This is a genomic window from Burkholderia sp. HI2500, assembly GCF_002223055.1.
Classification (GTDB): Bacteria; Pseudomonadota; Gammaproteobacteria; order Burkholderiales; family Burkholderiaceae; genus Burkholderia.
The window spans coordinates 1,420,255-1,477,925 of record NZ_NKFL01000004.1 but is presented as its reverse complement, the minus strand read 5'-3'; the positions used below and the strand labels follow the sequence as shown (position 1 = coordinate 1,477,925).

The following is a 57,671-nucleotide window of genomic DNA, read 5'->3' as shown; positions in this document are numbered from 1 at the left end:
GCCCAGCCGAGGCGCGCGGCCGCGAGCGACAGCGAGGACGGCGCGGGCAGTACGCGCCATTCGTCGGGGGAAAGCTGGCGCGCGAGCGTGGCGCCGACACCGAACAGCATCGGGTCGCCGCTGGCGAGCACGCAGACGGGCGACGCGCGCCGCGCCAGCACGCCCGCGAGGTCGAACGGCGACGGCCACGCTTCGCGCGCGGCCGGCAGCCGCGCGGGCAGCATGTCGAGATGCCGCTTCGCGCCGACGACGAGCGTCGCGTCGAGCAGTGCGCGACGCGCACTGCGCCCGAGCCCCGCGTAACCGTCGTCGCCGATGCCCACTACCGTCAGCCACGCCGTCATGCACCCTTCCCCATCGTTCGATTTCCTACCGTGTGTTGCGGTGCGCGGCGGCTGGGCCGTCGCGCGTTGATTCGTTCATGTGTCGTGTGCGTCGCCCGCCCGCCGGTGTGATACGGCCACGACGTCAGCCGAGCGGCACGCCGACGACAAACGTCAGCAAGGCCAGAACCATCCCGCCGATCGACGCGATCAGCAGCCAGCCGAGCAGCAGCCACATGAGCGAGCGTGCATCGGTTTTCCGGTACAGGAACGTGCCGCCCGCCGCGATCGGCACGCCGAGGCCGGCGAGTCCGACATTCTTCGGCCACTCGGCCGACGGCGCAAGCGGGATCAGTATGCACGCGAGCAGCATCCAGGCCGGGATGGCCAGCAGGCCCAGCGCGATGCCCATGCCGAACAGCTCCGTCCTGCCGAGTGTCATCGCGGATGCCGGCGGTCGCCGATCGGGTGTCGAGCCGCCAATCGTACCATTTGCGAGATAGCGCCAAACCGGCTGCGACCGCGCTGTGACGCGGTTGCGCGGCATATCGACAATGCCGGATCGTCTCGAAAATCGGGTATCCTACGGCCGTTCGTTCGCCGGTGCCCTTCGGGGCCGAAGAGGGAACACAGGGCGCGCCACGCGCCGCTGTGGCTGCCCCCGCAACTGTAGACAGCGAGCCGATCTCCCCCTCATGCCACTGGTTCCACCGGGAAGGCCGGGAGCCGGCGCCGACCTGTCAGCCAGGAGACCTGCCGGCCAGAAAGTGCGTGCGTGCCAGTCGGCGTCGGGCGGGGTGTACCGATGCGTTGGCCGCGGCCCGACACTGTCCCGGTACCCCGTTGAGTTCCGCCCCCGTTTCGATTCCTGCGTCGCCCGTCGTGCGCCCGTCGGCCTGCCCGGGGCTCGTGCGCGTGGTCGCGGCCGCCGACGGCGGGCTGTGCCGGATCAAGCTGCCGGGCGGCCGGCTCGATGCGCGCCAGGCGCGTGCGATCGCCGCCGCCGCGCGCGCCTTCGGCTCCGGCACGATCGACGCGACCAATCGCGCGAATCTCCAGCTGCGCGGCATTCGTGACGGCGCGGCCGACGCGCTGACGCGTGCGTTGCTCGAAGCGGGTCTCGGCCCGCCCGTCGACGCCACCTCGAATGCAGACGCCGATGCGGCCGCGCTCGCCGCGAGCGACGACGTGCGCAACGTGCTGCTCAGCCCGCTCGCCGGCCACGACCCTGCCGCGCTCGTCGACAGCCGCGCGCTTGCCGCGCCGCTCTTCGACATGCTGGCGCGCGAGCCCCGCCGCGGCGAGCTGTCGCCGAAATTCTCGATCCAGCTCGACGGCGGCGAATCGGTTGCGGCGCTCGATCATCCTCACGACATCTGGCTGGCCGCCCGGCGTCGCGGCGACGGCGCGGTGCGCGTCGCGGCCGGGCTGGCCGGTTGTCCGCCGGTCGCGCACGATGACCCACCCGCTTCGGTCGATGTCGCGCCCGATCAAGCTGCTGCGCTGGTCCGCGCGCTGCTGCTCGCGTTTCTCGATCTCGCACCGGCCGACGTCACGCGGATGCGCGCGCTGCTCGCAACATGCGGCGAACGCGCGCTGCTCGAACGCGCGCAGCACTACCTGCCCTTCCCGCTTGAAGCCGATCCGGCACTCGCCGGCTGGCGCCGCACGTGCACCGACCCGACGCTGCGTTTCGGCGTGCGCCCGTCGCTCGATGCGACGCGCTGCAACGTCGGCGCGCAATTCGTGCTCGGCCGACTCGATGCCACCCAACTGGAACGGCTCGCGGCGCTGGCCGAAACCGACGGCGACGGCACGCTGTCGATGACGCCATGGCAAGGCGTGTTCTTGCATGACGTCTCGCGCGAACGCGCACCGGCCACGCTCGATGCGCTCGCGTCGCTTGGCCTCGTCTGCGCGTCGTCGGACCCGCTGGCGACGCTCGTCGCGTGCGCCGGCAGCGCGGGCTGCGCGAAGGCGCGCGCCGACACGAAGCACGACGCACGCGCGCTCGCCGCCCGCATCGGCCATGCAGTCGACGTGCACCTGACCGGCTGCGAACGCCACTGCGCGCTGCCGCATCCCGCGACGCACACGCTCGTCGCGGTGGCGCCCGCGCACTACGACCTTTACCGGCGCGACGCCGCCGCGGGCCTTGGCGCCCCGCTCGCGCGCCATCTGACGATTGACCAGGCCGCGGCCCGACTGACGGGCGCGCGGCACAGCCAGGACACCACCGATGCTTGACTACATTCGCGACGGGCAGGAAATCTACCGCCAGTCGTTCGCGACGATCCGCGCCGAGGCCGACCTGTCGCAGGTTCCGCCCGACCTCGAGAAACTCGCGGTGCGCGTGATCCATGCGTGCGGGATGGTCGACGTCGTCTACGACCTGCGCTTCTCGGCCGGCGCCGGCACGGCGGGCCGCACGGCGCTCGCCGCCGGCGCGCCGATCCTGTGCGATGCGCGGATGGTCGCCGAAGGCATTACGCGTGCGCGGCTGCCTGCCGACAACCGCGTGATCTGCACGCTCGGCGAGCCCGAGGTGCCCGATCTCGCGCGGCATCTCGGCAACACGCGTTCGGCCGCCGCGCTCGAGCTGTGGCGTCCGCATCTCGCGGGCAGCGTCGTCGTGATCGGCAATGCGCCGACCGCGCTGTTCCATCTGCTCGACATGATCGACGCCGGCGCGCCGCGCCCCGCGCTGATCCTCGGTTTCCCGGTCGGCTTCATCGGCGCGGCCGAATCGAAGGCGCTGCTCGACGCCGACAGCCGCGGCGTGCCGTACGTCGCCCTGCTCGGCCGGCGCGGCGGCAGCGCGATGGCGGCGGCGGCGGTCAACGCACTCGCGACGGAGGTCGAATGACGACCGCGCGCGGACGCCTGTTCGGTGTCGGTGTCGGCCCCGGCGATCCCGAACTGATGACGATCAAGGCGCTGCGCGTGCTGCAGGCCGCGCCGGTGGTCGCGTATTTCGTCGCGAAGGGCAAGAAAGGTAATGCGTACGGCATCGTCGAAGCGCACCTCCAGGACGCGCAGACGCAGCTGCCGCTGGTCTATCCGGTGACGACCGAGGCCTTGCCGCCGCCGCTGTGCTACGAGACGGTGATTGCCGACTTCTACGACACGGCCGCCGAGATCGTTGCCGCGCACCTCGACGCGGGGCGCGACGTCGCGGTGATCTGCGAAGGCGACCCGTTCTTCTACGGCTCGTACATGTACCTGCACGACCGCCTCGCGCCGCGCTACGACACCGAGGTGATTCCGGGCGTGTGCGCGATGCTCGGGGGCACCGCGGTGCTCGGCCAACCGCTCGTCTATCGCAACCAGAGCCTGTCGGTGCTGTCGGGCGTGCTGCCCGAGCATGAACTGCGCGAGCGGCTCGCGCGGGCCGACGCGGCCGTCGTGATGAAGCTCGGGCGCAATTTCGACAAGGTGCGGCGCGTGCTCGACGAGCTGGGGCTCGCGAAGCGCGCGCTGTATGTCGAGCGCGCGACGATGGCGAGCCAGCGCATCGTGCCGCTCGACGAAGTCGACCCGATGGCGTCGCCGTATTTCTCGCTGCTCGTCGTGCCGGGGGAAAAATGGCAAGGATGACCACGCCGCCCGCGATCGTGATTCTCGGCGCGGGCGCGCTCGATACCGCGCGGCGCATCCAGGCGCGTTATCCGGGTGCGCTCGTGCATGGCCTCGCATCGCGTGTCGCGGCCGACGTGCCGTTCGACGATCTCGGCGCGCATCTGCGTGAACTCTATGCGCGCGGTGTGCCGATCGTCGCGCTGTGCGCGGCCGGCATCGTGATCCGCTGCATCGCCCCCGCGCTCGCCGACAAGGGCATCGAGCCGCCCGTGCTCGCGGTGGCGGAAGACGGCTCGGCGGTCGTGCCGCTGCTCGGCGGGCTGACGGGTGTCAACGTGATCGCGCGGGAAATCGCCGCATGCGTCGGCGTCGCGCCGGCGATCACGACGAGCGGCGAACTGCGCTTCGGCGCGTGCGTGCTCAATCCGCCGGAAGGCTATGCGCTTGCCGATCTCGGCCAGGGCAAGCGCTTCGTCTCCGATCTGCTCGCGGGCGCGTCGACGCGCATCGACGGCGCGGCGCCGTGGCTCGACGATGTTGCGCTGCCGCGCGACGAAGCCGCCGCGCATGCGATCCGCGTGACCCCCGACGCATGGCGCGGGTCGCGCGACGAACTCGTGATTCATCCGCGCAGCGTCGTGGTCGGCGTCGATGCGCGGGCTATCCACGCGGATGAAGCGCTTGCCGCACGCATTGATGCAGCACTCGATTCGCAAGGTCTCGCGCGGCTGGCGCTCGCCGCGATCGTTGCGCCCGCATCGGCAATCGGTGATGGCGTACTGGAAGAAGCGGCGCAAACGCTCGACGTGCCGCTGCGCTTCGTAGATGCCGACGCTGACGCGACAGATGATGCGGCCACCCTGCTCGGCCGCGCGTTGCGCGTCGCGCACACGCTGCGCGCCCCGACGAACGGCATCGCATGCGCGGTCGCGTCGCATCCGGTCGATCCCGCCACGCTCGGCCGTGCACGCGGCCGACTGACGGTGCTCGGCCTCGGCCCGGGCGGCGCCGAGTGGCTCACGCCGGCCGCGCGCGCCGCGCTCGAGGACGCGACCGACATCCTCGGCTACACGACCTACGTGAACATGGCCGGCCCGTTCCGCGCCGACCAGCGCGTGCATGGCACCGACAATCGCGAGGAGATGCAGCGCGCGCGCCATGCGTTCGAGCTTGCAGCCGAAGGCCGGCGCGTCGCGGTCGTGTCGTCGGGCGATCCGGGCGTGTTCGCGATGGCCGCGGCCGTGCTCGAAGCGCTCGACGAAGCGCGCGATCCGCACTGGGCCGCGGTCGACCTGCGCGTGGAGCCCGGCATCTCGGCGTCGCTCGCGACGGCCGCGCAGGCCGGTGCGCCGCTCGGTCACGACTTCTGCGCGATTTCGCTGTCGGACAACCTGAAGCCGTGGGACGTGATCGAGACGCGCCTGCGGCACGCGGCGCAGGCCGATCTGGTGATGGCGTTCTACAACCCGATCTCGCGTGCACGGCCGTGGCAGCTCGATCGTGCGCTCGATGCCGTGCGCGCGCACCGCAGCGCCGAGACGGTGGTCGTGCTCGGCCGCGACATCGGCCGGCCGGGCGCGACGCTCACGACGACGACGCTCGGCGCGTTGCGCAGCGACCAGGTCGACATGCGCACGATGGTGATCGTCGGCTCGTCGACGACGCGGCGCTTCGCAATCGGCAACGCACGCGAGTGGGTCTATACGCCGCGCTGGTATCGCTGAACCCGGTCAGCGCGTCGGCGTGACGCCGCGTGCGTCGGCCTGCGCGGTGCCGGCTGTGCCGTCGGCGCGCCAGAACCGGTACACGAGCACGCCGACGATCGCTTGCGTCGCGACCACGAACGCGACGCAGCCGGCCCATCCCCACCGATGCCAGCCGGGCACCGGCAGGATCGAGCCGAGGCTGCCGCCGAAGTAATAGCAGGACAGGTAGATGCCGATCGCCGTCGAGCGCGCGCTCGACGCCGCCTGCGAGATGAACGTATTGGCCGACGCCTGTTCGACGAACACGGCGGTCGAGCTGAGTGCGAGGCCGGCCAGGATCACCGGCACGTGGTCGGACAGCGTGAGCAGCGCCCCGCCGATCGCGAGCGCGGCCGCGGCAAGCCCCGGCGCGCGCGGGCCGCGATGCCGCGCGAGGCGTCCTGCCAGCGGGGTCACGACCACCGCCACCAGAAACACCGCATAGATCGCGCCGATCCCGACCGTGCCGAAGTTGAACGGCGCGCGGGCCAGGCGCAGGCCGACGAACGTGAACGTCGCGACCTGCGACGCGAGCACGCATGCGCCGATCGCGAACGATGCAAGCAGCGGGCCGCGCGTGACGATGCGCCAGGACGGCCCCGCGCCGCTATCCGCAACGTGCTCGACGCGCCGCGCGATCGCGCCGGACGCCGGCAGGCTCGCGTAGATCGCGACGCCCGTGACGAGACACAGCGCCGCGACGACGTCGAGCGCATGCCGCCAGCCCCAGATCGACGTCATCAGGTTGGTCGCGAAGCGGCCGGCGAAACCGCCGAGCGTCGTGCCGGCGACGAACAGCGCGCTGATCTCGGCGGAGGTGCCGCGATCGAAGCGCTCGGCGATATAGGCGATCGACAGCGCGAAAATGAAGGGCATGACGAGACCGGCTGCAAAGCGCGCGCCGAGGAACGACGTGAAACCGCCCGCCTGCGCGGACCACACGACCGGCAGCGCGACGGCCACCGCCGCGAGCGAGATCGCGACGCGCCGCTCGATGCGCGCGGCCAGCATGCCGACGAACGGCGCGATAATGGCGACGGCCGTCGTGGTGGCGCTCACGCCCTGCCCCGCGCGCTCCGCGCTGACACCGAAGGTGGCCGCGAGTTCGTGCAGGATGCCCTGCGTCGAATACAGATTGAGAAACGCGGCGAAGCCGCAGAGAAAGAACGCGATGCGCGTGGTCCTGTCGTTCATCGGAGCGGCCTGGTCGTCGATACCGACAGTCTGACGAGCGCGCCGCGTGCACGCCAATACCGTTTTCATCGCGATTGATACCGGAACGACAACAATGCTCGACCTGCGCCGCCTCCGCTATTTCGTGGTCGTCGCCGACGAACTGCACTTCGGCCGCGCGGCGTTGCGCCTGCGGGTCGCGCAGCCGCCGCTGACGCGCCATATCGCTGCACTCGAAAGCGAGCTCGGCGTCCGGCTGTTCGAGCGTTCGACGCGCGCGGTGCGGCTGACGCCGGAAGGCGCCGCGTTCCTCGACCATGCGCGCCACGTCGTCAGCGCGGCCGCCGAGGCCGAGGCGACCGCGCGCAAGATCGCGCAGGGCGTTGCCGGGCGAATCGTGATCGGCTATGCGAGCTCGATCCCGATGTCCGACACGTTCCCGGACGTCATCCGCGTCGCGAGCCGGACGATGCCCGACGTCGAGCTGGCGTTCCGCGAGGCGGCGACCGCGAGCCAGCGCCAGCAGATCGCGGACGGCACGATGGACATCGGTTTCGGCTGGGCATGGCACGGTGCGCCCGGCGTGCCGGTGGCATCGCTCGTCGTGTCGCGCGAACCGCTCGTCGCGGCCGTGCCGGCCGGCGATCCGCTCGCGAGCCGTGCGAGCGTCGACGTCGCGGCGCTTGCGCACGCAACCTTCGTCACCTTTCCGCCCGGTTACGGCTCGGCATTGACCGCGGCACTGGACGACCTGTGCGCGCAAGCCGGATTCACGCCGCGGATCGGCGCGACCGCCGCACAGATCACGACGCTCGTGTCGCTGGTGGCCGCCGAACGCGGCATCGCGATCGTGCCGGGTTTCACGGCCACGCTGCAGCGTCCGGGCGTCGTCTACGTGCCGCTCGCCGGCACGCGCGCGGTCGAGCAGATCGTGTCGTGGAACGAGCCGTTCGCGTCGGCGTGCGTCGAGCGCTTCGTCGCACTGGCGCGCTCGCTCGTGCAGCCGCCATCGGCTTGAAGCGCGACGAGCGACACGCGTCGGGCCTCTCCCGGTCGATCGGAAAAATCACCCGTGTCACGCATTCAGGAACTGTGTCGAATCGGCAAGATCGTTACGTATCGGGAATCAAATAACAAAAAGAACTCCTGACTATTCACTATTCGACGCGAATCCTCCAAGATGAGCACGCCGTCGGCCGGGCATGCCCGGTCGCCCGACCGGCGGCGATACGCGGGCCAGCGTATCCCTCTTCCACTTGGAGAACACAATGAACAACAATGTGTTGCCGCGTTTCATCCCGCGCGCACTTGCAGCGGGTTGCCTGCTTGCCGTGGCGAGCGTGTCCCAGGGCGCCGGCGTCTATGCGCCCTACGTCGACGTGACGCTCTATCCGACGCCGCTCGTCGACCAGATCGGCGTCCGGCAAGGCATCCAGCAGTTCACGCTCGCGTTCGTGGTCGCGGGCAACGGCTGTGTGCCGTCATGGGGCGGCGTGCAGCCGATCGGCAACGGCGCGAGCGGCGGCCTGCTGACCGCGCTGTCGACGTCGATCGCGAGCTATCGCGCGAAAGGCGGCGAAGTCGCCGTGTCGTTCGGCGGTGCGAACGGCACGCCGCTGATGCAGGCGTGCTCGACGGTTCCCGCGCTGGCGAGCGCGTACCAGACCGTGATCGACACCTACGGCCTCACGCACGTCGACTTCGACATCGAAGGTGCGTCGCAAACGGACACGGCCGCGGTCGCACGCAACTTCCAGGCGGTCACGCAGCTGCAGGCGAGCTATGCGGCGAAAGGCAAGCCGCTGCACGTCACGCTGACGCTGCCGACGATGCCGACCGGGCTCACGCAGGACGGCCTGAACGTCGTCAACGCGGCGATCTCGAACAAGACCGCGTTCGATGCGGTGAACGTGATGGCGATGGACTACGGCCCCGCGAACCTCGACATGGGCGCGGCCGCGATCAGTGCCGCGCAGGCGCTCTACTCGCAGCTCGATACGGCTTTCAAGTCGGCCGGCCAGCCGAAGACGAATGCGCAGCTCTGGCAGATGGTCGGCGTCACGCCGATGATCGGCGTGAACGACGTGCAAGGCGAAACCTTCACGCTCGCGAATGCGCAAAGCGTGCTGAACGCGGCGGTCAGCAACGGCTACGGCTTCTTCGGCAACTGGTCGGTCGGCCGCGACCAGGCGTGCCCGTCGGGCGGCACGTATGCGTCGCCGACCTGCTCGGGCGTCGCGCAGCAGCCGTACGCGTTCGCGACGATCTTCAAGCGGCTCGACGGCAAGTGGGGCACGGGCGTCACGCAGGATCCGAACTACGGCAGCGGCTCGGACGGCGGCACGCCGCAACCGGGTGCGCCCTGGGCGGCCGGCCAGGTCTATACGGCCGGCGCGACGGTCACCTACCAGGGCACGACGTACCAGGCGCAATGGTGGACGCAGGGCGACGTGCCCGGACAGGCCGCCGTGTGGAAGGCCGTCGGCGGCGGCACGGCCACGTGGTCGGCCACCACCGCGTATTCGGGCGGCACCTGCGTGATGTACCAGGGCGCGAAATACTGTGCGAAATGGTGGACGCAAGGCGACAACCCGAGTGCGGGCGGCGTGTGGGTGAAGTCGTGATGCGGCGTAGCGGCCGGCGCTAGGCGCGAGGCCTGCGCATCCGGGGCCGTTCACGGCGATCGCCCGCTACCGGATCGCCGGCGGACGGCCCGCTGGGCGGCGCGCCCTGCCCGCTTTCAGTCGCGCGCGTGCTCGGCCAGCAGCCTGGCCTTCGCGTCGACGAGCAGCGCCGCATGCGTGTCGCGATGCTGGCGAATCCGCTCGGTCGGCCCGACCACCGACAGCCCGTACCAGTCGCCGTCGAGCGTCAACGCAACCGCGATCGCCGACAGCTCGGGCGCGCTCTCGCCGAAGTTCTCGGCCCAGCCGAGTTCGCGAAACCGGGCGGTTTGCGCGACGAGCGCGGGTAGATCCGCCACCGTCGCATCGGTGAAGCGCTCGAACGGCAACTGCGCGCCGAGCGCCTGCTGTGCGTCGCCGGCCAGTTCCGCGAAGATCGCCTTGCCGATCGAATTCGCATGCAGCGGGCGCAGTTCGCCCGGCGCGCGCGTATAGCGGATCGCCTGCTCCGACTCGACGACGTCGAGATACGTGACCGCCACACCCTGGATCTTGCCGAGCACGGCCGTCTCGCGGCTCGCGTCGCGCAGCGCGACGAGATGCGGATGGACGGTGTCGACGACCGGGTCGGTCGCGTCGATCGCGGCGGCGATCGTCTGCAGGCGGCGCGTCGGGTAGTAGCCGCCGCGCTTGCGCACTTCGTACAGGTAGCCGCGGCTCACGAGCGTGCGCGCCATCGCGAGGCAGCTCGACGCCGGCACATTGAGCAGGCGCGCGAGTTCGGTGAGCGGCAGCGGCCGCCGTTCGGCGGCGAACAGCTCGAACAGGTCGAGCGTGCGGGCAACGAGTTTGACGTCCATGACGAGTGCTTGAATCGGAACGGGAAACCGCGCACCGGGCCGGCTGCCGGGTCGGACCGGTCAGTACGACTTCGGCAGCCCGAGCACCTTCTCCGCGATGTAGCACAGGATCAGTTGCGGACTCACGGGCGCGAGCCTTGGAATCATACACTCGCGCAGGTAGCGCTCGACATGGTATTCCTTCGCATAGCCCATCCCGCCGTGCGTCGCGACCGCCGTCTGGCAGGCCTGGAACGCGGCTTCCGCGCCGAGGTATTTCGCGGCGTTGGCCTCCGCGCCGCACGACTGCCCCGCGTCGTAGCGCGTCGCCGCCTTCATCACCATCAGCCACGCGGCCTCGAGCTGCATCCACGCCTGCGCGAGCGGATGCTGGATCGACTGGTTCTGCCCGATCGGCCGGCCGAACACGACACGCTCGCACGCGTACTGCGTCGCGCGGCGCAGCGCGGCCTGCCCGAGCCCGATCGCCTCCGCGGCGATCAGGATCCGTTCGGGATTCAGCCCGTGCAGCAGGTAGCGGAAGCCGTCGCCTTCGTTGCCGATCAGGTCGCCTTCCGGCACGCGCAGGTTGTCGATGAACAGCATGTTCGAATCGACCGCCTTGCGGCCCATCTTCTCGATCTCGCGCACCTCGACGCGCGAGCGGTCGAGGTCGGTATAGAACAGGCTCAGCCCGTCGGTCGGCTTCGCGACCTGGTCGAGCGGCGTCGTGCGCGCGATGATCAGCATCTTGTTCGCGACCTGCGCGGTCGAGATCCAGATCTTGCGCCCGCTCAGCACGTAATGGTCGCCGTCGCGGCGCGCCTGCGTGGTCAGGTGCGTGGTGTCGAGGCCCGCATCGGGTTCCGTCACCGCGAAGCACGCCTTGTCGCGCCCGGCGATCAGCGGCGGCAGGAAGCGCGCCTTCTGCGCGTCGGTGCCGAACACCTGCACCGGATTCAGCCCGAAGATGTTCATGTGGACGGCCGACGCGCCGGACAGGCCGGCGCCCGAGGCGCTGATCGTGCGCATCATCAGCGCGGCCTCGGTCATCCCGAGCCCGGCGCCGCCATGGGCCGGGTCCATCGCGATGCCGAGCCAGCCGGCCTCGGCGAGCGCCGCGTGGAAATCGGCCGGAAACCCGCCCGCGCGATCGCGTTCGAGCCAGTAATCGTCGCCGAAGCGCGCGCATATTTTCTCGATCGCGCTTTCGATCGCGCGCTGGTCATCGGTCAGGTCGAACTGCATGGCATGCACTCCTGGAAAAGGCCAAGCGGCTACGCCGCTTTCAAGAAGGAAAACGCCCGGCGGCGTCGAGGCTTCCGCTCCGACGCGCGTCCCCTTGCGGGATCGCCTTCCCGGCGGGTTGGCGCGAAGCGGAAGATCCCGCTCGCTCACAACGGAAACACGCCCACGATCACCGCGGCGAACACCATTAGCACCGTGGCGGCGAACAGGAACGGAATCGTGAATTTCTGGTGCTCGGCCAGCTCGACGCCGGTCAGGCCGACGATCAGGAACGTCGCGGGGGTGAGCGGGCTCACCGGAAAGCCCGTCGTCATCTGGCCGAGCAGCGCGGCCTGCGCCATCTGGATCGGCGGCACGCCGAGCAGCTTCGCGCTTTCCGCGAGCACCGGCAGCACGCCGAAGTAGAACGAATCGGGGTCGAACAGCAGGCTGAGCGGCATCGACAGCAGCCCGAGCACGAACGGCATGTGGCGCGCATGCTCGACCGGCACGTGCGCGACGACCACGTCCGCCATCGCCTTCAGCATCCCGGTGCCGGACATGATGCCGGTGAACGCGCCGGCCGCGAGCAGCACGCTCGCCATCATCAGCGCGGCCTTGGCGTGCGCGTCGATCCGCTCGCGCTGGGCCTGTACGTCCGGGTAGTTGATCACGAGCGCGGCGACCGTGCCGAGCATGAACATCACCATCGGGTCGACGATGCCCGCCACGAGCGTGACGAGCACGACGAGCGTCAGCACGAGATTGATCCGGAAGCGCTCCGGCCGACGCAATGCGCGCTCGTCGTCGGTCAGCGCCCGCGGCGCGATCGCGAGCGACGCCGCGCCGGCACGATCGAGCCCGAGCCGCTTCGCCTCGCGCACGCCGAGCACGTAGGCGGTGCCGAACACGAACACGAGCCCGACGATCTGCACCGGAATCATCGGCATGAAGATCGCCGAGCCGGGAATGTGCAGCGCCGCCGATGCGCGCAGCATCGGCCCGACCCACGGCAGGAAATTGACGCCGGCCGCCATCGACGCGACGCACGCGAGGATGCGGCGATCCATCCCGAGCCGCGTATAGAGCGGCATCATCGCGGGCAGCGTGACGAGAAACGTGACGGCGCCCGAGCCGTCGAGATGGATCAGCAGCGCGAGCAGCGCCGAGCCCATCACGATACGCGGCGGATGGCAGCCGATCACGCGCAGCACGCCCGCGATGATCGGATCGAGCATCCCGGCGTCGGTGAGGATTCCGAAAAAAAGAATCGCAAAAACGAACATCCCGGCGATCGGGCCGATGTTCTGTACGCCGTGCACGATGAACTTGCCGGTCGCGAGCCCGAACCCGGCCGCGAGCGACGCGGCCACCGGCACGACGATCAGCGCGACGAGCGGCGATAGCCGCTTCGTGATGATCAGGCCGAACAGCGCGACGATGGCGATCGCGCCGATCCATGCAAGCATGATGCGTCTCCTCTTCAGCCGGTGCGCGCGTCGTCGCCCGGCGTGGTGTTCGAGTGGCCGTGCGGCGCCGTCGGGCGCGCGACACGGCCGGCGGCCGCGATGCGGGTCAGTCCCGGCGTGTGTCGTGGTCGCGGTCTTCAGCGTTGGGCTCGGCGTCGGCAAACACCTGCGCCGCGTGTTCGTTCAGCGCGGGCGGCGGTCGCCGGTACGTGGCCGGCGTGCGGCCGAGCTTGATCGGCGACGCGATGCCGCGATGCCGGCCCAGCTCGACCTTCATCTGCCGATGCGCGACATGCGGATGGTCGAGCGCCGCATCGAGCCCGAGCACCGGCGCGCACGGCACGCCGCGCCGCATCAGTTGCTCGGCGAGCGCCGCGCCGTCGTGTCCGGCCAACGCCGTTTCGAGCAGCGTGCGCAGCGCGGCGCGGTTCGCGCTGCGCGCGCGGTTGTCCGCGAAACGCGGATCGTCGAGCCAGTCGCGCGTGCCGAGCACGTCGCACAAGCCCGCGAACTGCCCGTTGTTTCCGACCGCCAGAAAGATGTCGACGCTCGCCGTCGGAAAGCTGTCGTACGGCGTGATGTTCGGATGCGCGTTGCCGGTGCGCACGGGTGCTTTCCCAGAATGGAAGAAGTTCGGCGTATGCGGATGCAGGATCGACAGCGCGCAGTCGAACAGCGTCGATTCGACGAACTGGCCGCGGCCGCTCGTGTCGCGCTCGCGCAGCGCCATCAGCACGCCGAGCGCCGCGTTCAGCCCGGTGACGAGATCGACGATCGGCACGCCGACCCGCAGCGGCGCGCCGCCGGCTTCGCCATTGACGCTCATCAACCCCGCGAGGGCCTGCACGGCCGCGTCGTAGCCGGGCAGCCCGCCCAGCGGGCCGTCCGCGCCGAAGCCCGACACGCGGCAATGGACGAGGCGCGGAAACCGCGCATGCAGCGCGTCGAAGCCGAGCCCCCAGCGCTCCATCGTGCCGATCTTGAAGTTCTCGACGATCGCGTCCGCATGTTCGAGCAGGCCGAGCAGCCGCTCGCGGTCGGCCGGTTGCGTCAGGTCGAGCGCGATACCGAGCTTGTTGCGGTTCACGCCGAGGAAGTACGACGCGGTATCGCCGTCGAACGGCGGGCCCCAGGTGCGCGTCTCGTCGCCGGACGGCGGTTCGACCTTGATCACCTCCGCGCCGTGGTCGGCCAGGATCTGCGTCGCATACGGGCCACCCAGCACCCGCGACAGATCGATGATGCGCAATCCCGCCAGCGCGCCCTGCTGCTCGTGTTCCGCCATGCGTCCCGCTCCTGGTTCCGTTGATCGGCCTGCCGGTCCCGGTAGGCCGGCGCTTGGGCGCGGCCGTCCGGATTCGACGAATAATTCTTGTATGTGAATTTATATTCACACTCAGGAAATTCGTTGTCAACCCCGGCGGCACCCTGAGGCGAAGCGAAAGACGCCGCCGTGCGCAAGTCGGGGCGACACCGAACCCGGGCCGGTTGCGGTGGCATCCCGCCTTTCGTTAAGCTGGCGGGCAATCTTCATCTCAAAAAAATCGGACGGATCATTCATGAAACGGATGCTGCTGGCGGCCTTCATGCTGGCGTCGACGCTGGGCGTCGGACATGCGCAAACCCAGACGTTCCACTTCGGCGAAGGACAGACCGGGATGCCGGGGGGAGCGCCGCAGTCGTCCTCACCGACCGCCCGGCCCGCGCCCGCGCGCCGGCACGTCACGCCGCCGCCGTCCCACCATCGGCGGGCTGTTCACAAGCGCCGCCAGCCGCGTCACGTGAAGCCCGCGCGCAGCGGCATCTATACGCACGCGTGACTCGGCGTTTGCCCCGCGAAGGCGTGCATGGAACTGTCATGAACGGCCGCTAAGATCGGTACGGCGGCCTCTACGCCGTTGCGGCCGGCTGGCGGGTCGCGCGCCGCCGACATGCATTTCCTCCACGATTCAGCACCTGTTTGACCGAACATGCGTACCGGGCTGGACACTCTCGCCGTCATCAAGGAACGCGCCACGATCGTGTGCCGTCAGCGCAGCAGCGTGCTGCTGGTCGCCCGCACCGCATCGCGCTGGTCGCTGCCGGGCGGCACGATCCGGCGTGGCGAGACGCCGCTCGATGCTGCACTGCGGGAGCTTGCCGAGGAAACGCGGCTGGAGGGGCTCGCGCTCGACTACGCGGTGCAGTTCGGCGGGCTGACGAAGCTCCATCATGTGTTCGTGGCCGACGTGCCGGCACACCTGACGCCGCGCGCGAGCAACGAGATCGCCCGCTGCAAGTGGTTCACCGTCGACCGGCTCGACACGCTGCGTGCGAGCGTGCCGACGCGCAAGATCATCGAGCTGCTGCGTCTCGACTGTTTCTCGGCGATCGCAAGCGGCCGGCTGCGCTGACGTCGATAGCGCTCCCGCCGGTCATGCGCGCAGCAACGGGCCGGCCTTGCGTTCGAGCAACGTGACAAGTTCCGGCTGCATGTAGGCGTACCGGTCGGGAATATCGAGGCACACGATCTTCTTGTCCCGCAGATGCGCACCGAATTGCGCTGCCAGCCGCGCCTTGTGCGCACGCTCCATCACGAATACGACATCGGCCCAGTCGAGCTGCTCGGCGGACACGCGCGTGTCCGCATCGGGCGTGAGGCCCGCGGAGTCGGTTTCGACGCCCGGCCACGCGGCGAACACCGCTTCGGCCGTCGGGCTGCGCAGCCGGTTGCGGCTGCAGAGGAAGAGTGCCCGCGTCATGTCGCTTCGCGGTTGCCTGGCGCCTGCCTGCTCACCCTTGCGGAATCGTGCCCGGCCGGACGTACGCGAGCATGTGCGGCACGTAGTCGGCCTTGCCGAGTTCGACGCCGTGGTGGCGCAGGATTGCGTACGCGGTGATCGCGTGGAAATAGAACTGCGGCAGCGCCCAGTCGCGCGCGTACTGCTCGCCCGTCATGTCGAATGCGATCCCGTTCGGCATGTCGAGCGCGATCGGCCGCGCGGCACCGCCATCGAGCGCATCCGGCGCGAGGTCGCCGAGAAACGTGAGCGTGCCGGCGATGATCGCCTGTGCATCGGCGAGCGTGCCGGGCTGCGCATCCGCATGCCATCCCGCCTCGCGCAATGCGAGCAGTGCGGCCGGCAGCGGTTCGCCGCGCAGCCGGTGGATGGGCTCCATCGCCTGGAAGCACGAGAAGCGCACCTGTGCCGCGAGCGGATACATGTCGGGCGCCAGCTTCAGCGACATCGCCGCGTCGGGCGCGTCGCCCGCGGCCTGGCGGTGTGCGGCAGCCTTGTCGAGCCACGCGGACTGCGCGCGCAGCATCTGGGAGAAGGTCGGAACGAGAAGTTGAGTCGGTGACACGCGTGCGCTCCTATGCTGTGTTGTGGTTTGCGCCACGATAGCAGCGTAGGGACAAACCTGCATCCTCGCAGCAGCGATGCGCGCGATTGAGCGCGGATTCGGTGATATAGCGCATGGCGCGCAGGTGTCGCCCCGCGCAGGGCGATCACGACACGCGGCCGCCGTGACACAACCTCAAGGCTTGCCCTGTCGCGCCAGGAACCGGTCGAACTGCGCGGCAAACGCCTTGCCGTCGCGTGCGCTGAACGGCGCCGGCCCGCCCGTGTCGATGCCCGCGCTGCGCAACTGATCCATCATCGCGCGCGTCGACAGGCGTTCCTCGATGTTCTCGCGGCTGAACCAGTTGCCGCGCGGGTCGAGCGCATGCGCGCCCTTGTCGAGCACGGCGGCGGCCAGCGGAATGTCGGCGGTGATCACGAGGTCGCCCGCTTCCACCAGCTCGACGATGCGCGCGTCGGCCACGTCGAAGCCGGCCGGCACCTGCACCGCCTTGATGAACGGCGATGGCGGCGTGCGCAGAAACTGGTTCGCGACCAGCGTCACGCAGATTTCGGCACGACGCGCGGCGCGAAACAGCATGTCCTTGATGACGGCGGGACACGCGTCGGCATCGACCAGTACTTGCATGGCGGGTTGTTCCAATGGGTTGAAGCAGAAACGGCGATCATAGCGTACCGCCGGCCGGCCATCAGCCGGCGCGGCCCGTGCACAGCGCGTCGGCCGTCACCCACTGCGCGCCCCACGCCGCGGCCAGCCGCGCGCCCTGCCCGATCCGCACGGCCGCATCGTCGAAGTCGACGAACACGACGTGATCGGCCGCCGCGGGTTTCGCGGGCGTCTCGCGCGTGCGGCCGTCGGACAGCACCCACAGCCAGCGCTGCTTGGCCGGCGCGCGCCGCGCCGCGCGTGCGAGCATTTGCGCGGCGGCCGCGATGCCGTCCGCGAGCGGCGTGCCGCCGCCGCCTTCGACCGGTTCGAGCCAGCGCGCATTCCACCAGCGCGGCACGGCCGGGCCGAAGCGGCGCACGGCGCCATGGCCGCCGAAACAGATCAGCGCGGTTTCGACACGGTCGCGCGCGGCCTGGTCGAAATACGCGACGATCAGCCCCTTCGCCAGTGCGAGCCGCTCGTGCGACAGCATCGACGCCGAGCAGTCGAGCACGAAGCAATGCAGTGCGTGCGGCGTGCCGGCGCGTTGGCGAAAGCGCAGATGGTCGCGCTGCAGCGGGCCGCCGCGCTTCGCGGCGAGCGTCGCCGGCCACGCCACGGCCGTGCCGGCGCGCACCGTGCCCGGCACGCGCGCGGCTGCGCCTGATTGCCATCGAGGACCGCGAACGGTGTCCGCGGCGGCGCCGGCTCGATGGCTCAGCGTTTTTTTAGCGGCAGCGGCACCACGCCTTTCACGTCGCGCAGCCCGGCCGGCTCGGGCCGCAGGTAGCCCCAGTCGCCCTGGGATGCCGTGGCATCGTTCTTCGCCACACCCGACGCATCATCGGGGCGCTCGCGCATAGCTTGCGTATCGGGCGCAGAGCGACCGTCGCGTTCGTCGCCGCGTTGCGGTGCGCCGGACGAGGGCGGCGCGCCCGCGTGGCGCCGATGTCGCAGCACCGCGTCGGCCACCCGCTCCACATGCGACACCGTCACCGCGTCGGCCTGCTCCAGCGCGGCGAGCGCACGCGCCGCGCGCAGCATCACGAGATCGGCGCGCAGCCCGTCGACAGCCGCGTCGATGCACAGCGCGCTGACGCGTGCATGGACCGCATCGTCGAAATCGAGCGCCGCGAGCCGTGCGCGTGCCGCGTGAATCCGGTCGCCGAGTTCGCGCTGCGCGGACGCATGACGTGCGCGGAACGCATCCGGATCGAGATCGAAGGCAAGCCGCGCCTTCACGATCCGCTCGCGCTGCGCGGCGTCGAAGCAGTTCTCCAGCTCGACCATCAGACCGAAGCGGTCGAGCAGTTGCGGACGCAGCTCGCCCTCCTCCGGATTCATCGTACCGATGAGCACGAAGCGCGCATCGTGCGCGTGCGACACGCCATCGCGCTCGACGATGTTCACGCCGCTCGCGGCGACGTCGAGCAGCGTGTCGACGAGCCCGTCGGCGAGCAGGTTCACTTCGTCGACGTACAGCACGCCGAGATGCGCCCGCGCGAGCAGGCCCGGCCGGAAGCGCACGCCGTTTTCAGCGAGTGCATGCGCGAGATCGAGCGTACCCGTCACCTGCTCGTCGCTCGCCGACAGCGGCAGCGTGACGAACTGCCCTTCGGGCAACAGCTCCGCCAGGCCGCGCGCCGCGGTCGATTTCGCGGTGCCGCGCGGCCCGCTCACGAGCACGCCGCCGAGCGACGGGTCGATCGCGGCGAGCAGCAGCGCCTGCTGCAATGCGTCCTGCGCGACGAGCGCCGCAAACGGAAAAACCGCGCGGGCGCGGTGCGTCGTCGGATCGGTCATCGCCGTCCCCCTTCCTGGAGTTGTTCGCTCGCGAGCCAGACCGCTTCGATCCGTTCGCGATAGTCGCCCGACTGCTGCCACAGGCCGCGCTGCATCGCCTCGACGAAGCGTTCGCAGATGCCGTGCAGCGCCTTCGGATTGTGCCGTTCGAGGAACGCGCGGGTGGCGTCGTCGAACAGGTACGCGTCGGCGACGAGCGCGTATTGATGGTCGGACAGCACGCGCGCGGTCGCGTCATAGCCGTACAGGTAGTCGACCGTCGCGGCCAGCTCGGCCGCGCCCTTGTAGCCATGACGCTTCACGCCGTCGAGCCATTTCGGGTTGACGACCCGCGAGCGGATCACGCGCGCAATTTCCTCGCGCAGCGTGCGCATCTTCGGCGCGACCGGGTTCGCGTGGTCGCCGTGGTAGATGCTCGGCTGCTGCCCGGACAGGTGCCGCACGGCCGCCGTCATCCCGCCCTGGAACTGGTAATAGTCGTTCGAATCGAGGATGTCGTGCTCGCGGCTGTCCTGGTTCTGCACGACGACGTCGATCGTCGCGAGCCGCTCGCCGAACACGTCGGCCGCCGCATCGCCCGCGCTGTTCTGTGCGTACGCATGGCCACCCCACTGGCGGTAGGCATCGGCGAGATCGGCGTCGGTCTGCCAGCGGCGCTGGTCGATCAGGTCCTGCAGGCCCGCGCCGTAGCTGCCCGGCCGCGCGCCGAATACGCGCCAGCCGGCACGGCGCCGCGCTTCGTCCGGCGGCACGCCCTGCGCGACCCATTTCTCGCGTTCGCGCTCGATGCGCGCGCGGACCGGGTTCAGTGCCTCGGGTTCGTCGAGCGCGGCCACCGCCTGCACGGCCGCGTCGAACAGGTGCATCAGGTTCGGAAACGCGTCGCGGAAGAAGCCCGACACGCGCAGCGTCACGTCGATGCGCGGCCGGTCGAAGATCTCGATCGGCAGGATCTCGAAGTCGGTCACGCGATGGCTGCCGTGCGCCCATTTCGGCCGCACGCCGAGCAGCGCGAACGCCTGCGCGATGTCGTCGCCGCCCGTGCGCATCGTCGCCGTGCCCCAGACGGACAGGCCGATCGCGCGCGGATAGTCGCCGTGATCCTGCAGATGGCGCTCGATCAGTTGCTGCGCGGATTTCAGGCCGAGCGACCACGCGGCCTGCGTCGGCACCGCGCGTGTATCGACCGAATAGAAATTGCGGCCGGTCGGCAGTACGTCCGGGCGGCCGCGCGACGGCGACCCGCTCGGCCCCGGTGGCACGAAGCGGCCATCGAGCCCGCGCAGCAGCTGGCGCATTTCCTCGCCGCCGCACGCGTCGAGCGCGGGCAGCAGCGTCGCGCGGACGCGTTCGATCACGGCGAGCGTGTGCGGCCAGTCGCCGGGCGGTGTCGCGTCGTTGCCCGTTCCGCCGCCGTCCGCTGCGCACAGCCCGTCGAGCCATTGCTGCGCGAGCCGTTCAAGCCGCTCGCGCGTATCGCCCGCGTGGCGCCACGGCGATGCATCGAGCGCCTGCAGGATCGCCGGACGCGGGCCAACCCACGGCGCGGCCCAATCGGCCGCGAGCGGATCGAAGTCGTCGCCGAGTGCGAGATCGCGCGCCAGCGCACCGATCAGCCCGGCGCGTGCGCCCTTGCCGTCGCCCACCGGAAAGCGCGCGAGCGCGAGCAGCGTGTCGCGCCGCTGACGATCGATCGGCGACTCGCCGAACACGTGCAGCCCGTCGCGGATCTGCGCTTCCTTCAGTTCGCATAGCCACGCGTCGACGCGCGTGAGCAGCGCATCCTCGTCGCCCGTATCGCGCGGCGGCGACACGCTCAGTTCGTCGTGCAGCCGGTGCTCGGCGATCGTCGCGAGGATCGTCTTGCGCAGCAGCTTCGCGCGCCGCGCATCGACCATCAGTGCTTCGTAGTATTCGTCGACCTGCCGTTCGAGATCCTGCAGCGGGCCGTAGTTTTCCGCGCGCGTGAGCGGCGGCATCAGGTGATCGATGATCACGGCCTGCGCGCGGCGCTTCGCCTGGCTGCCCTCGCCCGGATCGTTGACGATGAACGGATACAGGTGCGGCAGCGGCCCGAGCGTCAGGTCCGGCCAGCACGCGTCGGACAGCGCGACGCTCTTGCCCGGCAGCCATTCGAGGTTGCCGTGCTTGCCGAGGTGGATGACCGCGTCGATGCGGTACGCATCGCGCAGCCAGAAATAGAACGCGAGATACGCGTGCGGCGGCACGAGATCCGCGTCGTGGTAACTCGCGTAGTCGTTCTCGCCGCGCGAGCGCGACGGCTGGATGCCGACGAACACGTTGCCCGCGCGCCAGCCGGCGATCGTGAAACGGCCTTGCCGCAGCGTCGGGTCGGCTTCGGGCGGGCCCCAGCGTTCGTTCAGCGCGTCGCGCACGGCCGTCGGCAGCCGCGCGAAACGCGCGACGTAGTCCGCCAGCGGGAAGCTCTGGAATGCGGGGCGCAACGCATGCACGGCCGCGTCGTTGGTCACGCCTTCGGTGAGCCGCGCGATCAGCGCGTCGCCGTCGGGCGGCAGGTCGGCCACCGCGTAGCCCGCGTCGCGCAGCGCCGCGAGCACGCGCAGCGCGGACGCCGGCGTATCGAGCCCGACCCCGTTGCCGATCCGCCCTTCGCTTTGCGGATAGTTCGCGAGAATCAGCGCGACGCGCTTGTCGGCGTTATCGAGCGTGCGCAGCCGGCACCAGCCGCGCGCAAGCGCCGCGACGAACGCGATCCGCTCGGCGTCCGGCTGGTAGCGCACGACGTCGACCTCGGTGTGCGGGCAGCGGTACGCGAGCCCCTTGAAGCTCACCGCGCGCGTGACGATGCGGCCGTCGACCTCGGGCAGCGCGATGTGCATCGCGATGTCGCGCGCATGCAGGCCCTGGTTGTCGGCCACCCACGCGTCGCGATTGCCTCCGGACAGGATCACCTGCAGTACCGGCGCGTCGCCGGCGAGCACGTCGTGCTCGGGGCTGTCGATCGCACCCGCCGCGAATGCGGTCGTGTTCAGCACGAGCGCGACGCCGTGCGTGTCGCAGAGCTGCGTGATGACTTCGCGGCTCACCGCGTCCTTCAGCGACGTGACCGCGATCGGCAGCGGATTCAGCCCTTCGACGATGAGCGCGTCGGCCAGCGCGTCGAACACGGCCGTGTTCGCGGCCTGCCAGTGCGCGCGATAGAACAGGATCGCGACGACGGGCGCGCCGGGCGTCCAGCGCGGCCGCCAGTCGTCGACGCTCGCGCGGTCGCGCGCCGGGTGATACAGCGCGGCGGCCGGCAGCGGGCGCGGCAATTCGGGTTCGTCGCCGAAGCCGAGCGTGTGGAAGGCGATGCTGCGCAGCAGCGCCTCGGCGTTGTGCACGCCGCCTTCACGCAGGTAGCGCCACCACAGCCGGCACAGGTCGGGCGCGACGGTGCTTTTCGCGACGAGGTTCGGGTCTTCCTGCAGGTCGCCCGAGAACATCGCGAGCTGCTGCCCGCGCTTCGACGCGAGCGACACGGCCTGCTCGATCCCGTACGGCCAGTACGCCTCGCCGCCGAGATGATCGATCACGACCGACTTCGCGTGCTGCAGCACGTCGTCTACATAGAAGTCGACCGACGCCGGCTGCCGCAGGAACGTGACGTTCGCGAGCCGCACGCTCGGGAAGCCGGCCGGCAGATGCGGCACGACGCTCGCGAGCAGCGACAGCGTCGTGTCGGCCGAGCTCAGGATCACGATGTCGGCCGGTTGCTGGTCGATCCGGACGACGCCCTGCGTATCGTCGACGAAACCGCCCGGCGTGGTGCGCAGCAGATGCATCGTGCGTTACGCCTGTTGCGGCTCGGCCGCGCACGCGGCATCGAACGCGCGTTGCAGCGCGGCCGCGTCGAGATCCTCGCCGATCAGCACGAAGCGGCTCGCGCGCGTTTCGCCGTCCTGCCAGCGACGGTCGAAATAGCTGTCGAAGCGGCGGCCGACGCCCTGGATCACGAGCCGCATCGGCGCGCCGGGCAGCGCGGCGAAGCCTTTTGCGCGGTAGATCGTGTGCGCTTCGACGACGCGCTGCAGCGCGGCGATCGTCGCTTCGCGCGTGCCGGCGTCGCCCGACACGACCACCGAGTCGAAATCGTCGTGATGGTGATCGTGATCGCCGTCGTCGGCCGAGCCGTGATGGTCGTGACGCAGGTGGATCGTTTCTTCGGATGCCGATTCGAGGCCGAGCAGCATCGCGAGGTCGAGCTCGCCGCGCGTCGCGCGCACGATCTTCACCTGCGGTGGGATTTCTTCGCGGATCGCGGTTTCGATCTGCGCGAACTCGGCGTCGCCGACGAGATCGGCCTTGTTCACGATCACGAGGTCGGCGGACGACAGCTGATCGGCGAACAGCTCGTGCAGCGGCGATTCGTGGTCGAGGTTCGGATCGGCGCGGCGCTGCGCGTCGACGGCCTGCGGGTTTTCCGCGAACTGGCCGCTGGCGGCAGCCGGCCCGTCGACCACGGTCACGACCGCATCGACCGTGAAGCTGTTGCGGATCGTCGGCCAGTTGAACGCCTGCACGAGCGGCTTCGGCAGGGCGAGGCCGGACGTCTCGATCAGCACGTGGTCGATGTCCGCGCGGCGCTCGACGAGCGCTTCCATCACCGGATAGAACTCTTCCTGCACGGTGCAGCACAGGCAGCCGTTCGCGAGTTCGTACAGCTGGCCCGCCGCTTCGCCCTGCGCGCCGTCGGCATCCTCGCAGCCGATGCCGCAGCCCTTGAGGATTTCGCCGTCGATGCCGAGCTCGCCGAATTCGTTGACGATCACCGCGATGCGGCGGCCTTCGGCGTGCTGCAGGATGTGGCGCATCAGCGTCGTCTTGCCGCTGCCGAGAAAGCCCGTGACGATCGTGACGGGAAGCTTGCGTAGGGTCATGGTAGGTCCTGTGTCGAAAATGGAATCAGCCCGGGATCGTCGCGTCGAGGGCGGCGTGGCAGTTCATCGGGTGGATCGCGGGCATGCCGCCGCGCGATCCGCACGGACAGTCGCGGGACGGGCGGGACGACGAATCGGACATGGTGCTTCCTTGCGAACGGTCGACATCGTGAATGCCAACACGGCTGCCGCCGGCCCGCTCGCGCTGCCTGCCATTCGCCACGCCGGCCGGTGCGGGTTCGCGCGGGGACGGATCGGTGGAGGAAGCGGGCAATACGCGGGCGTCGGGCCGGCTGCGGCCGTGGACGATGCGCCGCCTCCCCGCGGCGCTGAACCCCAACGTTTCGGCCGGTATCCGGGCTGACGAACACGCCGCTTCGCCTTCCCGGATGCACGGCATCCAGTGGCGGTCGTCCGCATGCGCGCGGCATGCGGCGAAGCGGCGTTGCGTGGCGCTTCTCGCGCGACGCGTTCGCTTACCGTTGCGGGGGCAGCACAGGTTGGCTCGACTGCGGCGCAGGCAGGCTCCCTGTTTCCCGTTTAACTGCGCGCACCGGAGCGGCGCGCGCGAGCACCAAAACGCGTGCGAGTGTAGGCGGCGGTGCGGGGAGCGTCAAGGCGGAGCGGGCCGCCGGGCCCGGTTCCGGATGGCCGCCGCGTGTGGCCGGAAGCCGTGCGCGGCGGTTCGCGCGGGGGAGTCGCTGTGCTATCGTAGCGCCGCGTTCGGTGCCCGCATGCGCATTCCGCGCGTGCAGTTAAACGGGAAACAGGAGGCGGCCCCCCGCCCGGCCTGTGCTGTCCCCGCAACGGTACGCCGCCCGCGCGACGCGCTTCCCCGCGCACGCGCCCAGGCCGCCCACGATGCCACTGCCCGTCAGCCGGGCGGGAAGGCTGCGGCCTGGCAAGCGGCCAGCCCGGATACCGGCCGACGCAAGGGGCGAGCCCGACGCTTGCCGAACGCCCGATCCGCGGGGGACGGATGAGGTGCGCTTTCCGCCCGCGTCCGCGCGGGCTTCGTTCGATCCGTCATGGCTTACCTGTCCGCTGGCCGCCGCCGTGCCGCCCGCCTGCCCTTTTCCACTGTGACGACACGGCGCGCGCCGTGCCGCGCCCGATGAGCCGCGCCTGGCTCGTCGGCGCCGGCCCCGGCGACGCCGACCTGCTGACGCTCAAGGCCGTCCACGCGATCGGCGCGGCGGACGTGCTGCTCGTCGACGATCTCGTGAATCCCGACGTGCTGCGCCATGCGCGCGCCGATGCGCACATCGAGCACGTCGGCAAGCGCGGCGGTCATGCGTCGACGCCGCAGGAGACGATCGTCGCCGCGATGCTCGCGCATCTGCGCGCGGGGCGCAGCGTCGCGCGGCTCAAGGGCGGCGATCCGTTCGTGTTCGGCCGCGGCGGCGAGGAGCTGGCCGCGCTCGGCGCGGCGGGATTCCCGGTCGAGGTCGTGAACGGCGTCACCGCGGGCATCGCCGCGCCGGCCGCAATCGGCATCCCGGTCACGCAGCGCGGCGACGCGCAGGGCGTGATCTTCGTCACGGGCCACGGCGCGGGTGCCGACGAACCCGACTGGCGCGCGCTCGCGGCCACGCGCATGACGATCGTCATCTACATGGGCATCCGCCGGCTCGACGCGATTGCCACCGCGCTGCGCGATGGCGGCCTGCCCGGCGCGACGCCGTGCGCGGCGATCGAGCATGCGACGCGCGCCGAACAACGCCACGTGCTCGCGACACTCGACACGCTCGTCGAACGCATCGGCACGACCGGCATCGGTTCGCCGGCGATCATCGTGATCGGCCGCGTCGCGGCGTTCGCCGACGACCCCGCGGTACGGGCCGCGCTCGGCAGCGGCGCATGATGCGTGTCGCACTCGGCATCGGTTTTCGTGCGGGCGTGACGGCCGCGCAACTCGATGCCGCGATCCGCGCGGCGCTGATGCCGTACCCGGCCGCCGAACCCGCGCTCGTGGCCACGCTCGCCGACAAGGCGTGTGCCCGCGCGCTGCGCACGCTCTGCGCGCGACGCGGCTGGCCGCTCGTCGCGTTTGACGTGGCGCAACTCGCGAGCCGCCCGGAACTGGCCGCGAGCGGCCCGTCGGCTGCCGCGCTCGCCCGCTTCGGCGTCGCGGGCGTGGCCGAGCCGTGCGCGCAGCTCGCGGCGCCGCGCGGCCGGCTGCTGGGCCCCAAATCCATCCGGGACGGCGTGACGGTCGCACTCGCCGGCCCGCTCTGAACCTTTTGTTTCGCTTTCTTTCGACAGGACGAATCCGATGAAAACCGACGCTGAATCCCATCAACGGATGACCGAACGCCGCCGTGCCGGCCACGAGAAGAAGCAGGCCGCCGCCGTCAACGAAAAGGGCCTGCTGATCGTCAACACCGGCAACGGCAAGGGCAAGAGCACGGCCGCGTTCGGCATGGCCGTGCGCGTGCTCGGCCACGGCATGCGGCTCGGTGTCGTGCAGTTCATCAAGGGCGCGCTGCACACGTCCGAGCGCGACTTCCTCGGCGCGGTGGCCGAATGCGACTTCGTGACGATGGGCGACGGCTATACGTGGAACACGCAGAACCGCGACGCCGACATCGCGACCGCGCGCAAGGGCTGGGACGAGGCGCGCCGGATGATCGAGAGCGGCGATTACCGAATGGTGATCCTCGACGAGCTGAACACGGTGCTGAAGTACGAATACCTGCCGCTCGACGAAGTGCTCGCGACGCTGACTGCGCGGCCCGAGTCGGTGCACGTCGTCGTGACCGGGCGGCATGCGCCCGATGCGCTGATCGACGCGGCCGACCTCGTTACCGAAATGCGGCTCGTCAAGCATCCGTACAAGGAGCAAGGCGTGAAGGCGCAGCGCGGCGTGGAGTTCTGAGCATGCCCGCCTGCCCCGCGTTGTTCGTCAGTGCGCCCGCGTCGGGCCAGGGCAAGACGTCGGTGACGGCCGGCCTCGCGCGGCTGCACCGCCGGCTCGGCCGGCGCGTGCGCGTGTTCAAGACCGGGCCCGATTTTCTCGATCCGATGCTGCTGGCGCGCGCGAGCGGCGCGCCCGTGCATGCGCTCGACCTCGGGATGGTCGGCGAGGCCGGCTGCCGCGCGCTGCTGGCCGACGCCGCGCGCGACGCGGACCTGATCCTGATCGAAGGCGTGATGGGGCTGTTCGACGGCACGCCGAGCAGCGCCGACCTCGCGGCCGCGTTCGGCGTGCCGGTCGTCGCGGTGATTTCGGCGAAGTCGATGGCGCAGACCTTCGCGGCGATCGCGTTCGGGCTCGCGCGGTTCCGGCCGGGGCTGCCGTTTCACGGCGTGCTGGCGAATCGCGTCGGGTCGGCCCGGCATGCGGAACTGCTGCAACAGGCGCTGCCCGACGACTTGCGCTGGCTCGGGCACGTGCCGGCCGATGCGGGCATCGCGCTGCCGGAGCGGCATCTCGGCCTGCATCAGCCGGGCGACATCGACGATCTCGACGCGCGGCTCGATCGCGCGGCCGACGTGCTCGCGCAAACGGCGCTTGCCGAGTTGCCGCCGGCTGTGGCGTTCGCGGAACCGGACGCCACGGCGCCGCTGCCACGTGCGCTCGCCGGCAAGCGGATCGCGGTGGCGCGCGATGCGGCTTTTTCGTTCACTTATCCGGCGAATCTCGCGTTGCTCGACACGCTCGGTGCGCAGGTGCGATTCTTTTCGCCGCTCGCCGACGAACCCGTGCCGGACGACTGCGACGCACTGTTCCTGCCGGGCGGCTATCCGGAATTGCATGCGGCGGCACTCGCGGCGAATGCCGCGACCGCGCGGTCGATTCGTGCGCACGCAGCGGCCGGCCGGCCGATCGTCGCGGAATGCGGGGGGATGGTGTATCTGTGTGAATCGCTGACCGATGTGGACGGCGTGACGACGCCGATGCTTGGGCTGTTGCCGGGTCACGCGACGATGCAGCGCCGGTTCGCGGCGCTCGGCATGCAGCAGCTCGACACGCGCAGCGGGACGATGCGGGGGCATACGTTCCATTATTCGCGGCTCGCGACGCCGCTGGAACCGGTCGCGCATGCCGCGCGTCCCGATGGCGCGCCGGGCTACGGCGAAGCCGTCTATTGTCGCGATGCGATCGTCGCGACGTACATGCACATGTACTGGCCGTCGAATCCGGATGCGGTCGTGGCGTTGTTCAGCGGGGAAGCGTTCTAGATTCGGGATCGCACGAGTCATACCGGGATTGCATGCCCCGTCGCAACGATCACACGCCTGCCTTGTGCGATTACAAATGTTGTTCGATGTCCATGCGTTGATGCAGGACCCGAATCACATCGATCGTGTATTCCGTTTCACGATAGAACACGACGTGGGAGCCCACGGCGTACCGGAAATATCCATCGCGAACAATGCAAGTCCGGCCGACCTTTTCACCGCGCGCCAGCGCTTCCATGGTTCCGATCAGATCGCGATGGTAAAGGTCGGCTTGCTTGAGTGACCAACGCCCGACGGTATAGCGCCAAATGTCTTCGAGATCGAGTTCGGCCAGCGGTGTGAGCTGAAGCTGTCTGCCTTTAACCGCCATGCGTCGCCCGCATCCGGGCCAGGAAGGCCTCGTTGTCGAATGGTTGGGGTGTTCCCGATGCCTCACCAGCCTTCAACGCTTCCTGCAATGCGCGCACCTGCGTTTCATGTGATTCGAGAAGTCGCAAGCCAGCTCGTACGACATCGCTCGCGGAACTGTATCGTCCCGACTGGACTTGAGCGTCGACGAATTCGGCAAAGTGGTCGCCCAGGGAAACGGATGTGTTTCGCGACATGAGTCACCTCCTGTTTCAATGCGGCCATCATATACCAAAGTTTGGTACTTCAGGCGCTCGGCCGCTGCGGCAACGTTGCCGAAGTCCAGCCTCGCGCCGCCTGTGCCGTTCCCTGATCACACCAGGAACGTCTCCGCCAGCTTCACCCAGTACGACGCGCCAGTCGGTAGCGCCGCGTCGTTGAAGTCGTAGCCGGGGTTGTGCACCATGCAGCCGCCCTCCCCGTCGCCGTTACCGATGATCAGGTAGCAGCCCGGCCGCTTCTCGAGCAGGAACGCGAAATCCTCGCTGCCGGTGAGCGGCACCATCCCGTCGATCAGGTTCGCATCGCCCACCCACTCGCGGGCGACGTTGCGCGCGAACGCGGTCATTTCCGCATCGTTGACGAGCACCGGGTAGCGGCGCTGGTAGTCGATCGTCGCGGTCGCGCCGAACACGGCCGCCTGCGCATGCACGACTTCCTTGATGCGCGTCTCGAGCAGGTCGCGCACCTCCGGCTTCAGCGCGCGCACCGACAGGCGCATCTGCGCGCGATCGGGAATCACGTTCGGCGCTTCGCCCGCGTGGATCGCGCCGACCGTGACGATCGCCATGTCGAGCGGCGACACGTTGCGCGACACGATCGTCTGCAGCGCAATGACGATCTGCGCGCAGACGACCACCGAATCGACCGCCTTGTGCGGCACCGCGCCGTGGCCGCCCCGGCCCTGCACGTCGACGATCACCGTATCCGACGACGCCATGAACGACCCCGGCAGGAAGCCGAACTTGCCCGTCGGGAAACCGGGCATGTTGTGCATCGCGAAGATCGCGTCGCACGGGAATAGCTCGAACAGCCCTTCGTCGAGCATCTTCTTCGCGCCGCCGAGCCCTTCCTCGGCCGGCTGGAAAATCAGGTTCAGCGTGCCGGAGAAACGGCGCTCGCGCGCCAGATGCTTCGCGGCCGCGAGCAGCATCGCCGTGTGGCCGTCGTGGCCGCATGCGTGCATCTTGCCGGCGATCCTGCTCTCGTACGGCAGGCCCGTGGCCTCGTGGATCGGCAGTGCGTCCATGTCGGCGCGCAGGCCGAGACGCTGGGCGCCGCTGCCGACCTTCAACTGCGCGACGACGCCCGTGCCGCCCAGCCCGCGATGCACCGTGTAGCCCCACGACTGCAGTTGCTCCGCGACGAGGTCGCTCGTCGCGAATTCCTCGAAACCGAGCTCGGGGTGGGCGTGGATGCGGTGCCGGATCTCGATCATTTCGTCGGCGAGGCTTGCGGGAATCACGCTGTGCGTCACGGTGTCGTCTCCTGTCCTGTGGGAAATATGCAGGCAAGGATAGTGGGTTCGACGGCAACCGGGCAGATGGAAAGTCGTCGCGGTAGCAACCGGCAGTTGCCATATTCGGCATGATGCGCGGCACGCGCAAGCCGGCCGTCCGGACGACTGCCGCGCGGAAGCCGAACGCGCAAAACTGTGTGCCACCCATCGATTTCTTGCGCATGAGGGCCCCGGTGACTATCGTTCAGAATCAAAAAATAGTTCCGATACATCAATATCTTGGGAATTCTTGTTCACTTTTTGACGCTTGTACATTTTTTGTGTACGCTGATAAAAAGGTGAACAAGCGATTCCCTTTGATGCCCGTGAACACTTCCCTCTCCGTGTCGGAACAGCACGTGCTCGACGAAGCCTGCGCCGCGTTCGAAAGCGCGACCCGGCGCTTTCGTGCCCGGCCCGTGCGTGTGCCGGCCGCCTACGAGGCGCGCGCCGACGCCATGATCCGCTTCGACGTTGCCGGGCAGGCATTCGAGATGCCGGTCGTCATCAGCCTGCGCGTCGAATCGCTGGCGGGCGCACTCGCGGAATTGCGCCGCCGCGGCGACACCGCAGCGCCCGGCGAACGGCCGCTGATGCTGGTCGCACCGTATCTTTCGGCGGAACTGGCCGCCGGCCTGACCGACCAGGGCATCCCGTTTCTCGATACCGCCGGCAACGCATGCCTGATCGAACCGGAGGCGACCGTGATGATCGCGGGCCGGCCGAAGCCCGCACGCACACCGCGCCGACAGGCGTCGCGCGCGACGACGCCGAAGGGGCTGGCCGTGATGTTCGCACTCGCGACACAGCCGGGCCTGGTCGCGCAACCGTATCGGGCGATCGCCGCTGCATCGGACGTCGCACTCGGTACGGTCAATCTCGCGATGGACGACCTGATCGCGCGTGGCCTCGTCGGGCAACGCCGCAACGGCGAGCGCCTGATGCCCGACTGGCCGCGCTTCGTGCACGAATGGGTCGCGCTCTATCCGAGCCGCTTGCGCGCGAAACTGCCGAGCCGCCGGTTTGCCAGCCTCGCGCCCGACTGGTGGCGCGGCGTAGATTTCGCGGCATTCGATGCGCGATTCGGCGGCGAGCCGGCAGCCGACCTGCTGACGCACGGCCTGAAACCCGCCTCGATCACCGTCTATACGCACGGCACCGCGTCGAACCGGCTGCTGCTTCAGGGCCGCCTGCGTCCGGACGAGCGCGGCGATGTCGAGATCGTCGAAGCGTTCTGGCCGCGGTCCGCGGAGCTTGCCTGGCGCGAGCAGGAAGTACCGGTCGTACCGCCGCTGCTGATCTACGCGGATCTCGTCGCGTCCGGCGACAGCCGCAATCTTTCCATCGCCGATCGCATCCATGACCGATACCTCGCCCAACCGCCCGCTTGAGGTCGACGCACGCCGGCCGCTGGAGCCCGCGGCGGTCGCGTTGCTGCAGGCCGTCGGCTCGGCCTGCGCGCGCCTCGACACGGCGTTCGTGGTCGCCGGCGCCACCGCGCGCGACATCCTGATGTGGCACGTGCACGGCATCCGGCCGGTGCGCGCGACGCGAGATGTCGACGTCGCAGTGTGCGCGGTGAGCTGGCCGTTTCACGCGCAACTCGTCGAGGCACTTGTCGCGACCGGGCAGTTCACGCGCGCACCGAAACAGCAGCAGAAACTGCTGTTCGACAGCGGCGCGCACGGTTTTCGCACGGAGCTGGATCTCGTGCCGTTCGGGCCGCTCGAAACGCCTCCGGGCGAAATCGCATGGCCGCCCGACGGTGAATTCGTGCTGAACGTGCTCGGGTTTCAGGAAGCCGTGGACACCGCACAGCCTGTGTCGATCGATGCGCGCACCGTGGTACCGGTGGCCAGCCTGCCGGCACTGGCGCTGCTGAAGCTGCTCGCCTGGAAGGACCGGCGTGCGCGCCAGAACAGCGATGCGTACGACCTGCTGTTCCTGCTGCGGAATTTTCACGACGCGGGCAATCGCGAACGTATCTGGGATGCCGCGCCGGACCTGCTCGAGATCCACGCGTTCCAGCCGGGACTCGCCGCTGCCGCGCTGCTCGCGCGAGAGGCGAAACGCATCGCTTCGCCGCAAACGCGTGACGCGATCCGTGCGCTGTTGTCGGACGAAGCAACTTATGCCGTGCTCGGCCAGGATCTGCTGGCACGTGCCTTTGCGCTGTTACCCGGTGAATTCAGCGATGACGCCGACCGGTATCTCGACGCATTCCGCAACGCCTTTCTCGCAGATGAACCCGCGTCGCGCGCTTGACGCGCCGATGCGCAACAGCCGAGCGATCGAACAGATCCCGAACGGCGCTCACGCCGCCCAGTCTTCGAGCGACAACCCGGCGACACGACCGAACTCGCGGCTGTTGTGCGTGACGAGCACCGCGCCCCCGCGCCGTCACGGCAATTTGAAAGTGTCGAAGAATGTATCGCGCTCGATCACGGTGAGCGCCGCGCGCTTGTGCGGGAAGTCGAACTCCTTCAGCGTGTAGAACCCGAGCCGGTGCATGTACGCGATGTGCCGCACGTGATCGACGCGCGGCTCGCCCACGAGCCGCTGCGTGCGCGGTTCGTCGACGAACATGTAGTGCAGCACCCCGCTCCACCACGCATGCAGCTTGCCGGCGCTCTGGAAGCGCGAATCGCCGATCAGCAGATGCAGCCCGCGGTCGTAGTCGTGCGCGTCGTAGAACGGCGCGAGACGGTCCTCCTTCGCCCAGTAGAACTCGAAATAGCCGAACGGCGTGTCGTCGAAATAGCCGATCATCGGGTGCATGTGCGGATCGGCGAGCCGCTCGGCGAGATACGCCGCGTGCTCGTCGCGCGTGCCGCGCTGGTCCCAGAAGTGCGCGACGCGATCGAGGTTCATCCAGCCGCTGAACAGGTCCGCGTGCGCGTCGACATCGACGGTGCGCAGGCTGAACGTCATCCCGACCTGCGGCATGGTGCGTGCGTAGATCTCGCCGGCCGGCGACGGCGGCCGCACCGGGTGCCGGTGGCCGTTCGTGATCACATGGCGCAGCGGCATGCCACCCGACGCGGGCGCCTTCAGCCACGGCCGCGGGTTCTGCCAGAACGTCGCACGCGATACGGTGAAGCGCAGCGCGTCGCCGGCAACCTGCGCGCCGTCGATCACGCCCTCGCGCACCGCGCGCGCGACGTACGCCGCCACGGCTGCCGCGTCGGCGTCGCCGAGCGGCACCGTGATCGTCGCCGCGTCGTAGCGCGTGTCGGTGTTGAACAGCGCGACGAACGCCGCGAGCAGTTCGTCCGGCGAGTCGTCGGGCCGCCACGCGTCGAGCGTATGCTCGGCGACGGCCATCGCCTGCCCGTGTGCGGCGCCGTCGAGCGCGGCGGCCACTTCACCTTCGACGGCGTCCGCGGTGCCGGCCGGTTTCGTCAACGTGTCTTCCATCACAGTGCTCCCGCGTCGTGGCGGTCGGCGAGGACGTGCAGCCCCCGCTCGAGTGCCGGAAACAGGCTGCGCTGGAAGTTGTTCCAGCGCAGTTCGAGAATCGTGTCGTCCGGCGCGATCGGCGTGTCGAGCACGTCGCAGATCACCTCGCCGGAATCGATGCCGTTGTCGACGTAGTGAAACGACGCGCCCGTCATCATCACGGGCTCGACGGACGACGTCGTGCCGTTCGACCAGTCGACCCGTTCGCCGCGCGCGCCGTGCAGCGCGTCGAGCGTCGCCCATGCGCCGCGCCGCTGGTACGGCGAGCCGTCGGCCGTGATGCCCGGGTGGATGTTGGCGATGCGCCGGTGAAAGCGCGCGCCGGGCCGCACGAGTTCGTCGAGGATCACGAGCAGCCCGTCGAGCACGACGACGTCGGCGTCGAGTTCGAGCAGGCGCTCGAGCAGGCGGCGCTCGAACGCCTGTTTGCCAGCCACGCGCTCGCGCGCGTCGCGCGGCAGCCGCCGGTACGTCGACGCAATCGTGCAGAACAGTTCGTCGACCGGACGGCCCTGCACCGTCAACCCTTCCGGCAGGATCCACGGGCGGCCCGGCGTGCGGGCGAAACCGTAGTCGGCGACTTTCGCGCGGTCGGCCGGCGAACCGTCGTCGTCGTCGACGATCACGCCCTTGAGCGTGTAACGCTCGCCGAGCGGCGAGTCGTTCAGGCGTTCGACGAGATATTCGAGCGGCGCCTTCATGTAGCGCGTGCCGCCCCGATAAGCGACCGGCTGGCCGGCACGATCGGCCGCGCCGTTGCGCAGCGACTGGATGTAGACGAGATTTTTCTTCGGCATGGATGCGTCGTGGAAAAGCGGACGAAGGCGCCGCGGCCCGCCCGCGCCGGCCGCGAGGGCCGGCCGGCGGGCCGCGGCGCGCATCGTCACCAGTTGTATTTCGCGGTCGCGATCACGGTACGGTCGGTGCCGAACACACAGACGTTCGCCGACTGGCAACCGCTGATGTAGTGACGGTTGGCCAGGTTCGTTCCGTTCACGGCGAAGCGCCAGTTACGCGTGTCGTAGTGCACGCCCGCGTCGAACAGCGTGACGCTCGATACCGTCAGCGAGTTGTCGGCCCCACCGGCCGACGCGCTCTGGTAGCGCACGCCGCCGCCCAGGCCGAAGCCCGCGAGCGGCCCCGTGTGCCACGTCCAGTCGGTCCACAGCGACGCCATCTGGCGCGGACGCGGAATGTCGACCGGCCAGTTGTTCAGCGACACGTCGTTGGCCTTCACGTTCTTCACGTCCTGATACACGTACGAGGCAATCACCGACAGGTTGCGCGTGACCTTGCCGGTCGCGCTCAGCTCGATCCCGCGCGAACGCACCTCGCCCGTCTGCACCGACTTCGTGCCGGTATTGTCCTGGCTCGGCAGCGCCGGCGTGAGCACGTTGGTCTGGTTGATCTGGTAGATCGCCGCGTTCAGCATCAGGTTCTTGCCGGGCGGCTGCCAGCGCAGGCCGGCTTCGATCTGCTTGCCGCGGGTCGGCTGCGGCAACCCGCCGCCGACCAGGTTCACGCCGATCAGCGGATTGAACGACGTCGCGTAGCTGACGTACGGCGACAGCCCGTAATCGCCCTGGTACGTGAGGCCGACACGGCCGGTGAACGCCGTGACGTCCGCCTTCGTCGACGTGCCGGCCGCACGGTCGTCCATCCGCATGTTGACCCAGTCCTCGCGGCCGCCGAGCGTCAGCGTCCAGCGGTTCCACTTGATCTGGTCCTGCGCGTACAGGCCGAACGTGTTCATCGTCGTGTACGTGTTGGTGCGGAACGTCGAGTCCGGCGTGAACACCGCCTTCGTGACAGGCAGGTAGACCGGGTTGTAGATGTTCAGCGGCGGCGCGGCAGCGAGCCACTCGCTGTCGGTCGCGGTCTGGCGGTTGTACTGGAAGCCGAGCAGCAGCGTGTGCTGGAGCGGGCCCGTCGCGAAGCGGCCTTCGAGGTTGTTGTCGATGTCGAAGCGGCTGTAGTTCATCTGGAACACACCGGCCCAGCGCGACACGTCGGTCGTGCTGCCGTCGACGAAGCCGTTGCCGAATACCGAGCCGTTGTCGAGCGACAGGTGCATCAGGCGCGTGTTCTGGCGGAACGTCCACGCCGGCGTCAGGTTCCGCTCGAACTGATAGCCGACCGACCACTGCTTCTTGCGGTAGTAGTTGAAGTTCGGATCGCCTTCGTACACGTCCTTGTTGATCTGACCGTTCGGGTTCGGCAGCACCGTGCCCGCCGCGGGCAGGAAGTTCGACGAGATGTCGCCCCAGTCCTGCAGATAGGTGGCCGACAGCGTCAGCGACGTATCCGCGTTCGGACGCCAGCGGAACGACGGCGCGAGCGCAACGCGCTGGTCGTTGTTCGGGCCGGTCAGCGCGTTGCCGTCGCGTGCGACGCCGACGAAGCGGTACGCGTATTTGCCGTCCGGGTCGAGCTTGTCGCCGACGTCGATCATGAACTGCTTGCGCGCGTAGTTGCCGATCTGCACGCCGGCCTCGCGCACGCGCTCGCCGTCGGCGAGCTTGGTCTGCACGTCGACGATCGCGCCGGGGTCGCCCGCGCCGTACAGCACCGACGTCGGCCCGCGCAGCACGCTGATGCTGTCGATCATGTACGGATCGACGCGCCAGCTCGCGAGGTTGATCGTGTTCGGCACCTGCAGCCCGTTCACGTACGCGGTCGGCGTGAAGCCGCGCAGCGCCGCGTACCAGTCGGAACGGTTGTCCGAGCCGTACGACGAGAAGCCCGGCACGTAGCGCAGGGCCGCGTTCACGTCAGTCGCGCCGGTCATCTCGATCTGCTGCGCGGTGACGACGTTGATCGTCTGCGGGATCTCGTTGATCGACGTACTGGTCTTCGTGCCGGTGCGGCTGCGCTTCGCGACGAGCCCGACCGTGCCGTCTCCTTCCGAGGCCGCGTTGACGTTGATCGTCGGCAGCGTGCCGGTCGACGCACTGGCCGACGCACTCGCGGCCGCACCGTTCTGCGCACTGCTGGCCGACGCCGCCGCGCCTGCGTTCACGGCCGGCGCCGTCTGGGCCTGTGCGTGCCCTGCCGCCACCCCGAACGCCACGCTCGCCGCGGCTGCGATCGCACGCAAACGCGTGCCTGTTGCCCACTCCATCTTTCTCTGCTCCAGTTTTTTCATGCGGTCTCCGACCGCGCCTTTGTCAAAGAGCGAAAGCCATCCGGCTCGCGCTCGCCCCGTTTTCCTGTCGTTTTTCCTGTGTTGCCCGGGCCGCGCCTTCTTCATGGGCGGGTGCGATCCCGTCTTCGAGCGACGCGCAGATTTCGTCCGCGCGGCGCGCCAGTACCGACAGCAGCGTGTCGGACAGGCCGTGGCTGTCTTCGCAGCAGCCTTGCAGGTAGATGCGCGGCGCGAAGTGCGCGGGCGTCGCGAGCAGGTAGTCGCGCGTGACGTCGCCGCGGGCGAGCGCGTCGCCCAGGTGCGGCGCGAGCCCGTCGAGCAGCGCCGAATGCGTGTCGCGGCGGTAGCCGGTGGCCAGCACGAGCGCGTCGAAGCGCTCGACGCGCGTGTCGCCGCTCATCCGGTCGCGCAGCGTCAGCTCGATGCGGCCGTCGGCGGTGCGCACCGCCGCCTCGATCGCGCTGTTCGCGAGCAGCGCATGACGCGGCGTGCCGTCGATGCGCTGCAGGTACAGCATTTCGTAGATCTGCTCGATCAGCGGCCGGTCGACCACCGCGTAGTTCGTGTCGCGATAGCGCTCGAGCAGCGCGCGGCGCGCGTCGTGCGGCTGCGCATAAACGACATCGGTGAACTCGGGGCTGAAGATCTCGTTGACGAACGGGCTGTCGTCCGCCGGCTTCAAGGCGCCTGCGCGCATCACGAGGCTCGCGTCGACATGCGGGAAGCGGCGCGCGAGATCGATGAACACCTCGGCCGCGCTCTGCCCCGCGCCGATCACCGCGACGCGGCGGCGCTCGCCGTCCGGCGACGCGACGAGCCGGTCGATGTCGGTCAGGTACGACGACGAGTGGATCACGCGGTCGCGGCCGAGCGCGGCGAACGCGTCCGGGATCGCCGGCGTGCCGCCGACGCCGACCGACAGCGCACGCGTGACGCGCTGGCGCTCGTGGCCGGCGGCGTCGCGCGACAGCACGCGCAGTGCGTCGATCTTCTCGCCGTCGCCGTGCACGGGTTCGATCGCGAGGACGGTCTCGCTGTAGTGGACGCTATCGTCGAACGCGTCGGCCACCCAGCTCAGGTAGTCGTGGAATTCGACGCGGGTCGGATAGAAGTTCTTCAGGTTGACGAATTCGTTCAGCCGGCCGCGTTCGAACAGATAGTTGATGAACGTGTAGCGGCTTGTCGGATCGCGCATCGTGACGAGATCCTTCAGAAACGAGATCTGCATCCGGCAGTCGTCGAGCAGCATGCCGCGATGCCAGCCGAATTCCGGTTGGCGCTCGATGAAGCAATGGGCGAGCGGGCGCGCCGCGCGCCGCTCCTCGAGGCGGATGGCCAGCGCCAGATTCGACGGCCCGAAGCCGACGCCGATCAGGTCGAATACGTTTTCTCTCTGCATGTCTCAGCTCCCTTGTCGGTGAATCCGGCGCGTCAGACGTGACGGCCGGAGAAGAACGTCTCGCGCAGCGTGCGCATCCACAGCGGCTGCGCGTCGGCCAGCGCGAGACGGCGCTGCCGCGCGAAGCCGTGCCGCGCGAGATGGTCGGCAACCCGCGCGTGGCCGGCCGGAACGGCACAGCCGACCGCTTCGGTACGCGGGTCGTCGAGAAACAGGTAATGCACGACGGACGGCAGCCAGCCCGCCACGCACTGCGGGCCGCGCCAGCGCGACTCGCCGACCAGCATCCGCAGCCCGCGGTCGTAGTCGCGCGCCGCGACGTGCGGCGCGAGCGCGTCTTCCTTCAGCCAGTACGCCTCGACATACGCGAACGGTTCGCCGTCGAAGCAGCCGACCAGCGGAATCACGTGCGGATCGGTGTCGGGCGCGGTGCCTTGCTGGCCGTCCGCGCCGGGCTGCGTGCCCGGCCAGCCGTCGCGCACGCGCGGTTCGTCGAACCAGCGCGCGAGGCGTTCGGCATCCTCGGCCGGCTGCCAGCCGCGCAGCGTGAAGCGCACGCCGAGCGCCGGCAGGTCGCGCGCGTAGACCTCGCCGCGCGGCGCGGGCGGCCGGCGCGGATGACGGCGGCCGTCGGTGAACATCGGCAACGTCGCGCACGGCAGATGCGCGCCGACGCGCCACAGATCGGCCTGCTGCGCCCAGCCTTCACGCATGCAGCGGCCGCCGTCGGCGAGCACGCCGCTCGCGCGCAACGCATCGAGCGCGACCGCCGGCCACGCGGCCGGGTCGAGCCGGATCGCGGCGTGGCGCGCGCTGTCCGAAAAGGCCGCGGCGAGTGCCGCCAGCAGCGCACGCCGCTGGTCGGCCGCTGCCGCGCGATGGTTGTACGCGACGAGGCGCAGCGCGCCGTCGTCGCCGAGTTGTGCGCGCAGCAACTGCGCGCCGATGCCGTCGCCCTGCGCGACGCGGATCTCCGCGCCGTCGCGCACCGCGAACAGGCCGTCCGCGAATGCGAGGCGGTAGGTGTCGAGCATCGTGAATCCGTCCGGACGCACTTCAGCCAGCATGGCGCGCCTCCTGTCCCGTTTCCGTGTGCGCATCGAGCCGCGCGCCGAGTGCCGCGAGCGTCGGCGACGCGAACACGTCGGCGACCGTCAACGCGTGACCGACGCGGCTGGCCGCGTCGACGAAGCGCACGACGTCGAACGACGTCGCGCCGGCTTCGAACAGGTCGGCGTCAGGTTCGGGCGCGGCCGTCGCGAACGTGTCGGACCACAGCGCCGCGAGCACGGCCGCCGCATGCGGTGCACGTGAAAGCGTTGCGGCGCATGCATGGCTTTCGGTCCGCGCGCGATGCGACGCCTGCTCGACGACAAGCTTGTCGGGCGCACCGAGCACCGCCTCCGACGCGCCGGCGAAGCGCGCGACTTCGTCGTGATAGAGCTCGACGAGCGCATCGACGAAGCCGCTATCGAGCAGTTCGTCCGCATACGAGAACGCGGCGCTCACGCGGCCGTCCGGATGCTCGACGACGTCCAGCTCCAGCGTAAATACGACGCGATGGCGCACGTCGTCGAATCCGGCCAGCGCCAGGCCGGCCCAGTCGCGTGTCGCGGCACCGGTCGGGCGCAGGTAGTTGAACATCACCTGGAACAGCGGATTGGCCTGCGCGGCACGCGGCGCGCGCAGCGCCGCGACGACGTCCGCGAACGGCACGTCCGCATGCGCGTAGGCTGCGAGCGCCGTGTCGCGCACTTGTGCGAGCACGTCCGCACGACGCGCGGCCGGGTCGAGCCGCGTGCGCACGACGACCGAGTTGATGAAGAGGCCGAGCGCATCGCGGGCCGCATCGCCCGTCAGCTCGCGCGTCGACGCGAGCACGCCGACCGGCTGGTCGGCCGCGCCCGTCGCGCGGAACAGCGCGGTGTTGAGCGCCGCGTGCAGCAGCATCGGCAGCGTCGCGTGCGCGGCCGACGCGGTGTCGCGTGCGGCGCGGATCAGCGCGCCGTCGAATTCGAACGCGAAGCGGGCCGCGCGCCATTGCGGCACGGCCGGCGCGTCCGCGCGCTGCGGCAGCACGCGCGCCGGCAGGTCGGCCAGCGCGTCACGCCAGTAGGCGACGCGGGCCGGATGGCACGGTGCGGGCAGCACGAGCGGCTGGGCGGACTGTTGGACGACCTCATCGGCCGGCACGGCGCCGGCGCCGCCCTGCACGCGGGCAACATAGCGCGCACGAACCGCATCGAGCCACAGCTCGATCGATTCGCCATCCGACACGATGTGATGAATCGTCACCGACAGCACGTGGTCTTCCGCATCCAGACGCAGCACGCGCGCACGCCACAGCGGCGCATCGGCAACGAGGTCGAACGGTGCGAGTGCATCCTCGTCGGTCAGTGCTGCGGCGCGGGCGAACACATCGGCTTGCGCCGACAGGTCAATCACCGGCAGTTCGACAGAAGCATGGGCATCGATCCGCTGGCCCGGCAGTGCGCCGTCACGTGCCACGAGCCGCGCGCGTAGCGCCGGATGCTCGACGGTGACATCCGCGAACGCGGCACGCAGCGCATCGACGTCGAGCGGGCCACGCACCCGCAGCGCGACCGGAATGTTGTACGCGGCGCTGTCCGGCTGTGCGCGCCACAGGAACCACAGGCCGAGCTGCGCCGGCGACAGCGGCCACACGCCGTGTGCATCCGGTTTGGCGAGGGCCACGCCCGGCGCTGCCGCACCGGCATGCGCGGCGCGCGGCGCATCGGCCACCTGCAACGCATACTGCGCGAGCACCGGCGCTTCGAACAGCGCGCGCACCGGCACGTCGCGGCCGAGCCGTTCGGCCACGCGTGTCGCGACGCGCACGGCGGCGAGCGAATGGCCGCCGAGATCGAAGAAGTGATCGCCGCGGCCCACGCGCTCGAGATTCAGCACGTCGCACCAGATCGCCGCGAGCGCGGCTTCGTCGCCGTCGTGCGGCGCTTCGTACGCGCGTTCGACGCGTACCGGCGCCGGCAGCCGTGCGCGATCGACCTTGCTGTTCGCGTTGCGCGGCAGCGCGTCGAGCACGATCAGCTGCGCGGGCACCATGTAGTCGGGCAGCGTGCGGCGCAGGTGCGCGTCGAGCGTCGCGGCTTCCACCGGCCGCGCGGCCGCCTGTGCGTCGGCGGTCAGTTCGACATACGCAACGAGCTGCGCCAGTGCGCCCTGCCCGTGCACGACCGCGCAGGCTTCGCGCACCGCGTCGTGCGCGGCAAGCTGCGCCTCGATCTCGCCGAGTTCGATGCGCAGCCCGCGCAGCTTCACCTGGTGGTCGACGCGGCCGATGAAGTCGAACACGCCATCCGCGCGACGCCGCACGAGGTCGCCGGTGCGGTACAGGCGCGCGCCCGGCGCGCCGTACGGATCGGGCACGAAGCGCTCGGCCGTCAACGACGGGCGGTCGAGATAACCGCGCGCGACGCCGATCCCCTCGCCGCCCAGGTACAGTTCGCCGATCACGCCGACCGGCAGCGGATGCAGCCGTTCGTCGAGCACGTGCGCGGTGCGCGCGCCGACCAGCGTGCCGATCGGCAGGTATGCGGCGTCGCCGAGCTTCGCGAGATCGTCGCCGGGTCGGAACATCCACAGCGTCGGCGTGATGACCGTCTCGGTCGGGCCGTAGCCGTTGACCACGCGCACGTTCGGCAGCGCACGGCGCAGCATCGCGAACGCCTCGCGCGACGTCGCCTCGCCGCCGACCGTCAGCGAACGCAGCGTCGGCGGTGCGCCATGCGCGAGCGCCCATTCGGCGAGTTGCGCGGCGCAGCCGGGCGGCACGTACGTCATCGTCACGCCGTCGCGGACCATCATCGCGCAGGTCTGCGCGGGCGGCCACAGCACGTCGGCCGTCACCGACACGGCCGCGCCCGACATGTATTGCGAAAACCAGCCTTCGTGCGCGCCGTCGAAGTTGACCGACTGGAACAGCAGGAACACGTCGTTCTCGCTGGCGCCGTAGCGTTCGGCGATCGCCGCGCAATGCAGCGCGAACGACGCATGATCGACGATCACGCCCTTCGGCTTGCCGGTCGAGCCCGACGTGTAGATCGCATAGGCCGCGTGACCCGGCAGCACGTCCGGCAGCACGACGTGCGCGGCTTCGTCGAGGGCATCGACTTCATCCGCGCGCCACACGCGCAGCTCCGGCAGCTCGGGCAGCGACGCGGCGCTCGCGCGGTCGGTCAGCACGTGCGCGATGTTCGCGTCGCCGACGATCTGCGCGAGCCGTTCGCGCGGATGCGCGGGATCGAGCGGCACGAACGCGGCGCCCGACTTCAGCACCGCGATCAGCGCGACGAGCAGGTCAACCGAGCGCTGCAGCGCGACGCCGACGCGCATTTCCGGGCGGACGCCGGCCGCGACCAGATGGCGCGCCAGGCGTGCCGCGCGCGCGTCGACTTCACCGCGCGTCAACGCGCGATCGATGTCGGCCACGCCGCGTGCGTCGGGCCGTGCCTGAGCATGCGAGGCGATGCGGGCATGCACGGGCACGAATGGTTCGGCTTCGGTCGCGCCCGCCGGGGCGTTCCATGCGAAGAGTTGCGCGCGCTCATCGGCGGGCAGCCAGTCGAGATCGCCGATCGGCATGTCCGGGCGCGCGAGCGCATCGGTCAGCAGCGTGACGAAGCGCGCGGCCAATCGGGCGATCGCGTCCGCCTCGAACAGGTCGAGCGCGTAGATGAAGGCGGCGTCGAACGTGCCGTCCGGCGTCGCTTCGACCGACAGCGTCAGGTCGAATTTCGCGGACGGCGTGCCCGACGGCAGCAACGCGGCGGCTGCCGCGCCGAGCGCCGGCAGCGCGCGGCGCTCGCCGTACGCGGCCATCACCTGGAACAGCGGATGGTGGCTCGCGCTGCGCGGCACGCCGAGCGCATCGACCACCTGCTCGAACGGCACGTCCTGGTGCATCTGTGCGTCGACCAGCGCACGCTGGGTGCGCGCGACCAGCGACGAGAAATCGCCGTGCGCGGGCACGTCGACGTCGATCGCCAGCGTGTTGACGAAGAAGCCGATCAGGCCGGCGACCTCCGCGCGTTCGCGGTTCGCGGCCGGCACGCCGACGCAGATCCGCGCGTCGCCGGTCGCGCGCGCCAGCAGCGCATCGAGCGCGGCGAGCAGCACCGCGAACGGCGTGGCGCCCGATGCGGCCGCGAATGCGCGCAGTTGCGCACCGACGCGCGCGTCGAGCGAAAACACATGGCGTGCGCCGCGCGCGCTGCGGCGTGCGGGTCGTGCCGTCGCGCCCGGCAGCGCCAGCACGCCACGTTGCGGATCGAGCCGTTCGCGCCAGAACGCGAGCTGGCGGTCGCGCTCGCCGGCGTCGAGCCAGCGGCGCTGCCACAGCGCGTAATCGGCGTACTGGATCGGCAGCGGCGCGAGCGGCACCGGCTCGCCCGACGCATAGGCGCGGTAGAACGACGCAAGCTCGAACAGCATCACACCCGACGACCAGCCGTCCGACACGATGTGATGCACGGTCAGCGCGAGCCAGTGATGCGTCGCATCGAAGCGCACCAGATGCGCGCGGACGAGCGGCGCCACGCCGAGATCGAACGGCTCGGCTTCGTCGGCCATCGCGACGGTTTCCGCGCGCGCCATGCGCTGCGTATCCGGCAGCGCTTCGAGATCGGTTTCACGCCATGGGCAGCGCAACGGTGCGTGGATCGTTTGCGCGACGCCGTCCTGCGCTTCGTCGAAGGTCGTGCGCAGCGCCTCGTGGCGCGCGATCAGCGCATCGCACGCAAGACGCAGCGCATGCGCGTCGAGCGGGCCCGTCAGCGCCAGGCGCTCGGTGATGTGATACGCATCGGGCGCATCGATCAGCCGCGCGTGCAGCCACAGCCGCGTCTGCGCGAACGACGCCGGCACGCGGTCGCTGCGTGGGGTGCGCGGCGGGATCGGCAGCACGCGGAAGTCGATGCCGGCCGCGCCGAGCTTGTCGATGAAGACCGCGCGCTGCGCGTCCGGCAGTTGCGCGAAACGCGTCGCGAGCGCGAGCCAGTCGGGTTGAACCTTCGTCATCCGTCGTCCTTATTGGGTTTCCAGTTCGCCGAGCAGCGCATCGATCGCGCTCGCCGCATCGGTCGCGCCGCGGGCCGCGCAGGCCGCGTCGATCGCCTCCGCGCAGCGCGCCAGCGTGCGCGTGTCGAACAGCGTGCGCAGCGGCAACGCGAGCCCCCAGTGCAGGTTCGCCTGCGCATGGGCCTGCGTCGCGAGCAGCGAATGACCGCCGAGCAGGAAGAAATCGCCGTCGCGGCCGATCGCGTCCACGTGCAGCACGCGTTGCCAGATCCCGGCGAGCGCGCGTTCGGTGTCGGTCGCCAGCTCGACTTCCGCCACTGCTTCGCGCACCGGCGCGGGCAGCGCATGACGGTCGCACTTGCCGTTCGGCGTCACGGGCAACGCATCGAGTTCGATCAGTTGCGACGGCACCATGTAGGCCGGCAACTGCGCGCGCAGCGTGTCGAGCAGCGCCGCCCGGTCGAGCGGGCCCGCGTCGCCGCGTGCGACATAGCCGATCAGTTGCTCGTCGCGCACGATCACGACCGCGTCGTTCACGCCGGGCGCCGCGCGCAGCAATGCTTCGATTTCGCCCGGCTCGATCCGCTGGCCGCGCAGCTTCACCTGCGTGTCGACGCGGCCGAGATAGTCGAGCGCGCCGTCGGCGCGCCGGCGTGCGAGGTCGCCCGTGCGGTACATGCGCGCGCCCGGCACGAACGGATCGGGCACGAAGCGCTCGGCGGTCAGCGCCGGACGGCCGAGATAGCCGCGCGCAAGGCCCGCACCCGCGAGATACAGTTCGCCGGTCGCGCCGGCCGGCACCGGCTGCCATGCCGCGTCGAGCACGTGCAGTTGCAGGTTCGCGATCGGATGGCCGATCGGCACCGCGGCCGCATGCGCGTCGTCGGGGCCGCAGGTCCAGTGCGACACGTCGATGGCCGCTTCGGTCGGCCCGTACAGGTTCACGAGCGTCGCGTTCGGCAGCAGCCGCGCCATTTTTGCGACGAGTTCGGGCGCGAGCGCCTCGCCGCTCGCGACGATCAGGCGCACGCTGTCGCACTGTGCAGCGGCCGAGAAATCGTCGAGATACGCAGCGAACGCGGCGAGCATCGACGGCACGAAGTGCAGCACCGTCACGCCGTGCGCATGGATCGCGGCCGCGAGACGCGCCGGATCGCGATGGTCGCCGGGCGCGGCGATCGCGAGCTTCGCGCCGATCGCCAGCGGCCATACGAATTCCCACACCGACACGTCGAAGCCGAACGGCGTCTTGTGCAGCACGACGTCGTCGCGCGTCAGCCCGTAGGCGTGCTGCATCCACGCGATCCGGTTCGCGAGCGCGCCGTGCGTGTTGCCCGCGCCCTTCGGCTTGCCGGTCGAACCGGACGTGTAGATCAGGTACGCGAGCTGGGCGTTGTCGCTCGTGGCGGTCACCTCGGCAGCGTCGCTTTCGGCTTCGTCGGCGAGCAGGTCCGCTACCGTCAGCAGCTGCGTCGTGACGCCCTCGCCAAGCGCGGCCTCGACCTGCTCGCGCAGATGGGCCTGCGTGATCGCGACGGCCGGCCGCGCGTCGCGCAGCATGTAGGCGATGCGCTCGGCCGGATAGTCGGGATCGATCGGCAGGTAAGCCGCGCCGGCCTTCAGCACGCCGACCAGCGCCATCACCATGTCGAACGAGCGCTCGACGCACAGCGCGACCGGCGTGTCGGGCTGCACGCCGCGCCGGCGCAGCGCCGCCGCGATGCGTGACGTGCTGACGTCGAGTTCGCGATAGGTCGCGCGATGCACGCCGCCGTGAACGTCCGCGTATTCGAGCGCGATCGCGTCGGGCGTCGCCCGTGCCGCCTCGGCGAATTGCAGGTGCAGCGGCCGTTGCTGCGACGCCGGCCATGCTTGGGTAGTGTCTTGCGCCCGCGCCAGTGCGTCACGGGTGGCTTCGTCGGCGATCGATAGCGTGCCGAGCAGCGCATCCGGCGTTCGGGCCAGTGCATCGAGGGCGCACACGAACGCGCGGTGCCACGTTTCAACCTGCCGCGCGTCGATGCGCGCGGTGTCGTAGCCGTAGTCGATCGTCAGTTCGGCACCGCTTTCGATCACGAGCGTCAGCGCGAAATCGGTCGCTTCGATGCTGCGCACGTCGCTCAATGCCAGCGCACGCGGATCGGCGTCGCGCGCCGTGTCGTCGACCGGGTAGTTCTCGAACACGACCAGCGTGTCGAACAGTGCGCCGCCCGCGCCGCGCGCCCAGCGCTGGATGTCGGCGAGCGGCGTGTGCGCGTGCTCGGCGGCGGCCGCGTTCTCGCGTTGCAGCGTTTGCAGCCAGTCGGCCGCGCGTTGCTGCGGCGTGGGCGCCGTGATCACCGGCAGCGTGTTGATGAAGAGACCGAGCACCGAATCGACGTCGGCGAGTGCATCGGGGCGGCCCGCGACGGTCGCGCCGAACGCGACGGCCGGCTGGTGCGTCATCCGCTGCAGCGCGAGCGCCCACGCGCCCTGCACCAGCGTGTTGACCGTCAGCTTCAGTGCGCGCGCCGTCAGCGCGGCACGCGTCAGCGTGTCGGCATCGAGCGTCGCGCGCCACGTGACCATGTCGGCATCCGCGCGGTCGGCCGTGCGTTCCGCGATCAGCGTCGGTGCGTCGAGGCGTGCGAGGCGTTCGGTCCAGAAACGTTCGTCGGCGTCGCGGTCGCGCGTGCCGAGCCACGCGATGAAGTCGCGATAACGCAGCGCCGGGCGGCTCGCGAACGGCGACACGGCATCCGGGTCGCGATAGTCGCGCAGCACGTCGGCGAGCAGGCGCGCGGTGCTCCAGCCGTCGAGCAGCACGTGGTGACGCGTCCACACGACGCGCCAGGCGTCGTCGCTCACACGGATCAGCGTGAGCCGCATCAGCGGCGGCTCGCGCCAGTCGAAGCCGCGTGCGCGATCGGCGGCAAGCCATGCGTCGAAATCGGCATCGAAGGTGTCGCCGCGGGTGCGCCAGTCGAGCTGTTCGACCGGCATTTGCGCGTGGCGATGCACGCACTGCAGCGGCGCGGCTTCGTCCGGCATTACGCTCGTGCGCAGGATGTCGTGGCGTGCGATCGACGCGTCGATCGCGGCCGCGAACCGGTCGGCGTCCAGTGCTGCCGCGGTCGCGACGAGCTGGTTCACGTAGCTGGCATGACCGGGGGCGAACAGCGCATGGAACAGGATGCCCTGCTGCATCGGCGACAACGGGTAGACGTCGTCGATCGTGCGCCAGTCGAGCGGCGTGCGCTCGATCGCGGCCTGCGTGAGGCCGGCGGCCTGCGCGAGCGGGAAATCGCCCGGCGTCGCGCCACCGCCGCGATGCGCGACGCGCGACGCGCACGCGTCGACGAGTTCGCGCAGCGCCGCCGCGAAGCGTTCGGCGAATGCGTCGATCGTCGCGCGCTCGAATTGCGGTGCGCCGTAGACCCAGTGCACTTTCAGCGTGCGTGCGCCGTCGCGATCCGTGTCGAGATACGCGTGGATCGCGAGCGTATTGCCGAGCGGCCCCTGTAGATCGCGCTCCACGCCGGTGCCGCCGAAGCGCGGCACGAGCGTGGCGTCGCGCGGCGCGTCGAACTGGCCGAGATAGTTGAAGGTGACGCGCGGACGCGGCACGGCGGCCAGCGCCGCACGCGTCGCCGCATCGCCGTAGTGCGCGAGCACACCGAAGCCGAGCCCCTTGTGCGGCACCGCGCGCAGCGTGTCCTTGACCGCGCATAGCGTGTCACTTGCCGTGGCCGTGACCGGCAGCGTCACCGGGTAATGGCTCGTCAGCCAGCCGATCGTGCGGCTGGCATCCACGTCGTCGAACAGCGCCTCGCGACCGTGCCCTTCGAGTTCGACACGGCACGATGCGGCACCGCTCACGCCGGCCAGCGCCCGTGCGAGCGCCGCGCCCAGCAGTTCGATCGTCTGCGTGCGATAGGCCGCGTGCGCATCGGTCAGCGCCGCGCGGGTCAAGGCCGCGTCGATCGTCTGCACGACGACGGCCGCACCGGCGTTCGTCGCCGCTGCGTCGGGATGATCGGGCACGATGTCGTCACCCTGCGCCATGCCGGCCCAGTACGCGGCCTCAGCCGCGAACGGCGATGCCGGTTCCGTTGCCGCACGGGCAAGCCGTGCCGCCCATGCATCCGCGCGCAGGCCCGGCTGCGACAGTCGGACCGGCGCGCGTTCGCATGCGGCGCGATAGGCCGTGTCGAGGTCGTCGAGCAGGATGCGCCACGACACGCCATCGACGATCACGTGGTGAATCGCGAGATAGAGCTGCGTCGAGCCGTCCGGCAAGCGCGCCGCGCAGGCGCAGGCAAGCGGCCCGCGGCTGAGGTCGAGACGGCGCTGCAACGCGTCGAAACGTGCGAGCGCGTCGGTTGCGTCGCGGGCGGCGACTTCGACGAACGGCAGCGCGTCGTACGGCTTCGCCGCATCGCTGGCGTGCCACGTGCCGTCCGCGTCGCGCGCGAAACGCTGGCGGAACGCGTCGTGATGCGTCAGCAATGCGTCGAACGCGCGCGCGAATGCCTCCGCGTCGAACGGCCCGCGCACGTCGAACGCAACCGACTGGTTCCAGTGGCCCGGATGCGGGATGTCCAGCGCGAAGAAGCGCTGCTGTGCGGGCGTCAGGACCTTGGCTGTTACAGGCGCGCTGGCTGCGGCGGCAACGGCAGGCTGCGCGGCAGCGGCAGTCACGGCTTCCGTCTTCGCGATACGTGCGAGTTCGGCGACCGTCGGGCCGTCGAACAGCTGCTTCGGCGTGAAGCGCACACCACGCTTGCGCGCGCGGGCGATCACCTGCAGCACGAGAATCGAATCGCCGCCGAGCTCGAAGAAGTTGTCGTCACGGCCGACCTTCGGCGCTTTCAGTACGGCCTGCCAGACTTCGGCGAGCACCGTTTCGACCGCGCCCTGCGGTGCATCGCCAGCGACAGTCACGACCGGGGCGACCGCCAGTTCACGCAACGCCGCGCGATCGATCTTCCCGTTCGCGGTCACCGGCAGGCGCGCGAGTGCCACGAATTGCGCCGGCACCATGTAGTCGGGCAGCTTCGCGGCAAGCGCCGCACGCACGGCAGCCTCGTCGAAGGTCGCGCCATCGCGCATCACGACGAACGTCGCGAGCCGCAGGCGGCCGTCGTGTTCGATCGCGAGCGTCTCGGCCTGCGCGACCGGGCCGGCCGCGCGCACCGCCGCACTCACCTCGCCCGGTTCGACGCGATAGCCGCGAATCTTCACCTGGTCGTCGATACGGCCGAGGAACGCGAGGCGGCCGTCCGCGCGCAAGCGCACGCGGTCACCCGTGCGATACAGCCGCGCACCGGGCGTGAACGGATCGGGCACGAAGCGCTCGGCGGTCTGCGCCGGACGCCCCAGGTAGCCGCGCGCGACGCCCGGCCCGCCCAGGTACAGCTCGCCCGTCGCACCGGCCGGCACGCACGCGCCGAACGCGTCGAGCACCAGCGCGCGCGCATTCGGCAGCGGCAGGCCGAGCGGCACGCCGCTCGCCGGATTGCGCGCATCGGCAGCGATCGACGCCGTGTCGCAGGCGATCGCGCCGACAGTCGCTTCGGTCGGCCCGTAGTGGTTGATCACGCGGCAGGCAGGCGCCAGCGCGGCCAGGCGCGCGACGAGTGCCCACGTGAGCGTTTCGCCGCCCGTCACGAGCGCGTGGCGCGGCAGCACGTCGGCCGGTACACGTGCGTCGAGCAGCGCCTGCAGGTGGCTCGGCACGATCTTCAGCACGCCGACGTCGCGGCGGCGCATTTCTTCGGCGAACAGGTCGGGATCGAACGCGCATGCGGCGGGCAGCAGGTGCAGCGTGCGGCCCGCGCACAGCGCGCCGAACAGCGTCGTATGGCCAAGGTCGGCCGCGACGGTCGACACCATCGCGAACGACGCGTCCGGTGCGAACGCGAGTTCGTCGAGCATCCCCTGCACGTAGTCGGCCAGCGCGCCGTGCGACACGACGACGCCCTTCGGCGTGCCGGTCGAGCCCGACGTATAGATCAGGTACGCGCCCTGCTCCGGATGCGGTGCGATGCGCACGCCGGTGGCGTGTGCGAGCGTCGCGTCCTGCGCGAGCGCGTCGACGTCGAGCGGCTGTGCGTCGATGCCGGCAGGCCATGCCGCCGGGTCCGCGACGAGCGCCCAGCGCGCGCCGCAGTCTGCTGCCGCCGCGGCCAGTCGCGCGGCAGGCTGCGCGGGATCGAGCAACACGGCGAGCGCACCGGCCTTCAGCGCGCCGAGCAGGCCGACGACGAAGCGCGCCGAGCGTTCGATGCAGACGATGACGGACGCTTCGGCGGCCACGCCGCGCTGGGTCAGCGCGCGGGCGATGCGGTTCGACGCATCGTCGAGTTCGGCGAATGTCAGCGACGCCGACGCATCGGCGAGCGCGATGCGGTGCGGATACGCGGCCGCCTGCCGCGCGAACGCGGCGACGATGTCCGCATGTTCGACGCGCAGCGCACGGCCGTCGCGCGGCTGGCGCGAAGCGGCCGCTGCGTCGCACGGCAATACCGCCGTCGTTTGGTGCGGATCGCGCGCGGCCGCACCGACGAGCGCCGCGTAGCTGTCGAGCCACGCCCGCGCGGTGTCGGCGTCGATGCAGTCGGTCGCATAGGCCGCGACCAGTTCGATGCCATTCGCATCGTCGGTGAAATCCACGGCGAAATCGAAGCGTGCGGCGAGGTCGGGCCCCGGCGTGGCAACGGCCGTCGCGCCCGGCAGCACGCTGTCGTGCCGCGCGTCGAACTGTTGCGCGAATTTCACGCGCAGCCATTCGTCGCCGCGCTTGACCGGCGGCTTCACCGCATCGACGACCCGCTCGAACGGCACGTCCTGATGCGCGACCGCATCGAGCGCCGCCTTGCGCGTCGCATCGACGAGCGCACGGAACGGCAGCGTCGGCGCCACTTGCACACGCAGCGCGACCGTATTCAGGAACAGCCCGAGCAGCGCGCGCGTTTCCGGGCGCTGGCGATGCGCGACCGGCACCGCGACGACGACGTCCGTTGCGCCGGTCAGGCGCGACAGCCATGCGTCGAGCCCGGCCAGCAGCACCGTGAAGACCGTTGCCTGCGCGTCGCGCGCGAGTTGCCGCACGTCGGCCGCGACCGCGTCGGGCAGCCGCACCGACACGCGCGCGCCTTGCAGCGTGCGTGTGGCGCCCGGCTGACGATCGACCGGCAGCGCGAGCGGGCCCGGCACGTCGCGCAACGCGCCGCGCCAGTAGTCGAGCTGGCGCTCGCCCTCGCCGCCGGCCAGCATGTCGCGCTGCCAGTCCGCATAGTCGGCGTACTGGATCGGCAGGTCGGGCAGCGACGGCTCGCGGCCGTCGGCATACGCGCGATAGGCGGCCGACAGTTCGTCGAACGCGCAGCGCGAGCTCCAGCCGTCGGTGATCGCGTGATGGGCGGTCAGCAGCAGGCGGTGACGGTCGTCGGTGAGTGCAACCAGCGTCGCGCGCAGCAGCGGGCCGCGTGCGAGGTCGAACGGCTCGGCCGCCTCGCGCTCGGCGAGACGGGCGGCTTGTGCGTCCCGCGCGGCGGGCGGCTGGTCGCGCAGGTCGAGGTCGGCGATCGACACCGGCAAATGGGCGTGGATCCGCTGCATCACGACGCCGTCGTCGTTGTCGACGAGTGTCGTGCGCCAGGCTTCGTGGCGGCCGATCACGTGATCGAGCGCGCGCTGCAGCGCCGCGCGATCGAGCGTGCCGTCGATCGTCCAGTGTGCGGCGATGTGATACGCGGCGCTTGCATCGCGCGTTTGCGCGAGTACCCAGAAACGTTGCTGGGCGAGCGATGCAGCGCGGTCGACATGCGGTGCGGTGGACACGGCCGCATCGGCCGGTACACGGCGTGCGGAAATCGTGGCGAGCGGCTCGCCGGTTTCGCGCTCCGCACGATCGACCGCGTCGGCCAGTTCGACGAGCGCCGGATCGGCGAACAGGGTGTCGAGCCGCAGGTTCACGCGTACCGCGGCACGGATCGCGGCCTGCAACTGCATCGCCGCGAGCGAATCGGCACCCAGCGCGAAGAATCGGTCGTCACGCGACGGCGTGACGTCGAGGCCGAGCAGCGTCTGCCAGAGGCTGGCGAGCTGCTGCTCGGTCGGCGTGCGCGGTGCGTCGCCGCTGCCTTGCGCGGTATCGCGCGCGGCGGCAATCGTCTCGCGCAGCGCGGCACGGTCGAGCTTGCCGTTCAGCGTATACGGCAGCGCATCGCACCGCACGAACCGGTGCGGCTGCCAGGCGGCCGGCAGTTGCGCGGCCACATGCGCTTTCAGCGCCGCATCGTCGGCCGCCGCACGCAGCGCGACGCATGCGATCAGCCGCGTCGGCCCGTTGCCGGTTTCAGCGACCACGGCCGCGTCGGCCACGGCCGGATGCGAGCGCAGGCACGCGGCGATTTCAGCGGGCTCCACACGCACGCCGCGCACCTGAACCTGGTCGTCGAGGCGGCCAAGGTAATCGAATGCGCCGTCGTCGCGCAGCCGTGCGAGATCGCCGGTGCGGTACACGCGCGCACCGGGTGCGCCGTCCGCATCGGGAATGAAGCGTTCGGCCGTCAGCGCCGGGCGGCCGTGATAGCCGCGCGCGACGCAGACGCCGCCCAGCAGCAGCTCACCCACGCCATCGGCCTCGCCGCCATCGACACGCGCGACGCGCGGCCCGATCACGCGGCCGATCGGCAACGACGCATACGCATCGTCGGCGGCCAGCACGGGCGTCTCGCCCGGCTCGACCGGCCACAGCATCGGCGAGATCACGGCCTCGGTCGGCCCGTAGCCGTTGATCAGGCGTACCGACGGGAACGTGCCGCGCACGAATTCGAACGCCTGCTGCGGCAGCGCTTCGCCGCCGAACGCGAGCACGCGCAGGGCCGGCGGTACGCCGTCGCGCGCGGCCACCGCCGCGAATTCGCGCAGGTACGCGGGCGGGAACGCGGCCACGTTGACCGATTCGTTCACCATCAGCGCATGCGCGGCATCCGGCGCGAACGGCTGCGGCGGCGCCACGACGATGCTGGCGCCGGTCGCGAGCGGCGCGAGCCAGCATTCGTGCGCGGCATCGAAATTGACCGATGCGAAATGCAGCAGGCGGTCGCCGGCCTCGATCGGCAGCGCGGCCGCGAGCGCGTCGCAGTGCGCGGCGAGCGGCCCGTGTTCGACGACGACCGCCTTCGGCGTGCCCGTCGAACCCGACGTATAGATCATGTAGGCGGCCGCACGCGGGTGGACGGCCACTGCTTCGTCATCCGCAACGATCTCCTGCCCGTGCGCCGCGCCGCCGGCCGCGTCAAACGTGTGGTCGAACGGCGTGCCGAGCGCCGCGCGGCCGGCCGCGTCGACGATCCCGTGCCGCAACTGCGCATCCTGGACGATCCAGCCGAGGCGCGCGGCCGGATGACGCGGATCGAGCGGCACGAACACGCCGCCCGCCTTCAGCACGGCCAGCAGCGCGACGAACAGGTCGCCCGAGCGCTCGACGCACACGCCCACCCGCACTTCCGCGCCGACGCCGGCCGCGCGCAGTTGCCGGGCCAGCCGCGACGCCCGCGCGTCGAGCGCGCCGCGCGACAGGCGCAAGTCATTCTGGAAAGGGACCGCGATGGCGGGTGCGTCGGGCGCGACGCGCGCCAGTTCGCGGATTCGGTGATGCAGCGCAGTCGGGAAACTCGTCATGTGCGTGAAGTCCTTCGGTCCGGCCGCTTCGGCCAAGTCTCGGGGCCGCTTGGGGGCGGCTTCACTGGTGTGACGAACGGCGCGGCCGATTTTTTACCGTTTTGTGCGCAAAGCGCGTGCGGACGCTTTTTTTGAACGGGCCGCTAAATATTTGCGCGGCCCGTTCGTCTATCAGGGAGGAAAGCCGGAACGGGGCCCCGCCTCGCCCGCCGCTTTCGCGTCAGTTTTGCCGTTTCCGCGTTTTCGCTTGCCTTCCCTTTACCGACGTTGCCGATGACAGCCGCCCACGAGCCTTCTTCCCCGCCGTCCCTCGACGCTTCCCCCGGCCGCCCCGCGGCGCGCCTGATCCTTGCGCTGTTGCGCGAAAGCCGCGTGTCGCTCGCGCTGGCGCTCACCGCGTGCGTGCTGAACGGCGTCGCGAGCGTGCTGCTCGTCGCGACGCTGAACCGCGCGCTCTCGCAGCCGGGCGCGGCCGACGCGTCGCTCGCGTGGCGCTTCGCGCTGTGCGCGGTGATCGCACTCGTCACGCGGATCGTGTCCGGCACGCTGTTTGCCCGCCTGTCGCAGGACACGATGGCGCGGCTGCGCGTGCATCTCGCGCGGCGCGTCGGCGCGGCCGAGCTGCGCGACATCGAGCGGATCGGCGCGGCGCCCGTGCAGTCGGTGTTGACCGACGACGCCACCAACGTGTCGATGCTGTTCTTCGCGCTGCCGAACCTGGTCATGCACGGCTCGATCGTGTTCGGCTGCCTCGGCTATCTCGCGTGGCTGTCGTGGCCGGTGTGCCTGCTCGCGCTGGCCGCGATCATCGCCGGCTCGCTCGGCTATCACACCGGCGACCGCCGCGCGATCGCGGCGCTCGAAGCGGCCGGCCAGGCGCAGGATCGCCTGTTCGGCTATCTCGGCTCGCTGTTTTCCGGCGCGAAGGAGCTGAAGCTGCACGATGAACGCGCCCGCCAGTTCGTCGACGGCCAGCTCGGCGCCGCGATCGGCGAAGTGCGCGATCACCGCCGCCGCGCGTTCAGTGCGTATGCGGTCGGGGTCGGCTGGATCATCTTCCTGTTCTACGTGTTCCTCGGCATCGCGTCGTTCTGGCCGCAGCTCGGCGTGCATGCCGATCCGGCCGCGGCCGCCGGCTACGTCGTCGTGTTCCTGTTCATGCTCGTGCCGCTCGACGGGCTGCTGAACAACCTGCCGACCGTCAACGCGGCCCGCGTGTCGCTCACGCGGATCGAAGGCGTGATGGCCGAATTCGGCGCGCTGCGCACGGTGCCGCCCGCGTCCGACGCCCCCGACGTGCCGCCGGCCGGCGCCGTCACGCTGCGCGGCGTCACGCATGCGTACTTCCACGAACGCGACGAACGGATGTTCAGCATCGGGCCGATCAACCTGACGATCCAGCCGGGCGAGCTCGTGTTCATCGTCGGCGGCAACGGCAGCGGCAAGACGACGCTCGCGAAGGTGCTGACGGGCCTCTACGAACCCGAGGAAGGCACGATCGAGGTCGATGGCCGCACGATCGGCTGGCGCGAGCGCGCCGCGTACCGGCAGCGCTTCAGTGCGGTGTTCAACGATTTCCACCTGTTCGATGCGTTGCTCGGCATCGTCGACCCCGATGATCCGTCCCGCGCGCAGGCCGATGCACGCGCGAACGCGCTGGTCGCGAAGCTCGCGCTCGATCACAAGGTGAAGGTGGTCGACGGCGCGTTCTCGACCCGCGCGCTGTCGACCGGGCAGCGCAAGCGGCTCGCGCTCGTCGTCGCGTACCTGGAGGATCGGCCGTTCTACCTGTTCGACGAATGGGCGGCCGACCAGGACCCGTCGTTCAAGGCCGTGTTCTACGAGCAACTGCTGCCCGAGCTGCGTGCGCGCGGCAAGGCCGTGATCGTGATCACGCACGACGACCGCTACTTCGATCTCGCCGACCGCTTGTTGAAGCTGGACAACGGGCGCATCGTCAGCGATACGACGCCGGCGCGGTCTCGCGCGCAGGATGGTGTCGATGCGCTGAGCGCGTAACACGGCAAGTCGATGAAAAAAACGCCGACGCGCTGCCATGGCAGTGCGTCGGTGATTTTCGTTTCAGGAAGCAATGTGGCCGGCGCGTCGCGCGACCGCAGAACGCCCTGGGGCGATTCACCGCGCGTCCCGCGCACATGCAGCGGCCGCCGTCGGCGAGTATGCCACCCGACCGAAGCGCATCGCATCGAGCGCGACCGCCTGCCACGCGGCCGGGTCGACCCGGATCGCCGCGCGGCGCGCGCAGGCCGACCGCAACGCCCTGCCCGTCCAAGTCGAAGCGGCGTCATCCGCCGATCGAGGAGCGCCGCGCACTCAACGCACGGCCGGCAGCTTCAGCATCGTGTCGGTCATCACGTCGGCCAGCTTCAGCGCCGACATCGGGCCGCCAAACCCCCAGATATTGCGTTCGATGAGCGCGATCCGGTGTTCCTTCATCGCGGGAACGAAGCGCCACACCGGCGAATCGAGTTTCGCGGATAGCGGCACGTCCATCCCCGACGCGGTCACGAACAGCACGGCCAGCTCGCGCTGCCTGAGTAAATCGGCCGACGTCACGTACAGCGTGCCTTCCCGCGTCGGCTTCTTCGGCCACGGATCGAGCCCGAGCGCCCGCGCGAGCCCCGCTGACGTGCTGTTGCCGGTATAGGCCCAGTAGCGGTCGGGCAAGCCGAGATCCTGCAGCAGCGCGACGCGCTCGCCCTTGCGGCCCGCGGCCGCGAGCCGCGCCGCATTGCGTGCGATGCCCGCATCGAGCTGCGCATCGACCGCCTGCGCGCGCGCGTCGCGCCCTGTCACCGCACCGATCGTCCGGAAGATCTGCCGCATCCAGTCGAGCTGCGTGACCGGCACGCCGCCATCGGACACATTCGGGCTGAACTGGAACAGGATCGTCGGTGCGATCCGGTCCAGCGCGTCGAAAATCGGCGCATGCCGGAAACCGACGCCGATGATCAGGTCGGGCTTGACCGCCGCAATTGCTTCGAGGCCCGGCTCCTGGCGCGACCCGATGTCGGTCACGTTCGCGAGCCGGTCGCTTTGGTATCCGAGCCAGCCCGGATAGAACGCGGTATCGGCCATCCCGACCGGCACGAGGTCGAGCGCGATCACGCTTTCCGCGAACATGAAGTCGAGCGCGACCACGCGCTGCGGCCGCACCGGCATCGTCGTGCTCGCCTGCGACACGACGGGGTTACCGGCCAGCGACACCGCCCCCGGCGCACGCGCGCCCTGCTCGCGATGGGCATCGAGGGGCGCGGCAACCGCGCCGGACGATGCGGCAAACGCACCGCAGCACGCGGCGCCGAGCGCCGCGAGTGCGCCGAGCGCGTGCCGGCGGCCGGCGTCCATCACCGGATCGCGTCCTGCCCGGCCAGCGCCGCGTCGTCCATCGTCAGTAGCAGGGGGCAGCTTCCACACAGTTGCGTTTCTCCAGGAATTTCATAGCGCAGGCAGCACACGCGGCGCGCGCGAAACGGCGTCGGCAGCAGCGCCGAGCGCGGCACGGTATCGCGCACGGGCACGCGCAGCGGATTCGGCTCGCCGTGCACGCAGCGCGAGCCGAACAGCCAGTCCGCATCGCGGACGGGATCGGCCGCGCATGGCAGCGCACGATACGTATCGAGCAGATAGTCGAGCAGGTTGCCCGCGTTGCTCCACAGCACGCGCGGCGTGACGCGGCCCATTGCCGCGAGCAGGTCGATCACCGCGCCGAGATGCGCGACGAGCCCCGCATAGCGGGGCGCCGGGTCGTCGCACGGCGCGCCGAGCGCATCGTGCGGGACGTACAGCGCGGCGGGCATCCCGTCGTCGAGCGCGACGAATGTGCGCTCGGGCGACATGTCGAGCGGCCGGCCGAGCGTCAGCGCGGCGACGACGCCGGCCGGCGCCGCGCGACCGAAATAGTATTTGCTCCATTGCGACATCAGCGCGCGTGCATGCTGCGCCGGATCGCCGCCGTAATGGCCGACCATCGCGTCGAGGATTGCCTCGCGGTGATCGGGCAGCGTGCTGACGGGTACGACGATCCGGCCCGGCGCATCGTGCGCGTCGTCCGGCATGCCGAGCCAGACGACGTCGAGGTGTTCGGCGAACGGTTCGGGCGCGAACGCCGAGAAGCGCGTGGCGCGCGCGCCGTCGAGCGCGGGCGTCAT

General features: G+C 70.2%; 42 protein-coding genes, 1 pseudogene and 3 riboswitches (2 of these 46 only partly in view). Of the genes and pseudogenes, 15 read left to right on the top strand and 28 right to left on the bottom strand.

Annotation, left to right across the window (positions count from 1 at the left end; all coding sequences use genetic code 11):
• Together cbiE and CFB45_RS09585 are read right to left on the bottom strand one after the other, a co-directional pair.
• Positions 1-344: the 5' portion of a precorrin-6y C5,15-methyltransferase (decarboxylating) subunit CbiE gene (cbiE, locus tag CFB45_RS09590; protein ID WP_089425420.1), read on the bottom strand. 910 nt of this gene lie to the left of the window's left edge; 344 of the gene's 1,254 nt are visible here — the first part of the coding sequence; it begins with the start codon at positions 342-344; the stop codon falls past the left edge of the window.
• 124 nt (positions 345-468) lie between these two features.
• The gene (locus tag CFB45_RS09585) at positions 469-765 is read right to left on the bottom strand and encodes a hypothetical protein (protein ID WP_144025191.1); all 297 of its coding nucleotides are present in this window, start codon (positions 763-765) and stop codon (positions 469-471) included.
• Between the two features lie 142 nt (positions 766-907).
• Positions 908-1,098: riboswitch (cobalamin riboswitch) on the top strand.
• A gap of 107 nt (positions 1,099-1,205) precedes the next feature.
• On the opposite strand from CFB45_RS09585, the gene cobG reads away from it, so the two are divergent.
• The 4 genes from cobG to cobJ are packed head-to-tail and all read left to right on the top strand — an operon-like array spanning position 1,206 to position 5,626.
• Positions 1,206-2,570: a precorrin-3B synthase gene (gene cobG, locus CFB45_RS09580; RefSeq protein ID WP_306427031.1), complete on the top strand. Its 1,365-nt coding sequence runs from the start codon at positions 1,206-1,208 to the stop codon at positions 2,568-2,570.
• Entirely contained in the window at positions 2,563-3,189 is a 627-nt protein-coding gene (locus tag CFB45_RS09575; RefSeq protein ID WP_046545711.1) for a precorrin-8X methylmutase, read from the top strand. Before cobG ends, CFB45_RS09575 begins: the two co-directional genes overlap by 8 nt.
• Positions 3,186-3,920 (top strand): precorrin-2 C(20)-methyltransferase, encoded by a 735-nt coding sequence (locus tag CFB45_RS09570; protein ID WP_089425417.1) that lies wholly within the window; start codon positions 3,186-3,188, stop codon positions 3,918-3,920. The genes CFB45_RS09575 and CFB45_RS09570 overlap by 4 nt, the downstream gene beginning before the upstream one ends.
• Complete coding sequence (gene cobJ, locus CFB45_RS09565; protein WP_089425416.1) at positions 3,917-5,626, top strand: precorrin-3B C(17)-methyltransferase; 1,710 nt, start codon at positions 3,917-3,919, stop codon at positions 5,624-5,626. Before CFB45_RS09570 ends, cobJ begins: the two co-directional genes overlap by 4 nt.
• A gap of 6 nt (positions 5,627-5,632) precedes the next feature.
• Here the strand turns inward: cobJ and CFB45_RS09560 are convergent, their stop codons facing one another.
• Positions 5,633-6,841, bottom strand: a complete 1,209-nt coding sequence (locus CFB45_RS09560) for an MFS transporter (RefSeq protein ID WP_089425415.1) — start codon at positions 6,839-6,841, stop codon at positions 5,633-5,635.
• 94 nt (positions 6,842-6,935) lie between these two features.
• Between CFB45_RS09560 and CFB45_RS09555 the strand changes: the two genes are divergently transcribed.
• Together CFB45_RS09555 and CFB45_RS09550 are read left to right on the top strand one after the other, a co-directional pair.
• The gene (locus CFB45_RS09555; protein ID WP_089425414.1) at positions 6,936-7,838 is read left to right on the top strand and encodes a LysR substrate-binding domain-containing protein; all 903 of its coding nucleotides are present in this window, start codon (positions 6,936-6,938) and stop codon (positions 7,836-7,838) included.
• A 250-nt stretch (positions 7,839-8,088) separates the two neighbouring features.
• Positions 8,089-9,444, top strand: coding sequence for a chitinase (locus CFB45_RS09550; RefSeq protein ID WP_089425413.1), 1,356 nt, complete (start codon positions 8,089-8,091; stop codon positions 9,442-9,444).
• 116 nt (positions 9,445-9,560) lie between these two features.
• On the opposite strand, the gene CFB45_RS09545 is transcribed toward CFB45_RS09550, so the two are convergent.
• The 4 genes from CFB45_RS09545 to CFB45_RS09530 form a co-directional block, all read right to left on the bottom strand.
• Positions 9,561-10,304: an IclR family transcriptional regulator gene (locus CFB45_RS09545; RefSeq protein ID WP_089425412.1), complete on the bottom strand. Its 744-nt coding sequence runs from the start codon at positions 10,302-10,304 to the stop codon at positions 9,561-9,563.
• A 60-nt stretch (positions 10,305-10,364) separates the two neighbouring features.
• On the bottom strand, positions 10,365-11,531 hold the full coding sequence (locus tag CFB45_RS09540) for an acyl-CoA dehydrogenase family protein (RefSeq protein WP_089425411.1): 1,167 nt from the start codon (positions 11,529-11,531) through the stop codon (positions 10,365-10,367).
• A 146-nt stretch (positions 11,532-11,677) separates the two neighbouring features.
• Positions 11,678-12,979 carry a CitMHS family transporter gene (locus tag CFB45_RS09535; protein WP_089425410.1) on the bottom strand — a complete coding sequence of 434 codons (1,302 nt, stop codon included), beginning with the start codon at positions 12,977-12,979 and terminating at the stop codon, positions 11,678-11,680.
• A 106-nt stretch (positions 12,980-13,085) separates the two neighbouring features.
• Complete coding sequence (locus tag CFB45_RS09530; RefSeq protein WP_089425409.1) at positions 13,086-14,264, bottom strand: CaiB/BaiF CoA transferase family protein; 1,179 nt, start codon at positions 14,262-14,264, stop codon at positions 13,086-13,088.
• A gap of 274 nt (positions 14,265-14,538) precedes the next feature.
• Between CFB45_RS09530 and CFB45_RS09525 the strand changes: the two genes are divergently transcribed.
• Complete coding sequence (locus tag CFB45_RS09525; RefSeq protein ID WP_089425408.1) at positions 14,539-14,799, top strand: hypothetical protein; 261 nt, start codon at positions 14,539-14,541, stop codon at positions 14,797-14,799.
• A 150-nt stretch (positions 14,800-14,949) separates the two neighbouring features.
• Positions 14,950-15,372, top strand: coding sequence for an NUDIX hydrolase (locus tag CFB45_RS09520; RefSeq protein WP_089425407.1), 423 nt, complete (start codon positions 14,950-14,952; stop codon positions 15,370-15,372).
• A gap of 21 nt (positions 15,373-15,393) precedes the next feature.
• Here the strand turns inward: CFB45_RS09520 and CFB45_RS09515 are convergent, their stop codons facing one another.
• The 7 genes from CFB45_RS09515 to cobW form a co-directional block, all read right to left on the bottom strand.
• Complete coding sequence (locus tag CFB45_RS09515) at positions 15,394-15,720, bottom strand: low molecular weight protein tyrosine phosphatase family protein (RefSeq protein WP_089425406.1); 327 nt, start codon at positions 15,718-15,720, stop codon at positions 15,394-15,396.
• Positions 15,721-15,751: 31 nt separating this feature from the next.
• On the bottom strand, positions 15,752-16,324 hold the full coding sequence (locus CFB45_RS09510) for a DUF1993 domain-containing protein (protein ID WP_089425405.1): 573 nt from the start codon (positions 16,322-16,324) through the stop codon (positions 15,752-15,754).
• Positions 16,325-16,498: 174 nt separating this feature from the next.
• Positions 16,499-16,951: a YaiI/YqxD family protein gene (locus CFB45_RS09505; protein WP_089425404.1), complete on the bottom strand. Its 453-nt coding sequence runs from the start codon at positions 16,949-16,951 to the stop codon at positions 16,499-16,501.
• Between the two features lie 61 nt (positions 16,952-17,012).
• Entirely contained in the window at positions 17,013-17,621 is a 609-nt protein-coding gene (locus tag CFB45_RS09500) for a vWA domain-containing protein (protein ID WP_089425403.1), read from the bottom strand.
• Positions 17,622-17,689: 68 nt separating this feature from the next.
• Positions 17,690-18,775 carry an ATP-binding protein gene (locus CFB45_RS09495; RefSeq protein WP_089425402.1) on the bottom strand — a complete coding sequence of 362 codons (1,086 nt, stop codon included), beginning with the start codon at positions 18,773-18,775 and terminating at the stop codon, positions 17,690-17,692.
• Positions 18,772-22,581, bottom strand: a complete 3,810-nt coding sequence (gene cobN / locus CFB45_RS09490) for a cobaltochelatase subunit CobN (protein ID WP_089425401.1) — start codon at positions 22,579-22,581, stop codon at positions 18,772-18,774. Before cobN ends, CFB45_RS09495 begins: the two co-directional genes overlap by 4 nt.
• A gap of 6 nt (positions 22,582-22,587) precedes the next feature.
• Entirely contained in the window at positions 22,588-23,676 is a 1,089-nt protein-coding gene (gene cobW, locus CFB45_RS09485) for a cobalamin biosynthesis protein CobW (RefSeq protein WP_089425400.1), read from the bottom strand.
• 329 nt (positions 23,677-24,005) lie between these two features.
• A riboswitch (cobalamin riboswitch) is annotated at positions 24,006-24,270 on the bottom strand.
• Positions 24,271-24,383: 113 nt separating this feature from the next.
• Positions 24,384-24,620, top strand: a riboswitch (cobalamin riboswitch).
• 170 nt (positions 24,621-24,790) lie between these two features.
• Here cobW and cobA point away from each other — a divergent pair.
• From cobA to CFB45_RS09465, 4 genes are read left to right on the top strand one after another with little or no spacing between them, the layout of a single operon-like run.
• Positions 24,791-25,540 carry a uroporphyrinogen-III C-methyltransferase gene (gene cobA / locus CFB45_RS09480; RefSeq protein ID WP_089425399.1) on the top strand — a complete coding sequence of 250 codons (750 nt, stop codon included), beginning with the start codon at positions 24,791-24,793 and terminating at the stop codon, positions 25,538-25,540.
• Complete coding sequence (locus CFB45_RS09475; RefSeq protein WP_089425398.1) at positions 25,537-25,914, top strand: cobalamin biosynthesis protein; 378 nt, start codon at positions 25,537-25,539, stop codon at positions 25,912-25,914. The genes cobA and CFB45_RS09475 overlap by 4 nt, the downstream gene beginning before the upstream one ends.
• 37 nt (positions 25,915-25,951) lie before the next feature.
• A complete protein-coding gene (gene cobO, locus CFB45_RS09470; protein WP_089425397.1) occupies positions 25,952-26,554 on the top strand; it encodes a cob(I)yrinic acid a,c-diamide adenosyltransferase in 603 nt (200 codons plus the stop codon).
• A gap of 2 nt (positions 26,555-26,556) precedes the next feature.
• On the top strand, positions 26,557-27,861 hold the full coding sequence (locus CFB45_RS09465) for a cobyrinate a,c-diamide synthase (protein ID WP_089425396.1): 1,305 nt from the start codon (positions 26,557-26,559) through the stop codon (positions 27,859-27,861).
• 70 nt (positions 27,862-27,931) lie between these two features.
• Here CFB45_RS09465 and CFB45_RS09460 read toward each other — a convergent pair whose 3' ends face one another.
• The 3 genes from CFB45_RS09460 to CFB45_RS09450 form a co-directional block, all read right to left on the bottom strand.
• Positions 27,932-28,231 (bottom strand): type II toxin-antitoxin system RelE/ParE family toxin, encoded by a 300-nt coding sequence (locus tag CFB45_RS09460; protein WP_089425395.1) that lies wholly within the window; start codon positions 28,229-28,231, stop codon positions 27,932-27,934.
• Positions 28,221-28,466, bottom strand: coding sequence for a type II toxin-antitoxin system ParD family antitoxin (locus CFB45_RS09455; RefSeq protein WP_089425394.1), 246 nt, complete (start codon positions 28,464-28,466; stop codon positions 28,221-28,223). The genes CFB45_RS09460 and CFB45_RS09455 overlap by 11 nt, the downstream gene beginning before the upstream one ends.
• Positions 28,467-28,582: 116 nt before the next feature.
• Entirely contained in the window at positions 28,583-29,746 is a 1,164-nt protein-coding gene (locus CFB45_RS09450) for a M20 aminoacylase family protein (protein ID WP_089425393.1), read from the bottom strand.
• A gap of 341 nt (positions 29,747-30,087) precedes the next feature.
• On the opposite strand from CFB45_RS09450, the gene CFB45_RS09445 reads away from it, so the two are divergent.
• Positions 30,088-31,158 carry a type IV toxin-antitoxin system AbiEi family antitoxin gene (locus tag CFB45_RS09445; RefSeq protein WP_089425392.1) on the top strand — a complete coding sequence of 357 codons (1,071 nt, stop codon included), beginning with the start codon at positions 30,088-30,090 and terminating at the stop codon, positions 31,156-31,158.
• On the top strand, positions 31,127-32,032 hold the full coding sequence (locus tag CFB45_RS09440; protein WP_089425391.1) for a nucleotidyl transferase AbiEii/AbiGii toxin family protein: 906 nt from the start codon (positions 31,127-31,129) through the stop codon (positions 32,030-32,032). Before CFB45_RS09445 ends, CFB45_RS09440 begins: the two co-directional genes overlap by 32 nt.
• A 48-nt stretch (positions 32,033-32,080) precedes the next feature.
• On the opposite strand, the pseudogene CFB45_RS39745 reads toward CFB45_RS09440, so the two are convergent.
• The 8 genes and pseudogenes from CFB45_RS39745 to CFB45_RS09400 all read right to left on the bottom strand — a co-directional run.
• Positions 32,081-32,158 (bottom strand): annotated as a pseudogene (locus CFB45_RS39745) (VapC toxin family PIN domain ribonuclease); the annotation flags it as partial.
• A 9-nt stretch (positions 32,159-32,167) separates the two neighbouring features.
• Entirely contained in the window at positions 32,168-33,184 is a 1,017-nt protein-coding gene (locus CFB45_RS09430; RefSeq protein WP_089425390.1) for a GNAT family N-acetyltransferase, read from the bottom strand.
• A complete protein-coding gene (locus CFB45_RS09425; protein WP_089425922.1) occupies positions 33,184-34,023 on the bottom strand; it encodes a formyltransferase family protein in 840 nt (279 codons plus the stop codon). The genes CFB45_RS09430 and CFB45_RS09425 overlap by 1 nt, the downstream gene beginning before the upstream one ends.
• 86 nt (positions 34,024-34,109) lie before the next feature.
• Positions 34,110-36,371, bottom strand: coding sequence for a TonB-dependent siderophore receptor (locus tag CFB45_RS09420; RefSeq protein ID WP_089425389.1), 2,262 nt, complete (start codon positions 36,369-36,371; stop codon positions 34,110-34,112).
• A 22-nt stretch (positions 36,372-36,393) separates the two neighbouring features.
• Positions 36,394-37,770 carry a lysine N(6)-hydroxylase/L-ornithine N(5)-oxygenase family protein gene (locus tag CFB45_RS09415; RefSeq protein ID WP_089425388.1) on the bottom strand — a complete coding sequence of 459 codons (1,377 nt, stop codon included), beginning with the start codon at positions 37,768-37,770 and terminating at the stop codon, positions 36,394-36,396.
• Positions 37,771-37,802: 32 nt separating this feature from the next.
• On the bottom strand, positions 37,803-38,837 hold the full coding sequence (locus tag CFB45_RS09410; RefSeq protein WP_089425387.1) for a GNAT family N-acetyltransferase: 1,035 nt from the start codon (positions 38,835-38,837) through the stop codon (positions 37,803-37,805).
• Complete coding sequence (locus CFB45_RS09405) at positions 38,827-43,827, bottom strand: non-ribosomal peptide synthetase (RefSeq protein ID WP_089425386.1); 5,001 nt, start codon at positions 43,825-43,827, stop codon at positions 38,827-38,829. Before CFB45_RS09405 ends, CFB45_RS09410 begins: the two co-directional genes overlap by 11 nt.
• A gap of 9 nt (positions 43,828-43,836) precedes the next feature.
• Complete coding sequence (locus CFB45_RS09400; protein ID WP_089425921.1) at positions 43,837-53,499, bottom strand: non-ribosomal peptide synthetase; 9,663 nt, start codon at positions 53,497-53,499, stop codon at positions 43,837-43,839.
• Positions 53,500-53,772: 273 nt separating this feature from the next.
• Between CFB45_RS09400 and CFB45_RS09395 the strand changes: the two genes are divergently transcribed.
• Positions 53,773-55,518 (top strand): cyclic peptide export ABC transporter, encoded by a 1,746-nt coding sequence (locus CFB45_RS09395; protein WP_089425385.1) that lies wholly within the window; start codon positions 53,773-53,775, stop codon positions 55,516-55,518.
• A 315-nt stretch (positions 55,519-55,833) separates the two neighbouring features.
• On the opposite strand, the gene CFB45_RS09390 is transcribed toward CFB45_RS09395, so the two are convergent.
• Positions 55,834-56,871, bottom strand: coding sequence for an ABC transporter substrate-binding protein (locus CFB45_RS09390; RefSeq protein WP_089425384.1), 1,038 nt, complete (start codon positions 56,869-56,871; stop codon positions 55,834-55,836).
• On the bottom strand, positions 56,868-57,671 hold the full coding sequence (gene fhuF, locus CFB45_RS09385) for a siderophore-iron reductase FhuF (protein ID WP_089425383.1): 804 nt from the start codon (positions 57,669-57,671) through the stop codon (positions 56,868-56,870). Before fhuF ends, CFB45_RS09390 begins: the two co-directional genes overlap by 4 nt.
• Positions 57,668-57,671, bottom strand: partial view of a Fe(3+)-hydroxamate ABC transporter permease FhuB gene (gene fhuB / locus CFB45_RS09380; protein WP_089425382.1) — the 3' portion only. Its footprint extends 2,087 nt past the window's final position; 4 of the gene's 2,091 nt are visible here — the last part of the coding sequence; the start codon falls outside the window, past its right edge; its stop codon occupies positions 57,668-57,670. The genes fhuF and fhuB overlap by 4 nt, the downstream gene beginning before the upstream one ends.

What these genes read in the sequence shown, in the direction of transcription:
- CFB45_RS09585 (WP_144025191.1), bottom strand. Translation starts at nt 765, where the DNA reads ATGACACTCGGCAGGACGGAGCTGTTCGGCATGGGCATCGCGCTGGGC.
- CFB45_RS09575 (WP_046545711.1), top strand. Translation starts at nt 2,563, where the DNA reads ATGCTTGACTACATTCGCGACGGGCAGGAAATCTACCGCCAGTCGTTC.
- CFB45_RS09570 (WP_089425417.1), top strand. Translation starts at nt 3,186, where the DNA reads ATGACGACCGCGCGCGGACGCCTGTTCGGTGTCGGTGTCGGCCCCGGC.
- cobJ (WP_089425416.1), top strand. Translation starts at nt 3,917, where the DNA reads ATGACCACGCCGCCCGCGATCGTGATTCTCGGCGCGGGCGCGCTCGAT.
- CFB45_RS09560 (WP_089425415.1), bottom strand. Translation starts at nt 6,841, where the DNA reads ATGAACGACAGGACCACGCGCATCGCGTTCTTTCTCTGCGGCTTCGCC.
- CFB45_RS09555 (WP_089425414.1), top strand. Translation starts at nt 6,936, where the DNA reads ATGCTCGACCTGCGCCGCCTCCGCTATTTCGTGGTCGTCGCCGACGAA.
- CFB45_RS09550 (WP_089425413.1), top strand. Translation starts at nt 8,089, where the DNA reads ATGAACAACAATGTGTTGCCGCGTTTCATCCCGCGCGCACTTGCAGCG.
- CFB45_RS09545 (WP_089425412.1), bottom strand. Translation starts at nt 10,304, where the DNA reads ATGGACGTCAAACTCGTTGCCCGCACGCTCGACCTGTTCGAGCTGTTC.
- CFB45_RS09540 (WP_089425411.1), bottom strand. Translation starts at nt 11,531, where the DNA reads ATGCAGTTCGACCTGACCGATGACCAGCGCGCGATCGAAAGCGCGATC.
- CFB45_RS09535 (WP_089425410.1), bottom strand. Translation starts at nt 12,979, where the DNA reads ATGCTTGCATGGATCGGCGCGATCGCCATCGTCGCGCTGTTCGGCCTG.
- CFB45_RS09530 (WP_089425409.1), bottom strand. Translation starts at nt 14,264, where the DNA reads ATGGCGGAACACGAGCAGCAGGGCGCGCTGGCGGGATTGCGCATCATC.
- CFB45_RS09525 (WP_089425408.1), top strand. Translation starts at nt 14,539, where the DNA reads ATGAAACGGATGCTGCTGGCGGCCTTCATGCTGGCGTCGACGCTGGGC.
- CFB45_RS09520 (WP_089425407.1), top strand. Translation starts at nt 14,950, where the DNA reads ATGCGTACCGGGCTGGACACTCTCGCCGTCATCAAGGAACGCGCCACG.
- CFB45_RS09515 (WP_089425406.1), bottom strand. Translation starts at nt 15,720, where the DNA reads ATGACGCGGGCACTCTTCCTCTGCAGCCGCAACCGGCTGCGCAGCCCG.
- CFB45_RS09505 (WP_089425404.1), bottom strand. Translation starts at nt 16,951, where the DNA reads ATGCAAGTACTGGTCGATGCCGACGCGTGTCCCGCCGTCATCAAGGAC.
- CFB45_RS09495 (WP_089425402.1), bottom strand. Translation starts at nt 18,775, where the DNA reads ATGACCGATCCGACGACGCACCGCGCCCGCGCGGTTTTTCCGTTTGCG.
- cobN (WP_089425401.1), bottom strand. Translation starts at nt 22,581, where the DNA reads ATGCATCTGCTGCGCACCACGCCGGGCGGTTTCGTCGACGATACGCAG.
- cobW (WP_089425400.1), bottom strand. Translation starts at nt 23,676, where the DNA reads ATGACCCTACGCAAGCTTCCCGTCACGATCGTCACGGGCTTTCTCGGC.
- cobA (WP_089425399.1), top strand. Translation starts at nt 24,791, where the DNA reads ATGAGCCGCGCCTGGCTCGTCGGCGCCGGCCCCGGCGACGCCGACCTG.
- CFB45_RS09475 (WP_089425398.1), top strand. Translation starts at nt 25,537, where the DNA reads ATGATGCGTGTCGCACTCGGCATCGGTTTTCGTGCGGGCGTGACGGCC.
- cobO (WP_089425397.1), top strand. Translation starts at nt 25,952, where the DNA reads ATGAAAACCGACGCTGAATCCCATCAACGGATGACCGAACGCCGCCGT.
- CFB45_RS09465 (WP_089425396.1), top strand. Translation starts at nt 26,557, where the DNA reads ATGCCCGCCTGCCCCGCGTTGTTCGTCAGTGCGCCCGCGTCGGGCCAG.
- CFB45_RS09460 (WP_089425395.1), bottom strand. Translation starts at nt 28,231, where the DNA reads ATGGCGGTTAAAGGCAGACAGCTTCAGCTCACACCGCTGGCCGAACTC.
- CFB45_RS09455 (WP_089425394.1), bottom strand. Translation starts at nt 28,466, where the DNA reads ATGTCGCGAAACACATCCGTTTCCCTGGGCGACCACTTTGCCGAATTC.
- CFB45_RS09445 (WP_089425392.1), top strand. Translation starts at nt 30,088, where the DNA reads ATGCCCGTGAACACTTCCCTCTCCGTGTCGGAACAGCACGTGCTCGAC.
- CFB45_RS09440 (WP_089425391.1), top strand. Translation starts at nt 31,127, where the DNA reads ATGACCGATACCTCGCCCAACCGCCCGCTTGAGGTCGACGCACGCCGG.
- CFB45_RS09430 (WP_089425390.1), bottom strand. Translation starts at nt 33,184, where the DNA reads ATGGAAGACACGTTGACGAAACCGGCCGGCACCGCGGACGCCGTCGAA.
- CFB45_RS09425 (WP_089425922.1), bottom strand. Translation starts at nt 34,023, where the DNA reads ATGCCGAAGAAAAATCTCGTCTACATCCAGTCGCTGCGCAACGGCGCG.
- CFB45_RS09420 (WP_089425389.1), bottom strand. Translation starts at nt 36,371, where the DNA reads ATGAAAAAACTGGAGCAGAGAAAGATGGAGTGGGCAACAGGCACGCGT.
- CFB45_RS09415 (WP_089425388.1), bottom strand. Translation starts at nt 37,770, where the DNA reads ATGCAGAGAGAAAACGTATTCGACCTGATCGGCGTCGGCTTCGGGCCG.
- CFB45_RS09410 (WP_089425387.1), bottom strand. Translation starts at nt 38,837, where the DNA reads ATGCTGGCTGAAGTGCGTCCGGACGGATTCACGATGCTCGACACCTAC.
- CFB45_RS09405 (WP_089425386.1), bottom strand. Translation starts at nt 43,827, where the DNA reads ATGACGAAGGTTCAACCCGACTGGCTCGCGCTCGCGACGCGTTTCGCG.
- CFB45_RS09400 (WP_089425921.1), bottom strand. Translation starts at nt 53,499, where the DNA reads ATGACGAGTTTCCCGACTGCGCTGCATCACCGAATCCGCGAACTGGCG.
- CFB45_RS09395 (WP_089425385.1), top strand. Translation starts at nt 53,773, where the DNA reads ATGACAGCCGCCCACGAGCCTTCTTCCCCGCCGTCCCTCGACGCTTCC.
- fhuF (WP_089425383.1), bottom strand. Translation starts at nt 57,671, where the DNA reads ATGACGCCCGCGCTCGACGGCGCGCGCGCCACGCGCTTCTCGGCGTTC.